Source organism: Neisseria sp. P0017.S009 (genome assembly GCF_051957375.1).
GTDB lineage: Bacteria > Pseudomonadota > Gammaproteobacteria > Burkholderiales > Neisseriaceae > Neisseria > Neisseria perflava.
In genome coordinates this window covers 1-57,671 of record NZ_JBQCWL010000004.1, presented here as the reverse complement: position 1 = coordinate 57,671, position 57,671 = coordinate 1, and the positions used below count along the sequence as shown (strand labels likewise).

The following is a 57,671-nucleotide window of genomic DNA, read 5'->3' as shown; positions in this document are numbered from 1 at the left end:
CAGCCGCAAAAAAACAAGGTTATCTCAACCGCGAAGTCTATACCGCCGAAAACAATTTTGACTGGAACGAGCTGTTGCAAAGTGCCGGCAGCGCAGGTTTGTTTGCCGATTTGAAACTGCTGGAAATCCACATTCCCAACGGCAAACCCGGCAAAAACGGAGGCGATGCCCTGCAAACCTTCGCCGAACGCCTGCCCGAAGATACGGTTACGCTCATCCTACTGCCCAAGCTTGAAAAAGCGCAAATCCAGTCCAAATGGTTTTCCGCATTGGCAGGCAAAGGCATCGTCTTAGAAGCCAAAGCCGTTGCGCCACATGCTTTGCCGCAATGGATACAGGGCCGTCTGAAACAGCAGGGTTTGGATATCGAGCCTGAAGCACTCGCCCTTTTTGCCGAGCGCGTCGAAGGCAATCTTTTGGCCGCCCGTCAGGAAATCGAAAAACTCGCCCTGCTCCATCCACAAGGCCATTTAATCAATATTGCCGACGCAGAGGCTGCAGTTGCCACCGTCGCCCGCTTCGACGTATTCCAACTGGCAGGCGCATGGATGAAAGGCGACGCCCTGCGCGTTTCCCGTTTGCTGGACGGTTTGGAAGAAGAAGGCGAAGAGCCGGTTTTGCTGTTGTGGGCGGTTGCCGAAGACATCCGCACCCTAATCCGCCTGACTGCCGCACTCAAGCAAGGCCAAAACATCCAAAGCCTGCGCAACAGCCTGCGTTTATGGGGCGACAAGCAGACCCTTGCACCGATGGCGGCCAAACGCATTTCCATCAACCGCCTGCTCGACGCGCTCAAAACCTGCGCCAAAATCGACCGCATCATCAAAGGCGCGGAAGAAGGCGATGCATGGACCGAGTTCAAACAGCTCGTCACTTCGCTGGCCGCTTGAAAACCGTTGCCACGCGTCAAGAAACTTGCACGCAATACGCCCCAAAAACAGAAAATACTGTAAAATAGCGTAAACTTAAATTTAGGCCGTCTGAACCTCGCATTTCAGACGGCCTCTTCCAGCAAAAAACAAGGAAACACCAACTATATGGATAATAAAACCAAACTTCGCATCGGCGGTCTGGCCCTGCTGACCACTGCCGTATTAAGCCTCATCATCGTTCTGATCGTCGACTCATGGCCGCTCGCCATCCTGTTGGCCGTCATCATCGTGGCCGCTGCCGCAGGCGGTTTCGTTTGGACTTCACGCCGTCAGCAACGCCAATTCCTCGAGCGCCTGAAAAAATTCGACATCGATCCGGAAAAAGGCCGTATCAACGAAGCCAACCTGCGCCGCATGTACCACAGCGGCGGACAACATCAAAAAGACGCGATTACCTTGGTTTGCCTGTCACAAAAATGTTCCGTTGACGAAGCGCACGCCATCTTCAAAAAACGTCCGACCCGTCAGGAAATGAACCAAATGGCTGCCCAACAGGCACGCGGTCAAAAACGTCCACATCGCTAATCCTGACAGTAACAGGCCGTCTGAACATCCTATCCCGTTTCAGACGGCCTGTTTTTATTCCCATCAAACCTATTTCCGTTTCCATCGCATTATGACCCGTCTTCCTACCGCCCCACTCAAACGCCGCCTCGCCGCACTGGTTTACGAACTTCTACTGACCGGCGCCGTGACCAGTATTGCCGCCCTTGCAGCCGGTATTGTCGCCATCTTTCTCAATCCCATTTCCACGCGCCTGTCCATGCTGACAACCTGCCTGATTCTGTTCTACGCATGGTGGCTCTACTTCCGCGCCAACTGGCACAAAAAAGGCCAAACCCTCGCCATGCAGACATGGAAAATCGGTTTGGCCGATAAAAACGACACTCAGCCGCCCCTGCCTCAACTGCGCCTGCGCTTTATTTGGGCAAGCATTTTTATTGTCTTCATTCCCCTGTTTGCCTACGCCGGATTGCGCCATCTGCTCAATATCCCACCCAAAGGCGCATTCGGCGCCGCGCTTATTTGGCTCATCCTGCCATGGGGCTTCGCCCTGTTCCATCCCGACCGCCAGTTCCTCTACGACTTCTTGGCCGGAACAAGGCTGGTGGATTTAAATCAGAAGAAAACAAACGAATAAAATCCAAAAGCGGCTCAAGCTCTAAATAAAATAAAGGCCGTCTGAAACTCAAAATAAGTTTCAGACGGCCTTTAATCATAACATCAAGCAATGATTATTCTTGCCAACGTTTAAACACCAGCGAAGTATTGACGCCGCCAAAAGCAAAGTTATTGCTGACCACATAATCGGTTTGAATCTCACGTCCGCCTGTTTGAATATAATCCACCTTGCCGCAACGCGGATCGATGTTTTCCAAATTGATGGTCGGCGCAAACCAACCGTTGTTCATCATTTCGATGGTAAACCAAGCTTCCAATGCGCCGCATGCGCCGAGTGTATGGCCGAGATAGCTTTTTTGCGAACTCATCGGCACAAAACCAAACACTGCCTCAGTCGCCAATGTTTCAGCAATATCGCCTTTTTCGGTCGCCGTACCGTGGCCGCTGACATAGCCGACTTTATCAGGCGTAATACCGGCATCTTTCAGCGCAAGCTCCATACATTTTTGCATGGTTTCTTTTTGCGGCTGGGTAACGTGGCTGCCGTCGCTGTTGGCACCATAGCCGACAAGCTCGGCATAGATTTTCGCACCGCGCGCACGGGCGTGTTCCAATTCTTCCAATACGAAAATGCCTGCGCCTTCGCCGATGACCAAGCCGTCGCGTCCGTTGTCGTAAGGACGCGGGGTCAGCTCAGGTTCGCCGTTGCGGCGGCTGGCAGCATAAAGTGAATCGAAAACATACACTTCGGACGGACAAAACTCTTCGCCACCTCCCGCCAGCATCATATCAATCAGGCCGTATTTAATCGCTTCGTAGGCATAACCAATGCCTTGGCTGCCGGAAGAACACGCGCTCGAAGTCGGGATAATGCGGCCTTTTAAGCCGAAGAAAATACCGATATTGGCGGCAGTCGTATGCGGCATCATACGCACATAAGTATTGGCGTTGAAATTGCGCGATGTGCCGGTGAGCAAAAGTTCGCCCATATCGCCGATGTCTTTGGTGCTGCCGACAGACGAACCGCACGCCACGCCCATACGGCCGTCGGTAATGCTTTCATCACCCAGCAAACCCGCATCCGTCAAGGCTTGTTCCGCCGCATCGACACACAAATGCGACACGCGCCCCATGCTTCTGAGCTGCTTGCGTGTCCAGTGCTCTGGAGGGGAATAGCCTTCAATCGGCGCGCCCAGTTGCGCTTCCAATTCAGGAAAGCGTCCGCTCCAGTCCATGCATTTGACCGCGTTTTTTTCGGCTTTAAAGGCCGTCTGAATACTTTGCCAATCACGGCCGAAGGCGGTAATACCGCCGATACCTGTTACTACGACTCTTCTGGTATTCAACACAAACCTCCGTTCACAGCAATCACTTGGCGCGTAATGTACGCCGCTTTTTCATCCATCAAAAAGCGCACCGCATGCGCCACTTCCTCAGGCAATCCCATACGCGCAGCAGGGACGGCCTTTAAGATTTCTTCGACAGGCACGTTCTCATCGATAATATCGGTATCGATAAGGCCCGGTGCCACGCAGTTGACGGTAATTTTTCGTTTTGCCAACTCAACCGCCAAGGCTTTTGCCGCGCCGATCAGGCCCGCTTTGGACGCGCTGTAATTGACCTGACCGCGGTTGCCCGTCAAACCGGACACCGATGCCATACACACAATCCGTCCGGCTTTGCGGCGGCGGATCATCGACATGGTCAAAGGATGCAACACATTATAAAAACCGTCCAAATTGGTACGCAGCACCAAGTCCCAATCATCATCAGTAAACGCAGGAAACGCATTGTCGCGCGTCAGGCCGGCGTTCAACACCACGCCGTAATATGTGCCGTTTGCCTCAATGTCGGCAGTCAGAATTTCACGGCAGGCTTCGCGGTCAGACACATCAAACTGCAACACGCGCGCATTTCTACCCAATGCACGGATTTCTTCCGCGACAGCTTCCGCTTCATCGCGGCGGCTGCGGCAATGGACGACGATATCAAAGCCGTCCTGCGCCAAACCAAGCGCAACAGCTTTGCCGATACCGCGATTAGACCCTGTAATTAAAATAGTTTCACTCATACGTTTTCTCACTATATCGACAGGCCGTCTGAATCTTTGTCTTTTCAGACGGCCTTGTAAACGGTTTAAATGACTTGACCGTCTTTCGGACTGTACACATTTAAAGAAGCTTTTGCCAGTAAACCGTCCGGCGGCAACAGATGCTTCACATCTTCCGGCGCATCCGTCCAGCGCAACTCGCAATCAAATACGCCCATGCCGCCCAAATCCTGAATGGACACATGCGCCCTGACTTCCAGCTCAGTACCGACAGGCACGGAATCGGCAAACAAATCCAGCTTGCGCGTTCCCAATAAAAAACCCAAGCGTACAGGCTCTCCGGCCTTTAAAGCCTCAATGCCTGCAAACGCGCCTATACCCTGCGCCATCAATTCCATATAAGCCATAGACGGCAACACACCGTCCTGCAGCAAAATATGCTTATCGCCAACCGGCGCACGGCAAACCGTGTAGTCATCGCCAAATTCTTTCACACAGTCGATAAGCACCATATGTCCGCTGTGCGGAAGCAGCGAAGCCACATCATAAATCGGGGCACTCGGTATTGAAGGCATAAAATGTCATCCGGGAATAAATTACGTTACAATATGCATTATAACAGAGCCTAGCTTTTACTAACTCATTTCATTACAATGTATGAAAATGTAAAACATTGAAAGACATCATGCCTCAAAACGTTTGCCGTTTCAGCTTCAATATCGCCGCATGGCAGGCCTCCTCCAGCAAAATCAGTACGCCGGAGCAATGGCAGGACTGGGCGCAGGGAAAACTCGATACCGCCTCACTGCCGGAGTGCAAACCCGCGCTCTCCTTTTTGCCGCCTATGCAACGCCGCCGCTTGGGAAAAGCGGCACGCTTGGTTTGTGATGCCGCATGGAATCTGGCCGACCAATATCCCGAAAGCGTACCGGTTTACGTTTCGCACGACGGCGAAAGCAACCGCAGCTTTGAATTGTGGCAAGAACTTTTGAACACGCATACCGTCTCGCCGACCTCATTCGGTCTGTCCGTCCACAACGCAACGATTGGGCAATGGTCGATGTTGCGCAAAGACATGAGCGAGCATACTGCCTTGGCCGTTGCCGCCGATTCCTTTGAAACCGCGCTGACCGAGGCATTTGCGCTTTTGCAAGACGGCACGTCGTCTGTTTTAGTGATTGTCGCCGATGATCCTTTGTCTGAAGACTATCCTGTTTTGGCTACCCGTGCGCCGTTTGCCTATGCATTGGCACTGGTCATCACAAAGGGCGAAGACTATACCTTGAGCTTGGAAAGCACATCCGCAAGGCCGTCTGAAAATCCTAACGATACAACAGTCGAGCCCTATTGGAGCAGCTTGGAGTGGATACGCTTCCTGCTTTCAGACGGCCGACAACACACGCAACACTATATCGGTAGAAACTGGCACTGGCAGAAAAACGCATGAAGACTTTAGACTATTTCCGTCGCTTTTTTGCCACACTCTTCGGCTTCATCCTCTTCGGCGTTGCAGGCGTATTGTTCAAAATCGCACTTTTGCCCTATACGCTCAAATCGACCAAAGGCGACATCAAACGTCAACTTGAAGCAAGACGCATGATAGGCAAAGTTTGGCGTTTCTTCGTCGGCTACCTGCAATGGTCGGGCGTATTGAGCGTCCGCTTCAACGGCTTGGAAAAACTCGGCAGACCCGGCCAGCTCATTCTTGCCAACCATCCCTCGCTTTTGGATGTCGTCTTGCTGATCAGCCACTATTCCGAGCCAAACGTACTGGTTAAAAAAGACCTGTTGCACAACCCCAGCATGAAAAGCCAGATTATCGCTTCAGGCTACATCCCCAACGATGAAAGTATGGAAATGCTGGAAGAAATCGATGCCGTGTTCAAAAGCGGGCAAAGCCTACTAATTTTTCCCGAAGGCACCCGCACAGGTTGGGACGGACAGGTTAAAATGCACCGCGGCGCCGTATCGCTCGGTTTGCGCAGCGCATCAGTCATCACGCCCGTGTGCATCAAGATGACGCCGCCCAATTTTAAAAAGGGGCAACCGTGGTACAAAATCCCACCGCAAAAAATTCATTATGAAATTACCGTCGGCGACGACATCCTGCCGGAAGAATGGCTGGCAGAAAAACCCCTGCCCATCGCCGCAAGGCGTTTAAACGAATACCTGCAAGACTATTTTACAAGGAAAACCACATGAGCAATTTAGAAAACCAAATCAAACAATTAATCATCGACAGCTTAGGTCTGGAAGACATTACCGTTGCCGACATCGGCAGCGAAGATCCGCTTTTCGGCGACGACGGCCTGGGTCTGGATTCGGTTGATGCATTGGAACTTGGTTTGGCCGTACAAAAAACCTTCGGCTTCCAGCTCGACGGTGAAAACGACAACCTGCGCGAAAACTTCGCCAACGTCAAAACTCTGGCCGAGTTCGTCAAGAGCCGCCAAGCATAAGGGAGAGAGAGAAGATGACCGAACAAGAAGTACGCACCCTGCTGACCGATGCACTGGTTAACCTGTTTGAAATCGAACCGGAACGCATCAAACCCGAAACCAACCTCTACGAAGATTTGGAAATCGACAGCATCGACGCTATCGACCTTATCGACCACATCAAACGCGAAACCGGCCGCAAACTGCAAGCCGAAGACTTCCGCAACGTGCGCACCGTAGAAGACGTGGTTCAAGCGGTTTTGAAAGTACAACAAGATTCCTGATTCCTCTTTGAATCAGCATATTTTCAGACGGCCTTGTCAATCCGCAAGGCCGTCTGAAAATCAATCACAACCATGAAAATACTAGGAAAACTCCTACTGACCCTTGCCAGTCTCGCGTATCCGCTCCTATGGTATTACGGCAGGGAAAACGGCGCATTTTTCTGGCTTGCCGCGGCCATGTGTGTGTTATGGCTGATACGCGCCGCCATGCCGCAAACCACAGCCCAACGCATTACGGCGATTATCCTTGCTGCTTTTTTTGCGGCGGTACTGGTTTTCAGACGGCCTGACTCGATGTATTGGTATCCCGTTGCCGTCAACGCGCTGATGCTTGCCGTTTTCGGCGGCAGTCTGTTTGCCAAACAAACCGTTATCGAACGCCTCGCCCGACTGCAACACCCCGACCTGCCGCCCGAAGGTGTGCACCACACTCGGCGCGTTACGCAAATCTGGTGCGCGTTCTTTATCTTCAACGGCGCAACCGCCGCCATTTTGGCAGGCTTACAATATTACGACTGGTGGGCGGCTTATACCGGCATTGTGTCGTATGTGTTAATGGGAATCTTATTTGCCGGAGAGTGGATTTATCGGAAATTGGTTTTGAAGGTTTAATCCATTAAAAATATTTCATCAATTAGACGAATAACCATAATGAAAAAAATTATCCTACTCATCCTGATTTCCTTCACATTTACCGCATGCTCTTCTACATCTAAAACGCCTTTATCCCCTGAAGAAAAGGCAGAAGCCGAATACAAGAAAAATTATACGGAAGTTACCAGCCACACCATCAAAACGCGCTCGGGAAACCTGACCGTCATTGACCGAATACACAATCGTTATTCTGACGATATCACAACCAGCAGCATGAATTTGATGATTATTCGGAAATCCAATACGGTAAAAGCAAGAGCTGCACAAACAGCCGTATTTACAGCAACTTTTGCATTATTCATTCTTGCCGGTAGCAGCGGTCATATTGCATATGAAGGCCCTGACCTGCTGGGCAAACACAGTTTAAGCGGGAAGCCCATTAAACCGAATTTTGCGAATCCTGTTTTTGAACAATTCTCCCCAAAAGTTCGCGATTGGGCGGCAAAACGGTCATTTAAAGGCAATAGTGCCAATAAAAAACTATTTGTCCAACCGGGCCGTTTCTATTTGGTTTATGAAAAATTCAATAAACGAGACCGATTCTTTCTAAACAATGAAGTCAGCCTTTTTTTAGACGGACAAAGCGGCAAAACCGATCGGCTACTCCATTGCTTCAAAAGAAGTGAAAGCCATTCATTGGAAGAGTGGCAGGCAAATGATTACGAATTAGTACGCCAAACGACAAACAAACAATACGATGAATGCTTGGCCCAATTCAAAGAAGATACCAAGGCAAATACATCAAAATTATAAAACCTTAGAACCATCATGCACCTAACCCAAATCCTATCCCCCGACCTACCCCAACACGACCTTATCGCCACGCATCCGAATTGGACGCGTGCTGATTTCAACCGTGCGGTTTTCCATCTGTCAGGCCGTCTGAAACAGGCAGGCGTGCAAACGGCCGCGTTGTGGTTTGATGATGCCGCACTGTTTGCCTGTGCTGTGCTGGCAGTGTGGCATTCTGGCGGGAAGGTTTTATTGCTGCCCAATTTGGCGCAAGACAATTTAGAATGGGGGAAAACTGCAGAGGCGTTTTTAACAGATTCAACAGATAAAAAGCTGTCTTCAGACGGCCTAAATATCTGGCACTTGCCTGATGTATTAGCTAAAACAGATTTGGAAGAGCTGAACACCTATCCTGAAAACCATCTGATTCCCGACCATGCCGAAGCATGGCTGAAAACATCCGGATCCAGCGGCGAAGCGCAAATTATTGTGAAAACCGCCGCGCAAATGCAGGCAGAAGCCCTGACTTTGGCAAATACGCTGCCATTTGGACAACACGGTGAAACCGTGATCGGCAGCGTAATTCCGCAACACCTTTACGGCTTCACTTTCCGCTTCGCACTCGCGCTGACAATGGGTTGGACTATGGAACGACAGCAGGCAGTTTATCCGGAAAACCTGCTTTCCAGCACAGCCGCACATGATAAAGTGGTTTGGATTGCCAGTCCGGCCGTACTCAACCGCTTGGGTGAAAACCGCAACTGGCAAAGTATCGGCCATAAAATTGCAGGCATTGTCTCGGCTGGCGGCGCATTGCCCGCAGCCACGGCGGATTTGCTGCAACAGGCTGCCGTCCGCCCGTTTGAAGTTTATGGCAGTACCGAAACCGGCGTGATTGCCTCACGTTGCGAACGCCAAGAATGGCAGCCTTTCGAAGGCGTGGAAATCGGACAAAACGAAGAAGGCGCACTGTGGGCTTCTTCGCCTTGGTCGCCCGAGCGCCGCCAAACAGCCGATTTGATCGAGCCGCAAGATGACGGTTTTCTGTTACTCGGTCGTCAAGACCGCATTATTAAATTTGAGGACAAACGCGTGTCGCTGACCCAAATCGAACACGAACTTTTACAACACCCTTGGATTGCCGACGCCCACTGCGGCCGTCATCCGCAGCATCAACGCATTGCCATATGGGCAGCATTGAACGCAGACGGTATCGCCGCCTTGCGCGAAAAAGGCCGTGCTGCGGTTGCCGATACGCTCAAACGCCATCTGGCCGCCACGCAGGACACCATTGCCCTGCCGCGTTACTGGCGTTTTACCGACAACCTGCCACGTAATGCCCAAGCCAAAATCGCTGCGGCGGATTTTCAGACGGCCTTTACCGTTGCCCAAACTTCGCCCGTTTGGTCGAAAACATCATCTGACGATGAAACCAATACTGAAACTTTTATCGGGCGCGTGCCTTTGGATTTGGTTTATTTCGGTGGCCATTTTGCCACCTTCCCGCTGGTTCCCGGCGTGGTCGAGCTGCAATGGGTGCGCAACCTGATCGCGCCCCAGCCATGGAGTAAACAGCGCGTCATCCGCATCGAAAATCTAAAATATCAGCAGTTTATCCGTCCTCACGATAAAGTGTCGGTAGAGCTAAAATACGATGAAGGTAAAAACAAACTGAGCTTTAAAATCAACAACGGAGAGTATCCGTGTGCATCAGGACGGATTGTGTTTGAGGCCGTCTGAATATACTTATTAACTTTTTAGTGGAAAACCAACAATATGCAACTCTTCCCTGCCCTAGAACAACGCTATTCCCACGAACACCAGTCTGCAGGCGAGGCTCAACGTCTGGCTCAAGAAATCGCTTTTGCACCGATTGTGTTCCAAGTTTCCCGCCTGATGGTGAAATTTGGCATTCTGGACCTGCTGAACGACCATCCAGACGGCCTCACTCAAGCCGAAATTGCTGAAAAAGCGAAAATCAGCAACTACGCGGCACAAGTCCTGCTGGAAGCTTCGCTGTCTATCGGCACTGTCTTGACTCGCGACAACCGCTATTTCATCAGCAAGGCCGGTTGGTTTGTCCTCAAAGACAAAATGGCCCGCGTCAACATGGATTTCACGCAGGAAATCTGCTACCTAGGCATGTTTGATTTGGAAAAAACCCTGCAAACCGGCAAGCCCGAAGGCCTGAAAGTATTCGGCGACTGGCCGACCATTTACGAAGGCTTGTCTTCATTGCCAAGCGTCGCGCAGGAAAAATGGTTTGCATTCGACCATTATTATTCCGACAACTCCTTCGCCGAAGCACTGAACACCGTGTTCGCCAAACCGGTTAAAAAACTGCTCGATGTCGGCGGCAATACCGGCCGCTGGGCGGAACAATGCGTCAACCACAATGCCAAAGTCGAAGTAACCATCATGGATCTGCCGCAACAAATCGGCTTGATGCGCGAGGCGACTAAAGGCAAAAACGGCGCGGACCGTATCCACGCCCATCCGGCCAACCTGCTTGATCCTGAGATTCCGTTCCCAACCGGTTTTGACGCGATCTGGATGAGCCAATTCCTAGACTGTTTCACCGAAGAACAAGCCACCAGCATTCTTCAACGCGCCGCTGCATCTATGAGCGAAAACACCAGCCTCTACATCATGGAGCCTTTCTGGGACAGACAACGCTACGAAACCGCTGCCTACTGCCTGACCATGACCAGCCTGTATTTCACTGCCATGGCCAACGGCAACAGCAAAATCTTCCATTCTGAAGACCTGATCCGTTGCGTTGAAAAAGCCGGATTGAAAGTAGCGGAAATTTCAGACGGCATCGGCCGCGGCCACAGCATCTTGCGCTGCGTTAAGGCCGTCTGAACATCATCTTTTAAACCCTAAAAAGAGACCGACCCCAACAGCCATTTCGGCTATCGGGGTCGGTTTGTTTTTGGTATCCGTTTTAAAACATCAGCCGCGCAACATCCATATTGCACACACTAACACAATCGCTACCGACAAAGCGGCAAGCAGTTGTCCCATTCCTGCCAATTTAGGCTGTTGGGCATCAATAGTTTTAAAGCCACTCATCATCGGCGTAATCAAATCCTGTTTTTTCACAAAGCGATACAGCAAAACAGCCGCGATATGTACACCCGCCAAAACAGCTAAAACATTAAAGAAATTGACATGGATTTTTCGCGCCAGCGTACCGGCGTGTTCGCTGACCAAATGATTTAAAAAGCCGGAATTGGTAAACGTATTTTCATCGGCGGCAAATAAGCCTGTGGCCGTCTGAAAAACCAAGGCGGCCAATAAAGCGATGACCATCAGCGCGCCCAAAGGATTGTGGCCGACCAATTCGTCTTCAGACATTTGACCTTGCGTATAGCGGCGGATTTCGGAAAATGGACGCACAAATCGGCTGAATTTTGCCGTATCACTGCCCCATATCCCCCAGCACAAGCGGAAAGCCACCAAAGCCAGCATCAACAAGCCGCCGCGCAAGTGCCATACCAGCATATCGCCGCCTTGGGTTGCGCTGTACCACATAAAACCCATCAATAACACCAAGAGCCAATGGAACAGGCGCGTAGGTGCGTCCCAAACTTTTATTTTTTGCTTCATTACCTTTTACTTTCTGATTTAAAATTAAATTTCTTATCTTGGAAGGTTACGCCATGCAGCCCATCTACACGCTTCCCGAATCGCTTCAGGCCTTTCAGACGGCCTTAGCATTTCCCGACGTATTCCGCCCCCGCGTCCAAGAATCGCACAAAGGCACATACGGCACGCTTGCCATTATCGGCGGCGCAACGGGAATGAGCGGTGCAGTGGTTTTAGCAGCCACAGCCGCCATGTATCAGGGGTGCGGCAAGGTTTGGGCGGGATTCAACCAAGCCGCGCTGCCTTTTGCCATCATTCCCGAACGCCCTGAAATCATGCTCGCCACTGCGGCCCAACTGATGGAGCGCAACGATGTCAGCGCACGGGTAATCGGCTGCGGATTCGGTTTGGACGGATTATCAGAGCAGCTGCTGCCCAAAATCCTGTCGACACACCATGACCGGCCTTTATTGCTCGATGCAGATGCCTTGACACTGCTGACCCGTTCTCCCGAATTGGCCGAACGTCTCAAATCGTACAAACATATCGTCCTGACACCTCATCCGGCCGAAGCCGCCCGCCTACTCGGTACCGATACTCAATCAGTTCAAGCCGACAGGCAGAAAGCCGTAACCGAAATCAGCCAAAAATATGGCGCGACTGTCGTATTGAAAGGCCATCATACATTAGTTGCCGCAACTGACGGCATGGTCTATACCAACACCAGCGGCAATGCCGGTTTGGCCACTGCCGGCAGCGGCGATGTCTTAAGCGGTATGATCGGCAGCCTGATGGCACAAAGCATTCCGGCATTCCAGGCCGCTTGTTCCGGCGTTTGGCTGCATGGTGCGGCGGCCGATGTCATCAAACACAGCAGCCAAATCGAAACCGGCATGCTCGCCGGAGAAATCGCACCTGTCGCGCGATGGCTGCGCAATATTTTATCAAAAGAGTAATACCGCCTATATCATAAATACAAATTGCAGGCCGTCTGAAAATCAATCTCTATTTTCAGACGGCCTGGTTTATTTTTAAGTCATTTTGCAAATTAAGGTTAAGACGTGTATCCTTGATGTCCCTTAAAAACAACTTCACAACATATTATCATGAGTATCCTCAATAAAATCAGCAACTTTATTGGAAAAACATTTTCCCTTTGGGCGGCGCTCTTTGCCGGCATCGCTTTTTCCGCACCCGACACCTTCAAATGGGTCGGCCCTTACATTCCTTGGCTTCTGGGCATCATTATGTTCGGCATGGGCTTGACGCTCAAACCTTCCGACTTTGATATTTTGTTTAAACGCCCCAAAGCCGTCATCATCGGCGTGATTGCACAATTCGCCATCATGCCGGCAACCGCCTATCTGCTGGCCAAGCTGTTGAACCTGCCTGCCGAAATCGCAGTCGGTGTGATTTTGGTCGGCTGCTGCCCGGGCGGTACGGCTTCCAATGTAATGACTTATCTGGCACGCGGCAATGTGGCTTTGTCGGTTGCCGTTACATCGGTTTCCACCCTGATTTCTCCATTGCTGACCCCTGCCATCTTCCTGATGCTTGCCGGTGAAATGCTGGAAATCCAAGCGGGCAGTATGTTGATGTCCATCGTCAAAATGGTTTTGTTCCCCATCGTTTTGGGTTTGATTGTCCATAAAGTCTTGGGCAACAAAACCGAAAAACTGACCGATGCGCTGCCGCTGGTTTCCGTTGCCGCCATCGTGCTGATTATCGGCGCGGTAGTCGGCGCCAGCAAAGGCAAGATTATTGAAAGCGGCCTGCTGATTTTCGCGGTTGTCGTACTCCACAACGGCATCGGTTATCTGCTCGGCTTCTTTGCCGCCAAATGGACCGGCCTGCCTTATGATGCACAAAAAACGCTGGCCATCGAAGTCGGTATGCAAAACTCAGGCTTAGGTGCCGCCCTTGCCGCCGCACACTTTGCCGCCGCGCCGGTTGTTGCCGTTCCCAGCGCATTGTTCAGCGTGTGGCACAATATCTCCGGCTCACTCCTGGCAACTTATTGGGCAGCCAAAGCCGATAAAAATAAAGAATCCTAAACGTCTTTAATCATAAGGCCGTCTGAACAGGGATAAATGAAATCAACGATTTCTGCCTTACCTGTTTAGACGGCCTTTATTTTGAAATCAAGCAGGATTATTGTTTGGCTGCTTCGATTTGGATATTGATGTTTACTTTTTTGCTCATACCGGCACTCACTAAATAATCTAAGCCCCATTTGGTACGGTCGATGGTGGTGCTGAAGTCGCCGCCGCATACTTCTGCTTTTAACATCGGGCTTTGGTAACAGTTGAATTTGTCGGCTTTGAGTTTTACCGGCGCAGTTTTGCCGTTCATGTTCAGATTGCCGTCAACAGACAGCAGTTTTTTGCCGTTGAAATTGAATTTGGTGGATACAAAACGGATTTCAGGGTATTTGTCTGCATTGAAAATATCGGCAGATTTCAAATGTTGAGTAAAGCGATCTGAACCGGTTTGCAGTTTGGACAAAGGCAATACGATATCGATAGAGCCTTGGCGTTTGGCACGATCAAATTCCAAATTGCCGGTCAAACCATAAATACCGCCGACGTTGGTGCTGGTGTTGAAATGGTCGATGGCAAAGCGGGCATTGGCATGGAATTCGTCCACTTTATAAACAGCGGCAGACGCAGCAGAAGCCAACATGGCAGAACACAATGCAAACATGATTTTTTTCATCGTCTTATCCTTAGAAATGTGAGAATTTCCCTATCATATCACTTTTTGATGCCAACATCTTTTGCAAATGAGAAAGACAACGTTTCATCCTAAGAAAACTTCAGGCCGTCTGAACGAGAGGACAGCAAATTCAGGTGAAGCAAATGCAGTTTAGTTTTATTACAAAATAGCGTGCTTCATCGCTCGTAATTGGTATAAAATACCGAGTTATTTCTACAACGGGCCGCCAATTAACCAGCCTATTTCAGACGGCCTCAGCATAAAACAAAGGAACAAAAATGCCTGAATACCGCTCCAAAACCTCTACCCACGGCCGCAATATGGCAGGTGCGCGCGCATTGTGGCGTGCAACCGGCGTCATGGAAACTGACTTCGGCAAACCGATTATCGCCATTGCCAACTCCTTCACACAATTCGTCCCGGGCCATGTACACCTGCACAATATGGGCCAACTGGTTGCCCGTGAAATCGAAAAAGCCGGCGGCATTGCCAAAGAATTCAACACCATCGCCATTGACGACGGTATCGCCATGGGCCACAGCGGCATGCTCTACTCCCTGCCCAGCCGCGACCTGATTGCCGACTCCATCGAATACATGGTCAATGCTCACTGCGCCGACGCGCTGGTGTGCATTTCCAACTGCGACAAAATCACTCCGGGCATGCTGATTGCCGCCATGCGCCTGAATATTCCGACCATCTTCGTTTCCGGCGGCCCGATGGAAGCCGGTAAAGTTATCGGCGTAGCCAATATTCAACCAGAACGCCGTTTGGACTTGATTGATGCCATGATTGAATCGGCAGACGACAATATCAGCGATAAACAAGTCGAAGAAGTCGAACAAAACGCCTGCCCGACTTGCGGCTCCTGCTCCGGCATGTTTACCGCCAACTCCATGAACTGCCTGACCGAAGCACTCGGCCTTTCCCTGCCGGGCAACGGTTCTTATCTGGCTACCCACGCAGGCCGCAAAGAATTATTCCTCGAAGCCGGCCGCATGATTGTCGAAATCACCAAACGCTACTACGAGCAAGACGACGAAACCGTATTGCCGCGCAGTATTGCCACTAAAAAAGCGTTTGAAAACGCTATGACCATGGACATCGCCATGGGCGGCTCGACCAATACCATTTTGCACCTGTTGGCCGTCGCCAACGAAGCCGGTGTCGATTTCAAAATGGCAGACATCGACCGCCTGAGCCGCGTTGTACCTTGCATCTGCAAAACCGCGCCAAACAACCACGACTACTATATGGAAGACGTGCATCGCGCAGGCGGCATCTTCGCCATCCTGAAAGAATTGGACAAAGCAGGCAAACTGCACACCGACGTGTACACCATCCACGCGCCGACCCTGAAAGACGCAATTGAAAAATGGGACGTGACCAACCCTGAAAACACCCATGCCATCGAGCGTTTCAAAGCAGCTCCCGGCGGCGTGCGCACTACTCAGGCGTTCTCGCAAAACCGTATGTGGAAAACCCTCGACCTCGACCGCGAAAAAGGCTGTATCCGCGATGTTGAACATGCCTACTCGCAAGACGGCGGTTTGGCAGTATTGTTCGGCAACATCGCCGAGCGCGGCTGCGTGGTGAAAACCGCAGGCGTGGACGAGAGCATCCTCAAATTTACCGGCCGCGCCCGCGTGTTTGAAAGCCAAGAAGACGCAGTAGAAGGTATTTTGGGCAATCAAATCGTGGCCGGCGATATCGTCATTATCCGCTACGAAGGCCCTAAAGGCGGCCCGGGTATGCAAGAAATGCTGTATCCGACTTCTTACCTGAAATCCAAAGGTTTGGGCAAAGCCTGCGCCCTGCTGACCGACGGCCGCTTCTCCGGCGGTACTTCCGGCCTGTCCATCGGTCACGCTTCGCCTGAAGCGGCAGAAGGCGGCGCAATCGGTTTGGTACACGAAGGCGACACCATCGAAATCGATATTCCAAACCGCAGCATCCACCTTGTCATTTCCGATGAAGAGCTTGCCGCACGCCGTGCCGAAATGGAAGCACGCGGCAGCAAAGCGTGGAAACCGGAAAACCGCGACCGCTACGTCTCCGCAGCCCTGCGTGCCTACGGCGCGATGGCGACTTCCGCCGACAAAGGCGCAGTACGCGACGTATCGCAAATCGAACGTTAATTAACCTGACTTTAAGGCCGTCTGAACGCTTTCAAGTGTTTCAGACGGCCTTCATTCAAACGGACAAATATGGACAAATTCATTTTAGCGATGATCGGCATGGCCATTGCCCTGTTGATTATTATTGGCGGCGGATTTATCGCTGTCGAATATTTCAAATCCCATCCTGAAGCATTCCAAGTCAAGCCGCTATCAAAATAATCATTTAACGGCATGAGTTTCAAAGAAAAAGAGCCGTAGCTCAAGGCCGTCTGAACGCAGTACATATAATGAAACACATTCTTTACTGGCTGGGTGGTTTTGCCGTCACCCTCGGCATATTCCAATACTACGAAACCCATCGCTATTCCGAAGACCAGCTCATCTATGCCCAACCGCCACAAAATCGTTCTGCCGTTGCCGATTTTGACGCTTTGGCGTATTTAAACTTCCTCCGCGCCTCAGCCAATCTGCCCGCACTGGCGCACTCAGCCACACTCGAACGTGCCGCGCGCAATCATGCCCGCTATCTGCTGCAAAACCCTGACGACGGACATGACGAACACAATACACACAATCCCTTTTATACAGGCCCACGCCCATCAGACCGCACGCGCAAAGCCGGTTATGCCTATAAAGGCGTGCACGAAAACGTCAGCACCGGCCAGCATCCGCCAAACGAAAAAATCAACAGCCATCTACCTGCCCAACATCAGCTGGATAATCTGATGACGGCGATTTACCACCGTCTCTCCTTACTCGATCAAAATATCGACGAGGCCGGAGCCGCATTTGAATCGCAAGGCAAACAAATCGCGCTGAGCATCAATCAGGGCGACAGCAGATTCAACAGCCTCTGCCAAAAAAACCGCCCCCTCTCCGACCTCAGCCGCTCGTTTTATCAAGATGCCTGTCATGGCCATTCCATTGTTTATGCGGATGAAATCTCCAACCGCAAATTCCGGCCTTACATCACCTATCCGCAAGGCAACTTCGCTTTACCGGTTTTCCATGGCGAACGTCCCGACCCTATGCCTCATTATGAAATGACCGGCAATCCGGTCAGCATCGCGTTCTCAGAACAATCGCCTCCGGTCAAAATGCGTTCGTTCAAACTGTATCAGGACACAAAAGAAATCAGAGACGTCAAAATATTAGATAAAGATAATGACCCAAACCGCCTCCTGACCGACCGCCAATTTGCGCTGTTTCCTTTACAGCCATTGGAATACGACACCGACTACCGTGCCGTGTTCGAATACCGTCAAAACGGAAAAGACAAAACGGCCGAATGGACATTCAGCACGCAAAAACCCGATTACCCTTACTTCATCGTCAAAGGCGGCGAAACGCTGGCCATCGAATCCGGACAAAAATATTTTATCCATTGGCAAGATTTTTGGTGCTTGAAACAATGCGAACGCTACAACTACCGCATGAACCGCGACACCCAAATCGACATTATCGAGCGGCAGGCCGGCGGCATCATTATCCGTGTCAACGGAAGCAAAGGCAGCAGCATCCGCTTAATGCCCGAAGGCGAAGACAGGCGTGCCATTACACTTTATTTATGGAAATAAAGCCGTTTTCAGACGGCATGAAGCACCAAAAAGCTGATAAAATACCGCCTCACCACCCTACGGCAAGCTATCCAATATGACCAAACATCCGCAAACAGCAGCCAATACCCGCTATGCCTTTGCCAGCATTGTCGCCATGTTGGCCGCGTTTTTACTGTTCGTGGCCGTGATGTTGCTGCCTTTGGGGCTGACGGCGGACACCCAAGTGAGCCTGATACGGTTTTCACTCTACGCAATCGTGTTATTTGCCGTACTTGGCGGTATTTTTTCTGTACGCGTTGCCTATTTGCGTAAAAAGAACGGAGCATGACATGACCCAAGCCGATAAAATCCCACAAGAAATCCGCCTCCAGCAAGAGCGGCGCGTACTAACTTTGGTCTATGTTGACGGTGCCAAGAGCCTTCCTGCCGAATACCTGCGCGTGTACTCGCCCAGCGCGGAAGTGCGCGGACACGGTCCAGGTCAAGATGTTTTGCAAACAGGCAAAGCCGAAGTCAGCATTACCGATTTAGACCCCGTCGGCCAATACGCCTTGAAAATTACTTTTTCAGACGGCCACGACAGCGGCCTTTACGACTGGGACTATCTCTACCGACTAGCGCACAATCAAGACTCGCTTTGGCAAGACTATCTCGACCGCCTCGAAAAAGCCGGCGCGTCCAGAACACCAAGTGCCGAAGATTTGAAACCCAAACACACGCATTCCTGCGGTAGCAGCGGTTGCGGCGGAAAGGCCGTCTGAAAAAAGGCGAGTCCGTAACATTGGACGAAGGCAGAATCATTGACGGCAAAGCGTTCCTCTCCCCACCAAAAAAAGGACGGGTAGTGGCTATCTTCGGCGATACCAAAGCCTGTCCGCAGGCAGTACGCGCCGCACAAAACGCAGACGTTTTGGCGCATGAAGCAACCTTTGCGGCAAACGATGAAGAGACAGCGGAACGAGTGTTCCAATCAACCGTATCCGATGCTGCCAAGCTGGCTTTGCAAGCCAATGTGAAACAACTCTACCTGACCCACATCAGCGCACGTCATACCGAAGAAGAGCAACGCCTGATGCTGGAGCAGCAGGCACAAACTATATTTCCCGCGTCGAAAGTGGTTGGCGATTTCGACGTATTCAATATCTGAATCCGTATTATTTTAAGAAGGCAGACACTATGAGCGACCACAAAACCCATTTCGGCTTCTCTACCGTTGATGAAGACGAAAAAGCAGGCAAAGTTGCCGAAGTCTTCCACTCCGTGGCAAAAAACTACGACATTATGAATGACGTAATGTCCGGCGGTCTGCACCGTGTTTGGAAACATTTCACCATCAATACCGCCCGCCTGAAAAAAGGCGACAAAGTATTGGACATCGCCGGCGGCACAGGCGATTTGTCCCGAGGCTGGGCAAAACGCGTGGGCAAAGAAGGCGAAGTTTGGCTGACAGACATCAATTCCTCCATGCTGACGGTCGGCCGCGACCGCCTGCTCAACGAAGGCATGATTCTGCCCGTATCGTTGGCAGACGCTGAAAAATTGCCATTCCCCGACAACTATTTCAATCTGGTTTCCGTCGCGTTCGGCCTGCGCAACATGACGCACAAAGATGCCGCGCTGAAAGAAATGTACCGAGTATTGAAACCGGGCGGCACCCTGCTGGTGTTGGAATTCTCCAAAGTGTACAAACCTTTGGAAGGCGTGTACGACCTCTACTCTTTCAAACTGTTGCCGATTATGGGCAAACTGATTGCCAAAGATGCCGACAGCTACCAATACCTCGCCGAGTCTATCCGTATGCACCCCGACCAAGAAACCTTAAAGCAAATGATGCTGGATGCAGGCTTTGACAGCGTGGATTACCACAACATGAGCGCAGGCATCGTTGCACTGCATAAAGGCGTGAAATTCTAAGACCGTCTGAAACAAACACAAAGGGCGTGATTGATATACACGCCCTTTGTTTTTAAACCTTACCCAAGCCAAGCTAATACAAACCAAAGGCCGTCTGAACAGCCGTAAAACGAAATCAAGGATTTCGGTTACACCATTCAGACGGCCTTAATACGTTTAAATCAGCTTATGTCCCTGCTTTCACGCTTTGCCATTGACGGACCATAAATTTCAATGCCGCCGGCTGGATAGGTACCATGATAAAGCTGTTTTTCAAATCCTCCTCGGTTGGGAAAATCGTATTGTCGTTTCTAAACTCTTCATCCATCAGCTCCTGAGCCGGTTTGCTGGATGGCGCATAAGTAACAAAATTGCCGTTTTTCGCCGCAACTTCAGGATCTAAGAAATCATTGATATACGCATGGGCATTGGCCACATGTTTAGCATCTTTCGGAATCACAAACGAGTCTACCCAAATTCCCACGCCCTCTTTCGGCATCATCACACGGATTTTTTCTTTGCCGCCTGCTTCTTCGGCACGGCGTTTGGCAATATTCAAATCGCCGCCGAAGCCAATCGTTACGCAAGTATCGCCGCGCGCCAAATCATCGATAAAACCGGACGAGGTAAAACGCTTGATGTACGGACGGTTTTTCTTCAAGACTTCTGTAGCCGCCTTAATATCCGCCGTTTCGCTGCTGTTTGGATTTTTACCCATATAGTTCAATACCATAGGATAAATCTCCGCTGCGCTGTCCAAATAGCTGATGCCGCATTGCTTGAGTTTGGACGTGTATTCGGGGTTAAACACCAAATCCCATTGATTGTCCGGCAGCTGATCCGTGCCCAAAGCCTTTTTCACACGCTCGGTATTGATAGCGAAGGTGTTAGTACCCCAATAAAACGGAACGGCATATTCGTGGTTCGGATCAACGCCTTCCATCAGTTTCATCAACTGAGGATTCAAGTTTTTATAGTTGGGAATCAGGGATTTGTCGATTTTCTGATACGCACCTGCCTTAATCTGCCTACCGACAAACGCATTGGAAGGACCTACGATGTCGTAACCCGACTTGCCGGTCAACACCTTGCTCTCCAGCGTTTCATCGCTGTCATATACATCGTAAGTTACTGCGATACCGTGTTTTTTCTCAAACGCGGCAACCGTCTCGGGATCAACATATTCCGACCAGTTGTAAATGCTCAATACCTTTTGATTATCGGTTTGAGCCGCCTTGTCGGCAGAAGTTTTGTCCGAGCCGCCGCAGCCGGCCAGTGCCAGCGCAGTCAGTACGATAAGGGGCAGATGTTTGGTCATTATCATTCCTTGCGTATCCGGTTGAAAATAGAGAGGCATTATAAAGCAGGCAAGCCCGAGCGGATAGGCTTCATTGTTAAAAGATATCGTCCCGCTTAAGGCCGTCTGAAAGACAGATTGCAATCAACTTAAAACCTTTCTGCCGATAGCTTGAAATATGGTTTTGCGGTAAGATAACGCCCATTCGTTTTTAATCGCAACGCGCCGTCCGGGCCGTCTGAAATCCTTGTAAAAAATTTATCGAGACATTATGAAAACCACCGAACTACGCCAAAAATTCCTGAAATTTTTCGAATCTAAAGGCCACACCATCGTCCGCTCCTCCTCGCTCGTGCCACACGACGACCCGACCCTGCTGTTTACCAACGCAGGCATGAACCAATTTAAAGACGTATTCCTCGGCTTTGACAAACGCCCCTACAACCGCGCCACTACCGCGCAAAAATGCGTACGCGCAGGCGGCAAACACAACGACTTGGAAAACGTCGGCTACACTGCCCGTCACCATACCTTCTTTGAAATGATGGGCAACTTCTCCTTCGGCGACTACTTCAAACGCGACGCGATCCACTTCGCTTGGGAATTCCTGACTTCCCCCGAATGGTTGAACATCCCTAAAGACAAACTGTTGGCGACCGTTTACGCAGAAGACGACGAAGCCTACAACATCTGGTTGAACGAAATCGGCATGCCTGCCGAGCGTATCGTCCGCATCGGCGACAACAAAGGCGCGAAATACGCGTCTGACAACTTCTGGCAAATGGGCGACACCGGCCCTTGCGGCCCTTGCTCCGAAATTTTCTACGACCACGGCGAAGAAATCTGGGGTGGCATTCCGGGCAGCCCTGAAGAAGACGGCGACCGCTGGATCGAAATTTGGAACTGCGTATTTATGCAGTTCAACCGCGACGAACAAGGCAATATGAATCCGCTGCCTAAACCATCCGTTGATACCGGCATGGGCTTGGAACGTATGGCCGCCGTCATGCAGCATGTCCACAGCAACTACGAAATCGACCTGTTCCAAGACCTGCTCAAAGCCGTTGCCCGCGAAACCGGCGCGCCGTTCAGCATGGAAGAACCAAGCCTGAAAGTCATCGCCGACCACATCCGCTCCTGCTCCTTCCTGATTGCAGACGGCGTGATGCCGTCCAACGAAGGCCGCGGCTATGTACTGCGTCGCATCGTCCGCCGCGCCGTACGCCACGGTTACAAACTCGGTCAGAAACAAGCGTTTTTCTACAAACTCGTGCCCGACTTGGTGAAAGTAATGGGTGATGCTTATCCTGAGTTGAAAGAGAAGCAGACGCAGATTATGGAAGCCCTGCGCGCGGAAGAGAGCCGTTTCGGCGAAACGCTGGAAAAAGGCATGGGCTTGTTCAATCAAGTGTTCAACGGCATGAAATTCTTGAAACTGGAAAGCCTGCTGCCGCAAGATGGTGCGGGCAAACCACTGGCATTGAAAACCGCAGAGGGTGTGGAATTCACCGCCGCCTCCCGTGCCGCTTCAGGCAAAAAGCAAATCGTTATCCGTCCCCAAGTTTCAGGTAGCCTGAACGAAGGCATGTATATCGATTTGCAGGCTGCTTTGGAAACCGCCCATATTCCCGACGCGGAAAAACCGTTTGCCGAAGCCTTAAATGCCTATTTGATGGACAACATCGCCAACAGCAAACTCGTTATCGGTGGTGAACACATCTTCAAACTCTACGACACCTACGGCTTCCCTTACGACCTGACTGCCGACATGGCGCGCGAATTGGGCATCGATTTGGATGAAGAAGGCTTCAACCGCGAAATGGATGCACAACGCGCACGCGCACGCGCCGCACAAAGCTTCAAAGCCAACGCCCAACTGCCTTACGAAGGTCAAGACACCGAGTTTAAAGGTTATAGCGAACGCCAAACCGAATCCAAAGTCCTCGCCCTCTACAAAGACGGCGAGCAAGTCAACGAATTGAACGAAGGCGACGAAGGTGCCATCGTTATCGACTTTACCCCGTTCTATGCAGAATCCGGCGGCCAAGTCGGCGACGTCGGCTATATCTTTGCAGGCGAAAACCGCTTTGAAGTACGCGATACCCAAAAAATCAAAGCGGCTGTATTCGGCCAATTCGGCGTACAAACTTCAGGCCGTCTGAAAGTCGGCGACAGCGTTACCGCCAAAGTGGATGACGAAATCCGCAATGCCAATATGCGCAACCACAGCGCGACCCACTTGATGCACAAAGCCCTGCGCGATGTATTGGGTGAACACGTTGAACAAAAAGGCTCTTTGGTTACCGCCGAATCCACCCGTTTCGACATTTCCCATCCTCAAGCGGTCACTGCCGAAGAAATCGCCGAAGTAGAACGCCGCGTCAACGAAGCCATTTTGGCCAACGTTGCCGTCAATGCCGCCATTATGAGCATGGAAGATGCCCAAAAGACCGGCGCCATGATGCTCTTCGGCGAAAAATACGGCGACGAAGTACGCGTACTGCAAATGGGCGGTTTCTCAACCGAATTGTGCGGCGGTACACACGTTTCACGCACCGGCGACATCGGCCTCTTCAAAATCATCAGCGAAGGCGGTATTGCCGCAGGCGTGCGCCGTATCGAAGCCATCACCGGCCTGAACGCACTCAAATGGGCGCAAGATCAAGAACGCTTGGTTAAAGACATTATTGCCGAAACCAAAGCCCAAACCGAAAAAGACGTACTGGCGAAAATTCAAGCAGGCGCGGCACACGCCAAAGCATTGGAAAAAGAATTGGCACGCGCCAAAGCCGAACTCGCCGTCCATGCAGGCGCCAAACTCTTGGACGATGCAAAAGACCTGGGCGCAGCCAAACTCGTTGCTGCCCAAATCGAAGCCGACGCAGCCGCCCTGCGCGAAATCGTGACCGACTTGACCGGTAAATCAGAACAAGCCATCGTATTGCTCGCCGCAGTCAACGACGGCAAAGTTTCCCTGTGCGCAGGCGTATCCAAACCGTTGACTGCCAAAGTCAAAGCAGGCGATCTGGTCAAATTTGCAGCCGAACAAGTCGGCGGCAAAGGCGGCGGCAGACCGGATTTGGCACAGGCAGGCGGCAGCGATGCGGAGAAACTGCCCGCGATGATTGAGAGTGTGAAAGACTGGGTCGGCGCGAAGCTGGCTTGATGTGGAAAGGCCGTCTGAAACGTGTTTTCAGACGGCCTTTGCCAACTATCTAGCCGTAGATTGGGTCTCGATCCAACAGATTTTGTGAAATATAAGAATGTTGGGGCATGCTCCAACCTTATATATCCTATAATCATTATATTTTTAACTCAAAGGATTTGAAATGAAATCTCTTTTGAAAAATCTCAATAAGCTAGAACTGATACTTAACGAATTAGAGGCGCAACCAATTAATCTTAAATTTGATCCATTTGACCCTTTGAGTATTGAATCAGCCATTCAGGAATATAATTATGGTCTTGATTCAATAGCAGGAGATGAAATTAATAATCCAATAATTTCTTCGCTATTAGAGGGACTCAAGGAAAATGCACGTAGTGAAATTATTAGGGAAGCAGCCGAAGCACGACTCAAAAAAGGTGAATAAATGGGATTAGATATTTTTGAAGAAATTAATAATGCTATATTGGACTTGCAATCATCGGAACTGCAAACTTTTGAATGGTCATTAAAAAGGTTAAACGAACTATTAAATGATGAAGTTTTAAAAGTTCACAACGATGAGCTAACAGAAAATTTAAACTTAGAAAAACTTCTAGAAGATAGCTCTAACACAGGTGGTAGTTTTGTTGGTAGCTCAAAATTATTGTTACCAACAGATATGAAAGAAAGATTGGGCTATATTATTTTGCTGGTAAATTGGTTATCTAATGATACCAACGAAGTACTTGATTTTTGCCATCACTATTTCTATAGCGGCAATAAAATTATTGCAGGAATTCATAGCTTTAATAGGCAGGTATTAATACCATTTGCTCGAGATTATAAAAATTACATCACAAGGAAAGGGGCTAATATGGAAGTAAAGAACTCATCAATAGTATCTAATAACGTATTTATAGTGCATGGGAGAGATGATTTATTAAAAGTAGAAGTGGCAAGACTTATTGAAAAACTAGGTTTATCCGCAATAATTCTACATGAGCAACCAAACTCAGGAAAAACTATTATTGAAAAAATTGAAGAATATACGAATGTTGGATTTGGAATTGTTCTATATACACCCTGTGATATTGGTGGTCAAAAGTTAAGTAATTTAGATACCGATTTAAAACCAAGAGCCAGACAAAATGTTGTTTTTGAACATGGTTATCTTATAGGGAAACTAGGAAGAAATAAAGTGTGTGCATTGGTTAAAGAAGAGGTTGAATTTCCATCAGATATTAGTGGTGTCGTATACCAGAAAGTAGATGACGCGGGAGGATGGAAGTTAAAATTAGCTATCGAATTGAAACAAGCAGGATATTCCATTGATCTAAATATACTGTGTTAGCAGCAGTAGGTCGGGCATGAATGCCCGACCTACAAATCCAAGTTTTCCAACTAATCGTCAGTTTTAAATCTTTGTAAGGCCGTCTGAAAACCCAAACCCCGTTTTCAGCAAGCCGTAGCCCGCACCCCTGTCAACCGCGTGCGTGGCTAGACCACACACCCTACCACTGCGGGCGACGCAAACCTTAAGATTGAGGTGTAGGGTGTGTGCGGTACGCACGCACGCGGTTTTTGTTGCTACCGAATGATTCCAAACCATGCCGTAATCCAGTCGGCAGCAAACGCAGCTTGGGTCATGTACCAACAAAACTCAATATCAAAGGCCGTCTGAATTTCAGACGGCCTTTCTGTTTTCATTTCAAGCTGATATTTAAGCTTTTTGTTCAATCATCTAACATCAATCTTTCTCTACCGTAAAAAACAGTTCTTCCTGTTTCAAAGCATTGCCGTCTGCATCGGTCAATGCTGCTTCCGTTACGGAAAACTTGATAACGGCGAGGCTGAGGCTGCCTTGCTCTGTGAGTGCAGTATTAAGAATAACGCCTGCTTCTTCCTCGCCGACTTTGACGGCAATACCGGCGGCTTCTAAAGAATCGCCGCTTAATACGGCCAGACCGCGTTTGACTTGGCCTCGGTATTGGGCGCGGGCGATGATTTCTTGGCCGGGGTAGCAGCCTTTACGGAAATGGACTGCGCCGATGATATGTTGGTTGAGCATTTGGGCAACAGCCGCTTCTTTGGTTGCGGCGCAAATCCACGGATAGCCGCTGCGGATTTCGTGCAGGTTCCACGCGTTTTCGGCTCCTGCTTGATATTCGGCTGCATTTTCAGCTACTGAAATTTTCAGACGGCCTGTGTGCGGCAAGGCAATTTCTACGGTGTTTTCTTGAATTTGGGCTGGGAAAGACAGTTGCGGTTCGGCAGCAGGATGAGGTTCTGCATCGTCTGCCAACTCGCCGCTGACTACTAAATCAGGCATCAGCTCGAAGACGACTTTTGCACGCAAGACAAACATTCTCAGGCGTTTGACGATGGCTTCGGTCAAATCTTGAGCCATGACCAACAGTAAATCTTCTCCGCGATTGACGACCAGCATATTCGCCAATACACGGCCTTTAGGCGTATTGTATGTGGCATAACATGCCTGACCGATAGCTAAATTATTAATATCGTTGGATAATTGACCATGAAGAAATGAAGCTCTGTCTTCGCCGCTGACACGGACAACGCCGAAAAAAGGCAGGCGGGTTTGCATAATCGACTCCTTAAATTGTAGATGCTGAATTATCGCCCAAATTGCCGCTTATTATCAAATAAATAAATTCAGGCCGTCTGAATGTTTCAGACGGCCTGTTGTTTGGATTCAAACAATCAAAATTATTTGATGCTGACTTTGCGGATAATCACGGCTTCGGTTGGAACGTCTTGATGATAGCCACGTGTCGCTGTTTTCACTTTGCTGATTTTACGGACCACGTCCATGCCGGAAGTGACTTTACCGAAAACGGCATAGCCGTAGCCTTGAGGGGTTTTGCTTTTGAAATTCAAAAAGTCGTTGTTGGCTGTATTGATAAAAAACTGGCTGGTTGCTGAATTCGGATCGCCGGTGCGCGCCATGGCGATGGTACCGACATTATTTTTCAAGCCGTTGTATGCTTCATTGGTGATGGCTTTATCGGTAGATTTTTGTACCATATTCTCGGTAAATCCGCCGCCTTGAATCATAAAATTGTCGATAACGCGGTGGAAAATCGTGTTGTCGTAAAAACCTTTTTTGGCGTAATTGACAAAGTTTGCCACGGTTTTCGGCGCTTTGACTTCATCCAGCTCCAGTTGGATGTTGCCCATATTGGTTTCAATCACTGCATGGGTAACTGCTTGTGCTTGTACGGAAAGTGAGAGTGCAAGGGCGCACAGGGTCAGTTTGATGGATTTTTTCATATGTCTTCTCGAATGATGTATTGTGAAAATGGAATATTAACCTTGTTTCGCGTGAAATCCATAAAAAACATGTAAGATTTTTCAAGCAAAAAACATAAGGCAATCAAATCAGGCCGTCTGAAAAGGGATAAAAACCAAATTCTTGCTCTTTATCATTCCCTTTCAGACGGCCTGCTATTACGGTCAAACCGAAATCAGATTAGAAATCCAATTCCGCTTTTAGCCAATAAGTACGCGGCATGCCGACAACGGCGAAGCTGCGGTCGTATTGGCCGCGCTGTACCTGCCAGTAGTTTTTGTTGAACAGGTTTTCTACCGAGCTGCTGACGGTCAACGTATTTTTGCCGAGCTTGGTTTTGTAGCGCGCGCCTATGTCAACCAAAGTGTAGGACGGGAAGGCGTATTGTTTTTGCGTGTCTTGGTAAGACTTGCCGAAGTACGAAACGTTGCCGTTCAGGGTCAAGCCTTTGGCAAACGGGGTGTCCCATTCCACGCCTGCTTTGGCAATCACGCGCGGGTTGGCGACTTGTACGCCGTTAACTAAATTGTCGGCGAAATTCGGATAATCTTTTACGGTTGATTGCAGATACATCAGACCGAAAGTCGGACGCAGGGTTTTGTTCAACAAGTTGGCATAGGTATTGAACTCGATACCGCGGCTGCGTTCTATGCCTTGCTCCGAACCGCTATAAGCCAAGCCTGCATTTTTGCGCGCTGCGAAATCAGTTCCTGAAGTCGTGTTGCCGCGCCAGTAGCCCGGGCGTTTGATTTGGAACGCGTTTAAAGTGGTGACAAAGTCGCCCCAGTTTTTGCGTACGCCGACTTCAAATTGGCGGCTGACGCGCGGATCTGCCATCGTTACATGACCGTCGTCATCAGTACGAATGTCGGACGGCTCCAAATCTTCCATATAGTTTCCGTAAACCACCAAATCGGGCTGCGGAACCCATGCTGCCATCAACATCGGGCTGAAACGGCTCGCATCTGCTTTGCGGCCGTTTAATTTGTTTTTCTGCTCGACGGCTTGGAAACGCCCGCCTAAAGTGAGGCGGTATTTGTTGTCGGCAAAACCAAGTGTGTCGGAAACTGCCAAACTGTTTACTTTGATCACGGTATCCAATGAAGGGGTTGGGTTCCACGCGCTGCCTAAGTTGGAATCCAATTTTGCCAATTGAGTAGGAATGTCGATGCTCGGATCGATAACGCTGCTTCTTGTTTGACGTGCGCCTTGATAAGTAGTGCGTTTGCGGTCGATGCGGTCAAATGCGGTACTCCAGTTGTGGCTTACCGGACCGGTTTCAAATTCGCCGCGTGCAGTCAGATTCATACTGAGCGTTTTAAAACGCTGGTCGGTCAAACGCGCGCGACCTGAATTGTAGGTCAAACCGCTGCTTGTAACGGTAGGAGAGGCGAAATTGCCATAATAGCGCGCATTGTTATAACCAATACCGCCTGTAATTTGGGCATTTTCAAACGCATCCCATTCAAAAGTCAGCATATTGGTCTGACCGCGCGTGTTTTGAGCCTGCCAGCTCGGCGCCAAATTCACTTTGCCTTCAGGTGCGTCAAACAAGCGGCCGTTGGCGTTTTGAATGTCCTGCATACGCGCGCGACCGCCGTTGGTTTTGCGTTTTGCGTAGATGGAATCGAACGCCACGCGCACTTTTTCGCCGCGATAGTCGGCATTCAAAGCAAATTCTTTGTTGTCTTCGCTGTAACCGTGACGCGGAGTGTCGCCGTGGCGCAGTTTACCATTGGCGCGCACGCCGAATTCTTTGTTTTCGCCGAAGCGTTGACCTAAATCGAACGTACCTTGGGCGCGGTTGTTGCTGAACCAGCCCAAACCGATTTTACGGTTACCTTCGTCTGCGGCTTTTTTGGTTTCGATGTTGACGGAACCGGATACCGCGCCTTCAGGGTCCATGCCGTTTACGGCGGTGGACGCGCCTTTAATCAGTTGTGCGGAGCCGACTTGCACGCTGGCCGTGCCTTGCGTGCCGTACATACCTGCCAAACCGTTGACGCTGAATTGGCGTGCATCAAGCTGATAACCGCGGAAATACAGGCCGGTCAATGTGTTGCTTTCGCCGCCGAACTGCCAAACGGAAGCGTCTTTTTTCGCTACGGCATCCACCAAAGTACGCGCTTCGGTGTTGTTGAGGGCTTGTTCGTCGTAGTTGACGACGGTAATCGGCGCGGTAAAAGCGTTGGCTTTACCCAATACGCCCAAGTTCACACGGTCACGTAAGTCGCCGTCGCTGGCAATAGAATAAGAGCGTGCGGCCTTCACGCGTTTAGCGTCGGCATGGACTTTGACTTCCTGCAACTGCTGTTGCACAGGGGTTTCGGGTGTTGCTTCATCGGCGGCATAAGAAAATGCGCTCATAATCAAAAGCGGCATCAGGGCTAATTTGCTGTTCATAAAATACCTTCTGGTTTGAAATATTAATAATTCTTATATCGAGTAAAAAATTACAAAGTAATTTGGTTTTGCGATTATATTTGATAAGATTTCCGCTTTCCATAAAAACAAATAAGAACCGTTTGTAAACACAAAAAATACAACAGTTCAGAAAACTATTATTACAGTTACCATAGTCAAATAAATTTGCCGTCCTTTCAGACGGCCTTTACGACCCTTTCAGAGAATACATCCATGCAAAAATGGCAAACCGAGCTTTATTCCTCACCGTCTTGGCTGGTGCAGACCTTGTTGATGGTCGCCGCAGCTTCGGCGGTGATTCTGTTTTTTGCACGCAACACGCGCTTCGGGCGCGAGTTCAGCTATATCCTGCGCCTGTGCCTGACGCCGAAAAGTGCAGTTAAAGTATTGCTGCTGATTACGGTGATGATTACGCTGCTGTTAACCGAAGTACGGCTGAATGTGTTGAGTACCTTTATGTCCAAAGGGCTTTACGACTCGATGCAAGATTTGAATGCCTCCGCGTTTTGGATGTTTGCAGCGATGAATGCAGGCGTGGTGTTGATACGGGCGTTTAACAACGTCGTCAACGACTTTCTCGATCAAGGTTTGGCGATTAAATGGTCGGAGCGGCTCAATGAAGTTTTGACTTCACGCTGGCTTGCCGACAAAAACTACTACCGCCTGCAAATGCGCCGTCATGCGCCAGACAATATCGACCAGCGTATCCAACAAGATGCGCAGGATTTCATCGCCTCGACCATAGAATTTGTGCGCGGCATGGTCAACTCGGTCGTTACCTCGCTGGAATTTGCCGTTGTTTTATGGGGCTTGGCGGGCATTCTGACCGTGTTCGGCTTCGATATTCCGCACGGCATCGTTTGGTTTGTGTATATGTTCGTGATTTTGGCGACCTTTATCGCTATGTGGATAGGCAACCCTTTAATTCGTTACAACTATGAAAACGAAAAGCTCAACGGCGACTACCGTTATTCCCTCATCCGCGTGCGCGACCACGCCGAAAGCGTGGCGTTTTACAGCGGCGAAAAACACGAACACGACCAGCTTTCCGACCGTTTTAAAGCCATTATCCGCAACCGTTGGCGCATTGCGCGGCAAAGCGTCTGCCTGAGCGGCTTTAACGATATGTTCACCAACGGCATCAAACTCTTCCCGATTATTTTGCAAGCTCCACGCCTGTTTGCCGGACAAATCAAAATCGGCGACATCCAGCAGACCGTCCAAGCCTTCGCACGACTGCAAAACGCGCTGTCTTTCTTCCGGATGTTCTACAACAAATTCACCGCATACCGCGCCCGATTGGAGCGTCTGTACGGCTTTTTGCTGAGTACGGAAGAAAAACACACCGCACGACAACCCGACCTTACCGAAGTTTCAGACGGCCTGATCTTAGAAAACGTTGCCCTATACCGTCACAACGGCGAAGTTTTATTAGACGGTATCAATATTAACCTCAAAAGCGGCAATTCCCTGCTGATACGCGGCCCGAGCGGTTGCGGCAAAACTTCGTTGCTGCGCACGCTGGCAGGGCTTTGGCCTTTCGGCAGCAGCGGTAAAGTCAGCCATCCGCCGCATCAAGACATCCTCTTCCTGCCGCAACGCCCGTACACAGCGCAAGGCAGCCTGCGCGATGCGATTTGTTATCCCGACATCGACAAACAACATCCCGAGTTAGCCGAAGCCATGAATACCTGCCGATTAGGTTATCTGGTCGATAAATTAGATAAAACCGATGACTGGCAGCACAAACTCTCCCCGGGCGAACTGCAACGCGTCGCCTTCGTCCGTGCCCTGCTCTCGCAGCCCAAAGTCATCCTGCTCGACGAAGCCACCGCCGCCTTGGACGAACCGACCGAAGCCATGCTCTACCGTGCCTTAAAACAAAAACTGCCCGACAGCATCATCATCAGCATCGGCCACCGCAGCACGCTCAACGAATTCCATGATTTATGCCTCGATGTCGGTCATGTACAATGCTGAATTAATGGCATACCAAAGGCCGTCTGAAACAGTGAAAAACGAAATCTAACGATTTTGTCATCGCCGTTTCAGACGGCCTTTTCAAACGCTATGGCATGTTTATTTGCTATACTCTGCATTGTGTTAACGTCGTCTAAAAAATATTTATGAAAACCCTGGCCCTTATTCCACATTACAACCACCCGACCACCATCAGCCACGTTGCCCAAACCATGCGTGGCTTTGGTTTAAACGTTTTAATTGTGGACGACGGTTCACGCGAAGAATGCAAACCTGTATTGCAGGCTTTGGTTTCAGAAGGTATTAATGTCCTTTATCGCCCCATCAACGGCGGCAAAGGCGCAGCAGTCAAAACCGGTTTGGAATACGCTCAAGAACATGGCTATACCCACGTTTTGCAGGTTGATGCAGACGGCCAGCATTGCTTAAGCGACACTCCCAAACTCCTCGCCGCAGCAGAACAAAATCCCGAAGCCGTTGTTTGCGGCTGGCCGCAATACGGCAATGATGCGCCCAAAGCACGGCTTTACGGACGCAAAATTACCGATTTCTGGAACATGCTGCACACTTGGTCATGCGACATCAAAGACGGTATGTGTGGCTTCCGCCTCTATCCGCTTGCACCCGCGCTGTCCGTCGTCCGCGAAGAAACCGTAGGCGACCGTATGGACTTCGACACGGAAATCCTTATCCGCCTGTACTGGCGCGACGTCAAACCGGTTTGGATTAAAACGCCCGTCCAATACGCCGCCGACGGCGTGTCACACTTCGATGCCTTTGCCGACAATGTCCGCATCAGCAAAATGCACACACGGCTATTTTTCGGTATGTTGAAACACCGATTGGGTAAAGTTTTTGGAAAGGCCGTCTGAAACCATGACCAACAATAAACAAACCCATTGGGCGGCGCAGCCCGAACGCGGCAGCCGCCTGTTTCTCGCTCTGACCACATTGATGGTGCGCTATCTGCCGGCTTTTTTCATGAGGCCGTGCATTTGGTTTGTGGTGCTGTATTTTTATGCAACCGCGCCCAAACCGCGCCGTCATGTTTTACGCTATCAAACCCGTCTTCAGACGGCCTTTCCCCATACCGTCCTGCCGAAACACAGCGTATTCAAACAATTCATCGCATTTGGCGAAGCGGTTTGCGACCGTTTTGCCGTGTGGCAACGCAAAATCCGTTATGAAGATTTGGTGATTGAAGATCCGGACGATATCTATTCGCAAGTCAAGCGCAACGAACGCGGCCAGATTTTTGCCTGTTCGCACTTAGGCAATACCGAAGTTTGCCGTGCGCTGGTGTCGCACCATAAAAATTTCAGACTCAATGTATTGGTACACAGCAAACACGCGCAGGCATTTAACGAGGCATTGCAAAAAGCCGGCGCAGAACATATCCGCCTGATTCAGGTGACAGATTTGGACACCACCCTGATGATGGAATTGAACCGCCGTATCGAAGACGGCGAATGGATTGCCATTGCGGCCGACCGTGTGCCTGTACGCGGTGAGAAAACCGCCGACATTAATTTCTTAGGCCACACGGCCCCTATGCCGCAAGGCGCATGGCTATTGGCTTCGCTTTTAAAAACGCAAGTAAACACGCTGTTTTGCGTCAAACAAAACGGCCGCCATCATTTGAAACTGCGCCGCTTTACCGATACTTCCAGCTGGAAACGCGGCAACCGCGAGGCTGCCGTCAAAGACGCGATGCAGCGTTTTGCCGACATTTTGGCGCAAGAATGTGCGCAAAATCCGCTACAATGGTTCAATTTTTATGATTTTTGGGGCGAAGACGCCGTTTGAAACCATCACACTCACTCTTTTAAACCATGAAAAAACACATCTACTGCCAACACAGCTTTGAAACCGAAGTTCCTTTTTTTGACGTAGATGCCATGCACATCGTGTGGCACGGCAACTATGTCAAATACCTTGAAACCGCACGTTGTGCTTTTTTGTCTTCCATCGGTTACGACTACAACGAAATGGGACGGCAGGGGTACAGCTGGCCGATTGTGCAGATGAACCTCAAATACATCCGCCCTGCCCGTTTCGGCCAAAAAATCCGCGTTGATATGGACATCGTCGAGATCGAAAGCTGCCTGCGTATCGATTACACCATTTACGATGCCGAAACCAACGAAAAACTAACCCGCGCTTCGACTACCCAAGCCGCAGTATCGCTTTCAGACGGCCTGATGCAGTTTCAAACGCCGGACAGCTGGTTGGAAGCAGTAAAAAGACATCCGACATTTAAGTCCGTCTGAAAAATTTAGCGATTAAACAACATATTGCCTACTTATCAGCATTACCCTTTATAATTTTACGTTTCTGTTTCAGACGGCCTTTATCCTCAATCCACACACACTTATGCTACTGAACCTCAACCGCTTTGCCTTTCCTGTTTTCTTAAAAGAAACCCGCCTGCTTACCGCCCTCGCCCTGCCTATGCTGTTGGCCCAAGTGGCGCAAGTGGGTATTGGTTTTGTCGATACGGTGATGGCCGGTGGCGCAGGTAAGGAAGATTTGGCTGCGGTGGCCTTGGGCAGCAGCGCATTCTCGACGATTTACATTACCTTTATGGGCGTGATGGCGGCGTTGAACCCGATGATTGCCCAGTTGTACGGCGCGGGTAAAACCGAAGAAGTCGGCAAAACAGGAATGCAGGGCATTTGGTTTGGCTTATGTTTGGGTCTATTCGGCATGCTGTTGATGTGGACGATGATTACGCCGTTCCGTCATTGGCTGACATTGAACGATTATGTCGAAGACACGATGGCGCAATATATGTTCTTCACCAGTTTGGCAATGCCGGCCGCCATGATACACCGAGCCCTGCACGCCTATGCCTCCAGCTTGAACCGTCCGCGCGTAATTATGTTGGTCAGCTTCGCGGCATTTGTGTTGAATGTGCCGCTGAACTATGTGTTCGTTTACGGCAAATTCGGTATGCCTGCTTTAGGCGGCGCAGGTTGCGGCGTGGCAACGGCGGCGGTATTTTGGTTCAGCGCATTGGCTTTGTGGCTTTATATCGCCAAAGAAAAATTCTTCCGTCCGTTTGGTTTGACGGCAAAAATCGGCAAACCTGATTTGGCGGCTTTCAAACAGATTTGGAAAATCGGCGCACCCATCGGCTTGTCTTATTTTTTAGAAGCCAGCGCGTTTTCGTTTATCGTCTTTTTGGTGGCGCCATTCGGCGAAGATTATGTCGCCGCCCAACAAGTCGTCATCAGCCTGTCGGGCATTTTGTATATGGTTCCGCAAAGCGTCGGCTCGGCAAGCACGGTACGCGTTGGCTTTTCGCTCGGACGGCGCGATTTTTTGCGGGCGCGTTATATTTCAGGCGTGTCTCTGGTGTTGGGCTGGGTACTTGCCACCTGTACCGCGCTGCTCTTGGTCATCTTTCGCTTTCAGTTGGCCGGGATGTACACCAACGATGCGGCAGTATTGGGCATTGCCGCGACCGTTTTATTTTTCGCCTCCCTATTCCAACTGGCAGACGCTACCCAATGTATCGCTTCATATGCGCTGCGCGGCTATAAAGTGACCAAAATGCCGATGTTCATCCATGCCGTGGCTTTCTGGGGTTGCGGCCTGTTGCCCGGCTACCTGCTTGCCTATCATGCCGATATGGGCATTTACGGCTTCTGGACTGCGCTGACCGTTTCACTGACGATTGCCGCCATTGCATTGGTATGGTGCTTGGAGCTTTGTAGTAAAGAAATGGTCAAATCGCATAAGGCCGTCTGAATAATACAAGCAGTCTTTCCCCACTGACTACGCCATTTAATCAACGAATTCCTATTTTAAAGTTAAACCCATGCAACCCATCCAATACCAAACCGACCTTACCCCTTACAACACTTTCGGCCTGAAAGCCCAAGCCAAAGCATTTGTTGCACTCAAACACGCCGACGAGTTGTGCGACATCGTCCGGCTGCTCGAGTTCGACCGAGATACTGTTTTATGGCTCGGCGGCGGCAGCAATATCCTTTTGATGGAGGACTATGCCGGTCTGGTTGTGCATATGGAAAACAAGGGAATACGCGAAATTGAGCGTTCAGATGGCCTGGTTTATATCGAAGCTCAAGCCGGGGAAATTTGGCATGATTTTGTTTTGCATACGGTTGGACTGGGTTTAAGCGGACTGGAAAACCTCAGCCTGATTCCAGGCACAGTCGGCGCGTCTCCGGTACAAAACATCGGTGCATATGGTGTTGAAGCGAAAGATGTTATCCATAGCGTACGCTGCTTTGATTTGGATACGAAAACCTTTGTCGAGCTTTCCAATGCCGACTGTGACTTTGCCTATCGTGAAAGCCTGTTCAAACAGGAAGGCAAAGGCCGTTATGTGATTGTTTCGGTTGTATTCGCGTTAAAAGAGCATTTTGTGCCGAACTTGGGCTATGGCGATTTGGCGGCAGCGGTTGCCGAACTAAGCCAAGACCGCGAGGCAACGGCTAAAGATGTTTCCGATGCAGTGTGTGCAATCCGCAACAGTAAACTGCCTAATCCTAACGTGCTTGGTAATGTCGGAAGTTTCTTTAAAAACCCTGTTGTCAGCGCTGAAAAAGCGGCCGATTTGTTGCAACAATACCCCAATATGCCACGCTATCCGCAGCCTGACGGTTCGGTCAAACTCGCGGCCGGCTGGCTGATTGACCAATGCCGTCTGAAAGGTCATCAGATCGGCGGTGCGGCTGTGCATGACAGACAGGCTTTGGTTTTGGTGAATAAAAACAATGCGTCCGCTCAAGATGTCCACCAGCTGGCACAATATGTTTGTAATACAGTATTTACTCAATTTCAGGTAGAATTACACGCAGAACCCAACTGGCTGCCGACTTCATACAGCCTATAAAACAAAGGAGTGTATTCCATGCCGCGCATTGCTAAAGTCAACACTTACACACGAATCATCAATGCCAGCCTCGCCTTGTTCAACGAAGAAGGCGAGCGCAATATTAGCACCAACCATATTGCCGCCCACTTAGGCATCAGCCCGGGCAACCTCTACTACCATTTCCGCAACAAAGACGAAATCATCGTCCAATTGTTCAAACGTTACAGCGAGGCCCTGCTTGTCTACCTTAACGAAGCTGTGTTGCCGTCTAATGTTGAAGACTCCATCAACTACATGGCCGGTATTTATGATGTGATGTGGGAATACCGCTTCCTTTTCAGCGATGTGAACACCCTGCTTGCCCGCAGTGCCGAATTATTGGGCGAACACAATACCTTTACCCAAGCCAAAGTTTCCCCGCTGTTGGTCAACCTGCTGACCCAGCTCAACGGTCTGAACATCATCAGCGCAGACCAAACCGCCATGAATGACCTTGCCGTCAATATGTGGATGGTGACGAAATACTGGTTCGACTTCGACAGCTCCCTGCGCGGTCGCGCCAAGTTGACTGAAGATTCCAAAGTACGGGGCATCAGCCGCACACTCAGCCTGTTGCGCCCTTACCTGCTGCCGGAACACCGTGCCGAATTCGACCAAAAAATCGGCAGCAACCATTAATTTTTCCATACAAAGGCCGTCTGAAAACGTGGCTTTAACCAAGTTAAAGCTATTTTCAGACGGCCTGTTAATTTTCGGATGCTTTATTTATGCACCTTCCCGATATTTCCATTCTCGGCTTAGGCTATCTCGGCCTGCCGCTGGCGCAAAAATTTTATGAGCAAGGCAGTCAGGTAGCCGCCATCAAACGCAATCTGACCTCCGACGACATCAATTTGCCGATTGAACTCGACATCATCGATTTGAATCAAGACGATATTTTTTACAGTTCGACCTTATGGCAAAACCATATCAACAAGCCGACATGGTTTTGCCTGCTTCCGCCTTCATCATTAAACCATTACGCCGATACCTTAAAAAAATGGATTCAACTTGCCGAGCAATCTAAGGTACAACACATCATCTTTACCAGCAGCACCAGCGTGTATGGCGACCAAGCACGCATATGCGATGAAAGCACGCCGCCCGATCCGCAAACCGAATCTGCCCGTCAAATCCTCGTAGTCGAGCAAGCCCTGCTTGAAAGCGCCGTCCCCCATATCGATATACTGCGACTGGGCGGGCTTTACTCTGCCGACCGTCATCCCGTTACCAAGCTGGTTCAGAAAACACGCATTCAAGGCGGCAATCAACCCGTCAATATTCTTCATAAGGATCTTGCCGTCCAAGTCCTTTTTCAAACGGCCTGCCAAGCTGACGGCAAGCGTATCCGCAATATTGTCGAACCCCGCCACCCAAGCCGGGCCGAATTTTATACTGCCGAAGCGGCCAAACTCGGGCTACCGGCTCCTGATTTCATCGTTGATGACAAAAGCAACGGCAAAATTGTAAATACCGTTTGCGCAGACGGGCTAAGCCTGTAAAATTGCGACTCAACCCATTAATCCGTTTCAGACGGCATTTAGAGTAAACCATGTCCGCCCTATTTCCCCTTATCAACCACCTGATACAGCAAAATCCAGAGCAACAGCGCGAGCTGTCTGAATTTGCAGGCAGCATCATCTGCATCAGCCTGACCGGTTTCAGACTGACCGGACGCATCAGCGAACAAGGTTTTCTTGAAACCGCAAATGAAACCGCCGACACCAACATCACATTCCACAACAGCGCCATCCAAAAAATCCTCCAAGGCGGCCAGCCCGGCGTGGGCGACATCAGCCTCGAAGGCGACTTGGTCTTGGGCATGTCCGTCCTTCCTATTTTGGGTGGACTGCGCTATTATCCGAGCGAAGATTTGGCGCGTGTATTCGGTCATGTGGCCGCAGAAAGTATCAGCTCGCGCGCCGGCGACATCGGCCGCACCATGAAAAAAATCGGCAAAAGCATTGCCGAGCAAATCAGCGACTTTTCACGCGAACCCGAATCCCCTGTTATCGACCAAGCCACGCTTGCCGCATGGTTGGAAGAAGTGGACAAACTGCGTGACGACGTTGCCCGCCTAAACGAACGCCTCGATCGCCTCGAGCGCGATATCTGGATAGATTAGACACTTAATTTCAGACGGCCTACTATCATGAAAAGCCCATTTAAAAACATCGGTATCGTTACACGTCCCAATACGCCCGAAATTCAAGATACCGTCCACACATTGGTTTCTTTTCTGCGCGAAAACGGCTTCACCATCTATCTGGATGAATTGAGCGTAGAAGAACACTGCGTCTATATCCAAGATTCCGCCTACTGCGAAACCGTAAACAAAGCCCAACTGGGCAAATATTGCGACCTCGTCATTGTGCTCGGCGGCGACGGTACCTTCCTCTCCGCTGCCCGCGAAGTTGCTCCGCGCGCCGTTCCTATCATCGGCATCAATCAAGGCCACTTAGGCTTTCTCACCCAAATCTCACGCGACACCATGGTTGAGGGTATCCGCCCCGTACTGGAAGGCAAATATCTGCCCGAAGAGCGCATCCTCATTGAAGCCAGTATCATTCGTGACGGCGAAACCATCGAACGCGCCCTAGCCCTCAACGACACCGTACTGTCTCGTGGCGGTGCAGGCCAAATGATTGAATTTGAAGTATTTATCAATCAAGAATTTGTCTATACCCAACGTTCGGACGGCCTGATTATTTCCACGCCGACAGGTTCGACCGCTTATGCACTTGCCGCCGGCGGCCCCATCATGCAAGCCGGTCTGCACGCCTTCACGCTTGTGCCTATCTGTCCGCAATCCATGACCAACCGCCCGATTGCCATCTCCGACACCAGCGTAATCGAAATCCTCATTACCAAAAGCGGCGACGCACGCGCACATTTTGACGGACAATCCCATATCGACGTGCAAAACTTCGACCGCATCATCATTCGCCGCTATCACAATCCCTTGCGCGTCCTCCATCCCACCGATTACCAATACTTCAAAACCCTGCGCCAAAAGCTGCATTGGGGCGAACAATTGATTTAAACACCACTTCAATAAATAGGCTTACCATGAAAACCATTTCCCAAACCTTAATCATCGCGCTGTGCGCCCTTTCCTCCCTCTCCGTCTCCGCACACGGCATGCACAAAAGCAAACCCTTGTCCTTTGAAGAATTGCCGAAAATCTGCCAGCAATACTTTACCCGTGCGGATGCGTGTTACCAAAAAGCAGGCGATAAAGCATCGTTCCAACGTGACAACACAAAATACCTGCGCCAAATCCTGCCTGCTGCCGACGTAGGCCAACGTGAACGCATGTGCCAAATTGCCATGGATACATTCGCTGAAAAAACAAAAGGCTTAAATTGCGAATAAAGACCTTCCCCTTAGCTCTAGTAATTTTAATTTCATAAAAAGGCCGTCTGAAACATTAGATTGTTTCAGACGGCCTACTTACAAAAACCCTTTACTTTTTAAGAAGAGACCACAAAATCTACCGTATGCGCTTCACTGTAATCAGGGATTTCCAGCTTTTCTATCATGCGGTGCAACACATCATTCGGAACAGAATGTTCGCGGTTACGGTTTTGCGATAGTAATTGCGTGTAAGGCACTTCCAAATAAATGAGATGCACACGTGCGCCGTAATCGGCAAACATCGGCAGCCATTTACTGCGCAAGTCGCGGTTGAGATTGGTCGCATTGAAGACAAATGACGTACGGGCTCGCAGGTATTCTTTTGCCTGCTCTTTACCCAAACGCACTGCTTCGGCGGTATGTTTGGAATCTGCGGGATTGAGTTTACGCTCACGGCGAATCTCATCGAGCGACAGCATAGGTAAATGGGCAAGATGTTGCCTGATGTAGCTGTCTTTGCCGCTACCTGCTATGGCGCACATGGCGTACACCTCAAAGGTCTGATCATCAAATGGCTGATAATCCGGCATTTCGCTACGGCCGTTAAGATAGAGATAGCGTCCGTAATCGCTGGCGAACGTACGTGCCTTACCCCAACAAGCATTTTCTTCACAGAGTTCACGAAACAAATCAACGCGCAGCAAAATATCCTGTTGGTCGCAACATATACGACCCAGGACATCGGCTTTAGCCAGCATGGCAAGATGTGCAGTGTTAACCTGCAAACTGGCCGCTATGACAGCTCGATCAGGATTAGGCTTGTTAATTGCCCATAAAGGCAATCCGTGCAAGCGCACAAGTTTGGCGATTGCTTCTCTTACGGCAAATGGAGCGGCAAATTCGGTATACAGTAAAGTACGGGCAGTATGCTCGCCTTTTTTTGCGTGATGCGGCGAAACGATACGCTCTTTACCGTTTTCTATTTCACGCTTGGTCGTACTGCGTTTTTCCACATCATGCAGTATGGCGGCAGCAAACAGAATATGTTGCTCCTGTTCATCAAGCGCTTGAAACTCGGGCAGTTGTAAAAGGGCTTCGCACACCATTTTGGTATGCGTAAATACATCGCCTTCAGCATGCCACTCAGGGTCTTGCAGAACATCCTTCATATCGGCAAACCAGCTGAAACGACGTTCTAAGGCTTGCCAATCAGGAAGTTGACCGGGTATGTAATCTGGGAATGTCCACATAATTGTCTTTCTTATTATTGGATAATTGGACTTCAGGCCGTCTGAAACTGCCAGCTTTGCCAATGGTATTTGTCGTAATCGATAAGACGGGCAGGCTTCCAAGTTTTCGTCCAATGAACGTCGGTTTTAACGTGTTTGGCTCGCACCAATTTGAAAAGATTATCAAATTCATTGAATTGAACAGGCAGGTTGCCGTTGTTGGTGGCAAAATCAGCGGCGTTCCGGATAACGAAACCTTCACTGCATGCCGCTCCTGTTTTCGGATCGTAGCCGCCAAGCTTACCGGCAGTTTGTACGCTGTCTGTCCACGGCTCTCCCAAATTAGCGGCAAGCCATTGCGCTAAAGCAATATCTTCATTGGCGTATTTTTGAGTGGAATCTGCAAGCGGCTGGACAATTGGGATTTCTGGCACAGTCGGAAAATCAAACAGCTGCGCATAAAATTTAACCTCTTCCCATGAAAGCCAATGTCCGCCACGGCGGACGGCGAATAGATAAAAATAGCTTTCCAGTTGAGAATAGGCAATCGAATGAATGCCGTACATATTCTCGCCAAAAAGTTCGAGATCGCCCAAATCATCTTTGATTTGCTGCCATCGTTGCAGCAAAGGTTTATCCCACGGATGCTGGGTAGGTGCAGCATGACTACGGGCATAGAGGCCGTGCGCGGCAAAGCAGTTGTTTTGCCCATCTAATTTTTCGGTTAAAACCAATTTCGGCAGCGAGGCAAAATATGAAAGAAAGCCGCGCGGCATAAAGCGGTCGTCTGAAGTCGTGCCGAGGCTGATGGGCGCGTGCAGGCTGCGGGCGTATTTTTGAGGTTCAGTTGTCGTCATAATATTTTTTCCTTTTTATTCATTTTTTAATTTTCTTTTCAAGTGTTCCCAGCAACCCGTTACATTTTCCCCACCATATTTCCTTGTTTGGAAACCAAAAGTTGGTCGATTTTCAAATTTTCGGTATCGATGATTTCAAACTTATAACCGGCATAAACCAAAAAATCGGTGCGCTTCGGGATTTTGCGCAAGGAATACATCATAAAGCCGGCGATGGTTTCGTAGTTTTCCGAATTGGGAAACTCTTCAATATCCAGTGCGCGCATGACATCGGTAAGCGGCGTAGCACCATCTACCAACCATGTATCTTCGGTACGGCGGATAATTTGCGGCTCTTCTTCGGTATTGACCAGCTCGCCCATCACAATGCTCATCACATCTTTCAGCGTTACCACGCCAACCACCAGCGCGTATTCGTTCACCACTACGGCGAAGTCTTCGCCGGAAGTTTTGAAGGTCTCCAATACATCATAAAGCGACAATGTGTCGGGGATAAACAAGGCTTTACGCAACACGCGCTTGTCGGTCAGGCGGACGTCTTTTTCTTTTAAAAACAAGGTCAGCAGCGTATGAGATTCGATATAGCCGATGACGCGTTCCAAGTCGCCGTCACATACGAGGAATTTGTTGTGCGGTTTGTCCGACATCATTTCCAACACGGTATCGCTGTCGTCGTGTTTATCGAAATAGGCGATATATTCGCGCGTGCTCATGGTGGAAGTGACCGTGCGCTCCTGCATATCGAAAATGTTTTCAATCAGATAGTGTTCTTGTTCTTTCAATACACCAGCCTGCGCGCCGGCATCAACGACGGCATAAATATCTTCCGAGGTAAGCTGCTCCTGACGGACGGTTGAGATTTTGAAGAGTTTGAATATTGCGTTTGCCAATCCGTCAAAAACCCAGACAAGGGGCTTTAAGATAAAAATCAAAAACATCATTGGACGGACAATGCGTACCGCCACCGCTTCGGGATGGGTCATTGCCATACGCTTGGGCATCAGGTCAGCAATTAAAATAAAGCTGCCTGTAACCAGCGAGAATGTCAGCAAAGAGGCAACTGTGCTGCCCCAACTGCCTGCGTTCTCCAAAAGTTTGCCAAAATACGGACGTATTGCTGCCTCGCCGACAATACCGGCAAGAATGGCGACGGCGTTCAAACCGATTTGGACAACGGTAATAAAACTGCCCGGCTGCTGCTGCATATTGATGACGTCAAGCGCACGCGTATCGCCGCCGTCTTTCGCCATGACCTGCAATTTGATTTTGCGTGCCGAAGCAAGCGCGAGTTCGGAACAGGATACAAACGCGCTAATGACAATCAGCAGGCACAATAATAGTAAGGCTTCAAAAATATTCATGAAAAAGTTTGTGTATGGTATAGGTTAAAAATATTCAAACAGCAAAGGCCGTCTGAAAAATTCAATTTGATCTTAGATTTGTATGATGTACATTTATTGTTTTAATCATCCAGCGCATCTTCATCCAAGGATTTCAACCATTTTAGCTTTTCGCCAATTTTGATTTCCAATCCACGAGGGACAGGTTGATAGAAATCGGGTTCATCCAAGCCGTCGGGCATATAGCTTTCGCCGGCGGCGTAGGCATTTGGTTCGTCATGGGCGTAGCGATATTCGCGTCCATAACCCAATTCTTTCATCAGTTTGGTCGGGGCATTGCGCAGGTGGACAGGTACTTCGTCGCTGGCATTTTCTTTGACGAAACGGCGCATTTGGTTGTATGCCTTATAGCCTGCATTGGATTTGGCGGCGGCGGCAAGGTACAGCACGGCCTGAGCCAAAGCAAGCTCCCCTTCTGGCGAACCTAAGCGCTCATAAGTAGCGGCGGCATCATTGGCAATCGTTAAGGCACGCGGATCGGCCAAGCCGATGTCTTCCCATGCCATGCGGACAATGCGGCGGGCAAGATAGCGCGGGTCGGTACCGCCGTCGAGCATACGGCAGAACCAATACAATGCCGCATTAGGATGCGAACCGCGCACGGATTTGTGCAGCGCGGAAATCTGATTGTAGAAACTCTCGCCACCCTTATCAAAACGACGGATTTGCGCACCCAAACTGTCGGCAAGAAATTCGGCGGTCAGGGTTTTCAGACGGCGTGTATTAGCAGCGCGTAAAAGCTGCTCAATCAAGTTCAACAATCTGCGCGCATCGCCATCGGCGGTATTCACAAGCAATTCTTGCGCATCTGCTTCAATCGTGAAATCTTGGTATTCAGGCAAAGCCAATACTTTGGTAATCAGCTTCTTCAGGTCGTCTGAAGACAAGGATTGCAAGACATACACCTGCGCTCTGCTAAGTAAAGCCGGATTGACTTCAAATGACGGATTTTCCGTGGTGGCACCGATAAAGGTTAATAAGCCGCTTTCGACATAAGGCAAAAATGCGTCCTGCTGCGCTTTGTTGAAGCGGTGTACCTCGTCAACAAACAAAATTGTCGCGCGCCCTTGCTGCAAGGCAATTTCAGCTTTCTCGATTGCCTCGCGTATGTCTTTCACGCCGGAAAATACGGCGGAAACCGGCAGAAACTGGGCATTGAAACTCTGCGCCAAAATCCGTGCCAGCGTGGTTTTGCCTACACCCGGCGGCCCCCATAGCAACATAGAATGCGGCTTCCCGCCTTCCACCGCCACGCGCAAAGGTTTACCTTCGCCGATTAAGTGCTGCTGCCCGATGACATCATCTAAAGAATGCGGGCGCAAGCGTTCGGCTAAAGGGGCTTCGGGTTGGCGGGCGAAAAGGTCGGACATAGCGGCTTTCGTGCTGATTGATTAAAAAGAAAACTCGCTAGCATTATACGGCAGTTTCGCAAACTCACATATCGGGCCGCATTACGGTATAATACATGCTATTTTGAGAACTCTTCGGGCGTTTCAGACGGCCTTGCTAACAGGAAACATCATGACTTCAAAAACTCTTTTGGCAGCTGTTACATCAGCTTTCTTATTGGGTGCATGCGCTACCGGCGGCGAATCTTTCGGCGGCTTGGGCAGCGGTACAGGTATCGGCAGCAGCGTAGTGAAAATGGCGGTAGACAGCCAATGCCGTACCGAATTGAACAAACGTAACGAATGGCGTGTCATTGCTTTGGCCATGAGTGCGGAAAAACAAGCCGAATGGGAAAATAAAATCTGCGGCTGCGCCAGCGAAGAAGCACCAAACCAATTGACTGCAACCGAAATGATGCAAGTCTTGAGCCCGGCAACCCGCGATCAGGCCATTGCGTCCGTTACTGCGAAAACGGTTACCGCCTGCTTCAAACGACTCTACAAATAATCGTTCAGACGGCCTTTTTTAATATCGAGGCCGTCTGAATTCGTTTTGACTTTCTATTTGAATTTTAAATACATAGAGAAGAAACCATGAAATACATCAGCACCCGCGGTGCGACCGCACGCAAGCAATTCAGCGAAGTTTTATTGATGGGTTTGGCTCCTGACGGCGGTTTGATGCTGCCTGAGCAATACCCTCAAATCGACCGTGCTACTTTAGACCAATGGCGCACACTCAGCTATCCTGAGCTGGCGTTTGAAGTTATGAGCCTGTTTGCTACCGACATCCCTGCTGATGATTTACGCGACATCATCAACCGTACCTACACCGAAGAAGTATTCGGTACCAAAGCCATCACTCCGGTGCGCACACTTTCAGACGGCATCAAAATCCAAGCCCTCTCCAACGGCCCGACTTTGGCATTCAAAGACATGGCCATGCAATTCTTGGGCAATGCGTTTGAATATGTATTGAACAAAGAAGGCAAAGAACTCAATATCTTAGGCGCCACCAGTGGCGACACCGGCTCTGCCGCCGAATATGCCCTGCGCGGTAAAAAAGGCATCAATGTCTTCATGCTGTCTCCGGAAGGCAAAATGAGCGCATTCCAACGCGCGCAAATGTTCAGCTTGCAAGATGCCAACATCCACAATATCGCCGTTGAAGGTATGTTTGACGACTGCCAAGACATCGTCAAAGCCGTACAAAACGATGCCGAATTCAAAGCCAAATACCACATCGGCACAGTCAACTCCATCAACTGGGGCCGCATTGTCGCCCAAGTCGTGTACTACTTTGCCGGTTATTTCAACGCCACTTCGAGCAATGACGAAAAAGTCAGCTTCTGCGTACCAAGCGGCAACTTCGGTAATGTCTGCGCCGGTCATATCGCCCGTCAAATGGGCCTACCCATCCACCGCTTGATTGTCGCCACTAACGAAAACGACGTATTGGACGAATTTTTCAAAACCGGTGCATACCGCCCGCGCAACAGCGAACACACCCACGTTACTTCCAGCCCGTCTATGGATATTTCCAAAGCCTCCAACTTCGAGCGTTTTGTGTTTGACCTGATGGACCGCGATGCAGACGAAATCAAAACCTTATGGGCGGAAGTAGGTTCCGGCAAAGGTTTCAATTTGGAATTTGTCTTAAACAAAGTACATCAACAATATGGCTTTGTTTCCGGCAAATCGACCCATGCCAACCGCCTTGCCACCATCAAACAGGTTTACGAGCAAGACCGTGAATTGATTGATCCGCATACAGCTGATGGTGTCAAAGTAGCGCGTGAAGTCCGCGAAGCCGGCGAAACCATCGTCTGCCTCGAAACCGCACTGGCCGCCAAATTTGAAGCCACCATCCATGAGGCTGTCGGCGAAGTTTCCATCCCTCGTCCGGCCGCATTGGAAGGCTTGGAAAACCTGCCGCAACGTGTCCGTGTTGTCCCTAATAATGCAACAGCAGTGAAAGACATCATTAAGGAAGCCCTGGCTTAACCGGCCGTCCTTGACGACTGCACAGGCCGTCTGAAAAAGTTTCAGACGGCCGCAACCGATATTTGAGAAGTGGGTAACATTATTGCCAAACCCACCACGCCGCAGTCGTTCCTAATATAAAATCAAGGTGTTAAAACAATACCAACTCCTTTTGACTTTCAATTGCAAACATTGTAATGACAGATATTTTCGTTTAGAATTGCATGTTTGCTCTAAATTTGGATTGATATGCAGACAACACAAGCCACATCCAACTGGGAGCTATACAAGCGCTTGCTTGGATATTTGAAAAGCTATTGGAAGATGTTTATCGTCTCCGTAGTGGCCATGCTGATTGTCGCCGGTACGATGCCGGCTTTCGGTTACTTGCTCAAACCTTTGATCAATGAAGGTTTTGTCGATAAAAACATGAAAAGCATGTCATGGTTGCCGCTGGCAATTGTGGCGCTGTTTTTCGTTCGCGGCCTGTTTAACTTCATCAACGAATATTGCACGACGTATCTGTCCAGCCACTTGGTGCAGCGCTTGCGCGGTGAAATGTTCAACAAAATGATGCACCTGCCGACTTCGTATTTCAGCAGCAATACCGGCGGCCGTTTGATGTCTCGTATCTTGAACGACGTCAATCAAATTACCGATGCAGGGTTTAACGTCATTACCGTGATTGCTAAAGACGGCGTGAGCGTAGTCGGCCTATTGGGCTTGCTGACTTATCTGAACTGGCGTTTGACCCTGATTACTTTTATCATCTTGCCGGTTGTTGCTGTATGTATCCAAACAGTCAGCAAACGCCTGCGCAAACTGTCTGCCAACAACCAAATTTATCTTGGCCAGCTGATGCAGGTCTTGGGCGAAAGCATTAATGGTGAACGCGTTGTAAAAATCTACGGCGGTCAAGATTATGAAAACCGCCGCTTCGACCGTATTGCCAATGATGTTCGCCGCAACCTGCTCAAACAGGTTTCCGCCAGCTCTGCCGGTACCGGCATTACGCAATTAATGGCCTCGGTTGCTCTGGCTGCGATTATTTACGCAGCCGCACGCCAAGCAGGGCTTTCCGGCTTCAGCGCAGGCGATTTTATGTCGTTTTTGTCCAGTATGATCATGATGTTTGATCCCATCAAACGCATGACCGGCGTGATGCAATCCCTTCAACGCGGTTTGGCGGCGGCTGAAAGTGTCTTCACCTTTTTGGATCAACCCGAAGAGAGCAACGAAGGCAAACAAATCCTCAGCCCAAACCCTGGCGATATCGAATTTTGCGACGTTGTACACCGCTATCCTGAAGCCGAACGCAACAGCTTGAACCACATCAACCTGCTTGTACCGCAAGGCAAAGTGACCGCATTGGTCGGCGCATCAGGCTGCGGCAAAACCACCTTGGCCAATATGTTGCCGCGCTTCCTTAATCCGGATGAAGGTAAGGTTTTGATTAGCGGCATCAACATCAATGAATATACACTCGAAAGCCTACGCAGCCGCATGGCTTTCGTCGGCCAGAACGTTGTCCTGTTTAATGGTACGATTGCTGAAAACATTGCCTATGCTCAAGCCGGTAACTTCAGCGAAGAAGAAATTATCAATGCTGCAAAAGCCGCCAATGCTTGGGAATTTATCCAAAAAATGCCGCAAAGCCTGCACACTGAAGTTGGCGAAAACGGTTTAAAACTGTCTGGCGGCCAACGTCAACGCCTCGCCATTGCGCGTGCGCTTTTGAAAAATGCACCGATTTTGATTTTGGACGAAGCCACCAGTGCATTGGATAATGAATCCGAACGTTTGGTACAAACCGCATTGGAAAACCTGATGCAAAACCGTACCACATTAGTGATTGCCCACCGACTTTCGACCATCGAAAAAGCCGACAACATCGTTGTGATGCATGAAGGCAATGTAGTCGAACAAGGCACTCATCATGAATTGATCAACGCAGGCGGACGCTATTCCGACCTGCACAGCCTCAGCGAAAAATCAGCCAAACCGGCAAGTAAGTAGCTGAACAGCATATTCCATTCTTTTTATTAACCTTGGCCGCCCCGACCTATCCTTTTCAGACGGCCTTATCCGACAGGAAATATCAATGGCAGCATTCAACACCCAGAAAGTCTTGTCCGTACACCACTGGACCGACGCTTACTTCACTTTCACCTGCACCCGTGACGAATCTTTGCGCTTTGAAAACGGCCAGTTCGTCATGGTCGGCCTGATGGTTGACGGCAAACCGCTGATGCGCGCATACAGCGTGGCTTCTGCCAACTGGGAAGAGCATCTGGAATTTTTCAGCATTAAAGTACAAGACGGCCCATTGACCAGCCGCCTGCAACACCTTAAAGTCGGTGATGATGTCCTCATCAGTAAAAAACCGACCGGTACATTGGTTGCCGGCGACCTGAATCCGGGCAAACACCTCTACCTCTTGAGCACCGGTACCGGCATCGCACCTTTCTTGAGCATTACCAAAGACCCTGAAATTTACGAGCAATTCGAAAAAATCATCTTGGTTCACGGCGTACGCTACAAAAAAGACTTGGCATACTACGACCGCTTTACCAAAGAATTACCCGAACACGAATACCTGGGCGACTTGGTTAAAGAAAAATTGATTTACTATCCGATTGTTTCACGCGAAGACTATGTACACCATGGCCGTCTGACCGATTTAATGCGCAGCGGCAAACTCTTCGAAGACATCGGCCTGCCTAAAATCAATCCGCAAGACGACCGCGCCATGTTGTGCGGCAGCCCTGCTATGTTGAAAGACACCTGCAACGTCTTGGACGAATTCGGCCTGACCGTTTCTCCGAAAACCGGTGTCCGCGGCGACTACCTGATTGAGCGCGCATTCGTCGATCAATAACGTATCCCCGGCAGCAGGCCGTCTGAAACCCTTCTTTCAGACGGCCTAAACCTTAATAATTTATCCCACATTATGCCTACTCTACTCATCATCCGTCCGTCCAACCGTCCACAGCAAGATATCCAAACCTGCCATGCAGCTGGTTGGCAGGCTCAAGTATTGAGTCCGATCGAAATAGAGGCAGACCGTTCGGCACTAAACAAACTTCCCGAACAATTTAAGCAAGCCGATGTCGTGTTTTGGGTCAGCCCCACCGCTATTGAAACCGCAGCGCCGCATCTGAACTTTTCAGACGGCCCTAAAGCACACATTACCGTCGGCCAAACCAGCCAACATACTTTGGCGCAATTCTCCCCCTATCCCGTATTCTCTCCCGAAGACGGCAACGACAGCGAAGCCGTCTTGAGAATGCCTATTTGGAAAAACCTGCCACCCAACGCCCGAGTTCTAATCATTCGAGGCCATGGAGGCCGTGATTTTTTAGCAGATAAACTGACCGAACTGGGTTTCCAAATCGACATCGCCGAAATCTATTTCAGACGGCCACACGCCATCGATTGGCAGAACTTTAAAACCGAAGACATCGCCGCCGCCTACGTCACATCCGGCGAGCTCGCGCGCGAATTTTTCCATCAGATTCCGCCGCAATTTTCCCGATTCTTCGAATCCTTGCTATACTTCACCCACCATCCGCGTATTGCCGATGCGCTTCGCATCGTCGGCGCCAAACATGTAGAAACCGTCACTTCTTTATCCGCTGCACTTTTATCCATGCCACAAAGGAGCCAAGCAGTGAACCCAGTCGAAGACAATAAAGATACCCAACAAGTTGCCAATACGGCAGCTCCGGCGCCTGAACGTTCTGAAAACACCAGGCCTTCTGAACAAATCAAACCTACCCAACCTCAGCGAGTGGAGGCGAGCATGACCGAGTCCAACAATCTCCCACAAAACAACGCCCCTGTTATCATCAAACAATCTGGCGGCAAAGCCTTGGCTGCAGGTGCAACCGTCTTGGCACTGCTTAGCTTGGGCGCGAGCGGATTCCTGTTTGTACAGGGTCAAAATGTTTTAAAAAACCAAGAGCTCGAATTCAACCAAAAAATCGACAAAGCCGCATTGGGCGAATCTGAAAACGCCAGCCTTTTAAAAGACAACCTCAACCGCCAAACCGCTATTCAGGCCGAGTTAGACCGCCTGAACAACGGTCAAAAAAACAATAGCGATCAAATCCTGCAAACGCAGAAAGCTTATCAAGAGTTACTCAAAGGTCGTATCAACTGGTTGGTCGACGAAGCCGAATCCATGTTGAACACTGCTTCGCAACAATTGATGCTGTCAGGCAACCTTCAAGGCGCGGTCAGCGTATTGGAACACATCGACAGCCGCTTAAGCCGTTTTGAACAGCCTGAGCTTATCCCCATCAAGCAAGCCATCAGCAATGATTTGGCCGCGCTGAAAAACCGTCCTTATGTCGATATTTCCGCCACTGCCTTGCGTATCGACCGTTTGGAAACCGGTATTTCAGGCCTGCCTTTGGTTTTGGACGGCGTATTGAAACCAGGTGCCGCGCCTGTCGAAGCCGCCAATTCAGGAACTTGGTGGGAAAACACATGGGAAAAATCCCTCAATGCCCTCAAAGGCTTGGTTGAAGTCCGTCATCTGGACAGCAACGACGCCATGTTGATTTCACCCGATCAAACCTACTTCATCCGTGAAAACCTGCGCCTGCGCCTTTTGGATGCGCGCATTGCCCTGTTGCAACACAACGGCGAAGTGTATCAAAGCGATTTGAACAACGTTGAAGCAACTGTAAAACAATACTTCGACAGCAAATCCCCTGCTACCCAGTCATGGTTGAAAGAGTTGGCCGAACTCAAAGCCCTTGATGTCCGCATGATCTCAGACGACAGCTTGAAAGCCAGCTTGAGCGCCGTTCGCGCTTATCAAGAAGGTTCGCGTACACAAATGACGACCGAAGAAGCTGCACAAACCCAAGCTACCGAGAAAACCGCTTCCGCTCCGGCTGCAGCTACCGAACAAGCCACAACTGCTGCACCCACTGCCGCTTCTGCACCTCAATCTCTGGAAGCACCTGCTTTGCCGTCTGAAAACAAAAAAGAACCGGCCGCCGAAGCTGCCAAACCACAAAACCAAACCAAGCCTGCTGCCAAAATTAAAGGAGAGCAAGCATGAAAACCGTCGTTTGGATTGTCATTCTGTTTGCCGCCGCCGTTGGTTTAGCGTTGGCTTCCGGCATTTATACAGGTAACGTGTATGTCGTGGTTGAGCAAACCATGCTACGTATCAATCTGCATGCCTTTGTTTTAGGCCTGCTATTGAGCGTATTCGTTTTGTATTTCCTGGTTAAATTCGTGTTCGGCCTCTTGAACCTTCCGGCGCGTATGCAACGCTTCGGCATTGCCCGCAAAGGCCGTCAGGCTTCTGCCTCTTTGAACAGCGCAGGTCTGGCATATTTTGAAGGTCGTTTTGAAAAAGCCGAACAAGAAGCTGCCAAAGTCTTGCAAAACAAAGAAGCCGGCGACAACCGCACCCTGGCTTTGATGTTGGGCGCGCACGCAGCCGACCAAATGGAAAACTTCGAATTGCGCGACCGCTACCTACACGAAATCGAACACCTGCCACAAAAACAACAGCTTTCCCGTCATCTTTTGCTGGCCGAATCTGCACTGAGCCGCCGCGATTATCCGACTGCCGCACAAAACCTTGAAGCCGCAGCAAAAATCAACGGCAACTTGAGCCGCTTGGTGCGTCTGCAATTACGTTATGCCTTTGATCACGGCGATGCTTCAGATGTCTTGGCAAAAGCGGAAAAACTGGTCAAAGCCGGCGCCATCAACGATTACGAAGCCGAACAGTATCAAAACTGGGCATATCGCCGCCTCTTGAGCGAAGTAACCGATGCAGGCCGTCTGAAAGCCTGTTTGAAACAGATTCCCGAAAGTGTGAAGTCTGGCGAATTGTGCGTCGCGATTGCCGAAAAATACGAGCGTTTGGGTTTGTATGCCGATGCAGTCAAATGGGTTAAAACCCATTATCTGCAAACCCGCCAGCCCGAGCTTTTGGAGGCATTTGTCGAATCCGTGCGTTTCCTAAGCGAGCGCGAGCAACAAAAAGCCATCGACTTAGCAGACTCTTGGTTACAGGAACAACCCGACAATGCACCGCTGTTGATGTATCTTGGCCAACTGGCCTACGGCCGAAAACTTTGGGGCAAAGCCCAGGGCTACCTCGAAGCCAGTATCGCCCTGCAACCCAGCGTATCCGCACATTTGGTCTTGGCTCGCGTGTTTGATGAAACCGATCAACCGCAAAAAGCGCAAGAACAACGCAATCTAGTTTTGGAAAGCGTGGCCGAAGAAGAACATCCGGCAGCCCTTCCTCAACCAAATTGATGTGCTGATTTCGCATTAAGCGACAATATGAAATCTACAACAAAACCAACCATTTAATCATTTCAGACAGCCTCTATACATATCTAAGGCCGTCTGAACTTTGTCCAACATACCAAATCAGAAAGCCTATTTATCATGACTGCTCTGAAAAACGACACTTTCCTCCGCGCCCTGCTCAAACAACCTGTCGAATACACTCCCATCTGGATGATGCGCCAAGCTGGACGCTATCTGCCTGAATACAAAGCCACACGCGCACGCGCAGGCAGCTTTCTCGATTTGTGCAAAAACACCGAGCTGGCAACCGAAGTTACCATCCAGCCTTTAGAACGTTTTGATCTGGACGCAGCAATTCTGTTTTCCGATATTCTGACCGTTCCCGATGCCATGGGTTTGGGCCTGTATTTTGCCGAAGGCGAAGGCCCGAAATTTGAACGCGCCTTGCAACACGAAGCCGACATTGCAAAACTGCAAGTTCCCGACATGGAAAAACTGCAATACGTCTTTGATGCCGTAACTTCCATCCGTAAAGCACTGGACGGCCGAGTTCCGCTCATCGGCTTCTCCGGCAGCCCGTTCACACTCGCCTGCTACATGGTTGAAGGCGGCAGCAGCAAAGAATTCCGCACCATTAAAACCATGATGTATTCGCGTCCTGATTTGCTGCATAAAATCCTCGACACCAATGCCCAAGCCGTTACCGCTTATCTCAACGCCCAAATCGATGCCGGCGCACAAGCCGTACAAATTTTCGACACTTGGGGCGGCGTGTTGAGCGATGCAGCGTTTAAAGAGTTTAGCCTGAAATACATCCGACAAATCGTTGCCGGACTCAAACGCGAAAGCGAAGGTCGCCGCGTGCCTGTTATCGTATTTGCCAAAGGCGGCGGCTTATGGCTGGAAAGCATGGCAGAAATCGGTGCAGATGCATTGGGCTTGGACTGGACATACAACATCGGCGAAGCACGCCGTCGCGTCGGCGAACAAGTTGCCCTGCAAGGCAACTTCGACCCGTTTGCCCTCTTCGGCACACCGGAATCTATCCGCACCGAGGTCGCACGCATCCTCGCCGACTACGGCAACGGCAGCGGCCATGTATTCAACCTCGGCCACGGCATCAACCAACACGCCGATCCAGAACACGCCAAAATCTTGGTCGATACCGTACACGAATTATCCCGTCAGTATCACCGTTAATTAAAGCAACTCAAAGGCCGTCTGAAAGCAAAAATATGATTATCGAGTAAATTTGCTTTCAGACGGTTTTTCTATATACTTAATATCTGAAGCTTATCAGCTGACACCTTCAAACTTAAAAACACATCCACTCCCGCTACCGAATATGAATTTTTTAAAAGACATTACCTGGACCGAAATTTTCATCTTCGCCCACACCTGCGCCGCACTCGTCTGCATGCTGCGCGTGTTGTACAAACAAAAAAATATCGGCTCAACCTTTGCCTGGCTAATTATCCTCTTCCTTTTCCCCGTGTTCGGAACCATCGCCTACATCCTTATCGGCGAGCCTCGTCTCGGCACGGCCCGCGCCAAACGTACCGGCGAAATGAACCGCTTCTACCGCAACTTTGCCGCCACCCATCTAGCCGATATCTATCTCGACATTGCCGACCAAGTCAAATCACGTTACCACGGCATCAGTAAAGTTGCCGAAAAAGGAACGGGGCTGGGTGCAACCAAAGGCAACGCCATGAGCCTGCTCTCAACCACCGATACCATCATCGACAGCATGCTCGCAGACATACGCGCCGCAACCCATTCCTGCCTGTTGGCCTTTTACATTATCGAACCCAAAGGCCGCATTGAAGAAATTCTAAATGAAATTCTTGCCGCCAAAGCCAGAGGCGTAGACTGCTCCATACTGGCCGATGCCGTCGGCAGCAGGAGCTTTCTTGAAAGCGATTGGGTAGAGGAACTGCGCCAAGCAGGCGTTGAAGTACATACCTCCTTACCTGTCGGCATCTGGCGTACATTATTCACACGCACCGACCTGCGCAACCACCGCAAAATCCTCGTTATCGACAGCAAAATCGGTTACACCGGCAGCTTCAACCTTGTCGACCCACGCTATTTCAAACAAAACTCTGGCGTCGGAGAATGGATAGATGCCATGATGCGTTGCACAGGGCCTATGGTACTGGAACTGTCAGCCGTCTTCTTCGCCGACCTTGCCGTCGAAACCGATGAAAACCTCCAAAACGTACAAATATACCTTAATCAAGCCCAAAGCCTGCTGCCCCAAATCCTTCCTGAAAAAATGCAGCAAGGCGATATTGTTGCCCAAATCATTCCATCCGCCCCCGAGCAAGGCAGCTTCGTTATCTACGAAACCATCATCAGCGCCATCTATGCCGCCACCAAACAAATCACGATTACTACTCCCTACTTTGTTCCCGACGAGCCGCTTCTCATGGCCTTAACCGTTGCCGCCAAACGCGGCGTCAAAGTGACTCTGATACTACCTGCCAAAGTCGATTCACTGATGGTACGCTACGCCTCACGCGCCTACTACCCTATGTTGCTGGAAGCCGGTGTCAAAATCGCCATGTTTGAAGGTGGGCTTTTACATGCCAAAACCTTGACCATAGACGAAGACTACTCCCTCTTCGGTACGGTCAATATGGACATGCGCAGCTTCTTCCTCAACCTCGAAATCAGCCTCGCCATCTACGATCGCGACACCACCAAACAAATCTGCAACCTCCAACGTGACTACCTCAAAAACAGCAGCTACATTGCCATCAAATCATGGCAACAACGCTCCAAACTCCGCGGCCTCGTAGAAAATGCCGTCCGCCTGATGAGTCCTTTGCTGTAAAAAAGAAGTAGTGAGGCCGTCTGAAAGCACTGTTCAGACGGCCTTTTAAAACATCTATACACAATATTGATCATCGATAAATATTCAACTCATCCCTTTTCTTCAGTTTCAAAAAAGTAAGCCTCACTATATTTTCTCTTAAAATAGTTTTACAAAATTTAACCATAAATAAACCGATTGATATTTATAAAAATATTCAAACTACAAATCAAAATGAGACCAATATGTTCTTTTACATTTATTTGTAGTTTGATAATCATTATTAAAATAATTAGAATAAGCGGTCAATTTTTTATTCCTTGGGAAAAATCATGAATAAAACCTCTTTTCCTGTATTCCGCCTTAGTCTCATTACACTCGCACTATCAACAGGCTTCGCCCATGCCGAAAATACGCACCCCGCAGAAACTGCCGAACTGAATGAAATTAAGGTTACCGGTACCGCCGTACCGACCCGCGTTACCCGCAACCAGCTTGACCGCGAGACTTCGACCGATTTGAAACAAGTCATGAAAGACCAAATCGGTATGGATGTCGGCGGTGGCAACGGCGTGGCGCAGTTTTACAGCATCCGCGGCGTCGGCGAGGACAAAATTAATCTGGAAGTGGACGGCACCAGCCAATCCACCAAAATTTTCCACCACCAAAGCCGCTTCCAGCTTGACCCTGCTTTGGTGAAAAGCATCAACGTCGAAAAAGGCACGGGCGCGGCGAGCGCGGGCTTGGGCGCGGTCGGCGGTACCATCCGCGTGACGACGGTTGACGCGAAAGACCTGCTGACCGACGGCAAACCTTTCGGTTTCAAACTCGGCGCGGGCTTGAGCAGCAATAAAGGCTCAACCGGCAACGCGGCGGTTTACGGCTATCAAAACGGCTTCGATGCCCTGTTTGCAGGCAACTTCCTCAACAACCGCGACTACAAAGACGGCAACGGCAATGTCAACCACGGCAGTCGTCTGAAACAGCACAGCTACCTCGCCAAAATCGGCTACGACTTCAACGACGACCACGGCATCCGCCTGACCTACCGTCAGGAATACCAAAAAGGCAACCGCACCGATAAAGCCGAGTTCCAAAACGTTGACAGCTACGTCGGCGTGGACGGCACTTATCAAAGGGTAAGCGGATTAAATGGTTGATCTTACCTTTGCATGAGAGTGAGACAGACTAGCATCTCATCGGATTATCTGGTT

Annotated in this window: 56 protein-coding genes and 2 pseudogenes (1 of these 58 running past the window's edge); 44 read left to right on the top strand and 14 right to left on the bottom strand. The window is 49.9% G+C overall.

Translation table 11 applies throughout. The annotated features are described in order from the left end of the window. The 3 genes from holA to ACTHTG_RS06210 all read left to right on the top strand — a co-directional run. Positions 1–890: the 3' portion of a DNA polymerase III subunit delta gene (gene holA, locus ACTHTG_RS06220; protein ID WP_004519926.1), read on the top strand. Its footprint begins 112 nt before the window's first position; the window shows 890 of its 1,002 coding nt (coding positions 113–1,002); its start codon lies beyond the left edge, outside the window; the stop codon is at positions 888–890. A 147-nt stretch (positions 891–1,037) separates the two neighbouring features. Continuing rightward, complete coding sequence (locus tag ACTHTG_RS06215; protein ID WP_003746427.1) at positions 1,038–1,457, top strand: hypothetical protein; 420 nt, start codon at positions 1,038–1,040, stop codon at positions 1,455–1,457. A gap of 91 nt (positions 1,458–1,548) precedes the next feature. Beyond that, positions 1,549–2,073, top strand: coding sequence for an RDD family protein (locus ACTHTG_RS06210; RefSeq protein WP_004519927.1), 525 nt, complete (start codon positions 1,549–1,551; stop codon positions 2,071–2,073). A gap of 94 nt (positions 2,074–2,167) precedes the next feature. Here ACTHTG_RS06210 and ACTHTG_RS06205 read toward each other — a convergent pair whose 3' ends face one another. The 3 genes from ACTHTG_RS06205 to ACTHTG_RS06195 all read right to left on the bottom strand — a co-directional run bounded on the left by ACTHTG_RS06205 (position 2,168) and on the right by ACTHTG_RS06195 (position 4,679). Further along, positions 2,168–3,403, bottom strand: a complete 1,236-nt coding sequence (locus ACTHTG_RS06205) for a beta-ketoacyl-ACP synthase (RefSeq protein ID WP_070504626.1) — start codon at positions 3,401–3,403, stop codon at positions 2,168–2,170. After that, positions 3,397–4,125 carry a 3-oxoacyl-ACP reductase FabG gene (gene fabG, locus ACTHTG_RS06200; protein WP_049336783.1) on the bottom strand — a complete coding sequence of 243 codons (729 nt, stop codon included), beginning with the start codon at positions 4,123–4,125 and terminating at the stop codon, positions 3,397–3,399. Before fabG ends, ACTHTG_RS06205 begins: the two co-directional genes overlap by 7 nt. A 65-nt stretch (positions 4,126–4,190) precedes the next feature. Continuing rightward, positions 4,191–4,679 carry an ApeP family dehydratase gene (locus ACTHTG_RS06195; RefSeq protein ID WP_049336784.1) on the bottom strand — a complete coding sequence of 163 codons (489 nt, stop codon included), beginning with the start codon at positions 4,677–4,679 and terminating at the stop codon, positions 4,191–4,193. A 110-nt stretch (positions 4,680–4,789) separates the two neighbouring features. On the opposite strand from ACTHTG_RS06195, the gene ACTHTG_RS06190 reads away from it, so the two are divergent. The 8 genes from ACTHTG_RS06190 to ACTHTG_RS06155 all read left to right on the top strand — a co-directional run bounded on the left by ACTHTG_RS06190 (position 4,790) and on the right by ACTHTG_RS06155 (position 11,077). Next, entirely contained in the window at positions 4,790–5,551 is a 762-nt protein-coding gene (locus ACTHTG_RS06190; RefSeq protein ID WP_070504637.1) for a beta-ketoacyl synthase chain length factor, read from the top strand. Then, on the top strand, positions 5,548–6,306 hold the full coding sequence (locus ACTHTG_RS06185) for a lysophospholipid acyltransferase family protein (protein WP_049344240.1): 759 nt from the start codon (positions 5,548–5,550) through the stop codon (positions 6,304–6,306). The genes ACTHTG_RS06190 and ACTHTG_RS06185 overlap by 4 nt, the downstream gene beginning before the upstream one ends. After that, complete coding sequence (locus ACTHTG_RS06180; protein ID WP_003680822.1) at positions 6,303–6,563, top strand: phosphopantetheine-binding protein; 261 nt, start codon at positions 6,303–6,305, stop codon at positions 6,561–6,563. The genes ACTHTG_RS06185 and ACTHTG_RS06180 overlap by 4 nt, the downstream gene beginning before the upstream one ends. A gap of 14 nt (positions 6,564–6,577) precedes the next feature. Beyond that, on the top strand, positions 6,578–6,826 hold the full coding sequence (locus tag ACTHTG_RS06175) for an acyl carrier protein (protein ID WP_003680823.1): 249 nt from the start codon (positions 6,578–6,580) through the stop codon (positions 6,824–6,826). A gap of 72 nt (positions 6,827–6,898) precedes the next feature. Beyond that, positions 6,899–7,438, top strand: coding sequence for a hypothetical protein (locus ACTHTG_RS06170; protein ID WP_070504640.1), 540 nt, complete (start codon positions 6,899–6,901; stop codon positions 7,436–7,438). 39 nt (positions 7,439–7,477) lie between these two features. Next, positions 7,478–8,233, top strand: a complete 756-nt coding sequence (locus tag ACTHTG_RS06165; protein ID WP_004519933.1) for a hypothetical protein — start codon at positions 7,478–7,480, stop codon at positions 8,231–8,233. Between the two features lie 15 nt (positions 8,234–8,248). Beyond that, a complete protein-coding gene (locus tag ACTHTG_RS06160; RefSeq protein ID WP_440360587.1) occupies positions 8,249–9,952 on the top strand; it encodes an AMP-binding protein in 1,704 nt (567 codons plus the stop codon). A 36-nt stretch (positions 9,953–9,988) separates the two neighbouring features. Then, positions 9,989–11,077 (top strand): methyltransferase, encoded by a 1,089-nt coding sequence (locus tag ACTHTG_RS06155; protein ID WP_004519935.1) that lies wholly within the window; start codon positions 9,989–9,991, stop codon positions 11,075–11,077. A gap of 90 nt (positions 11,078–11,167) precedes the next feature. On the opposite strand, the gene ACTHTG_RS06150 is transcribed toward ACTHTG_RS06155, so the two are convergent. Then, on the bottom strand, positions 11,168–11,824 hold the full coding sequence (locus tag ACTHTG_RS06150) for a cytochrome b/b6 domain-containing protein (protein ID WP_308538482.1): 657 nt from the start codon (positions 11,822–11,824) through the stop codon (positions 11,168–11,170). Between the two features lie 53 nt (positions 11,825–11,877). Here ACTHTG_RS06150 and ACTHTG_RS06145 point away from each other — a divergent pair, with 53 nt between their 5' ends. Together ACTHTG_RS06145 and ACTHTG_RS06140 are read left to right on the top strand one after the other, a co-directional pair. Then, a complete protein-coding gene (locus ACTHTG_RS06145; protein ID WP_308538483.1) occupies positions 11,878–12,759 on the top strand; it encodes an NAD(P)H-hydrate dehydratase in 882 nt (293 codons plus the stop codon). Between the two features lie 150 nt (positions 12,760–12,909). Further along, positions 12,910–13,857 (top strand): bile acid:sodium symporter family protein, encoded by a 948-nt coding sequence (locus tag ACTHTG_RS06140; protein WP_070843204.1) that lies wholly within the window; start codon positions 12,910–12,912, stop codon positions 13,855–13,857. A gap of 97 nt (positions 13,858–13,954) precedes the next feature. Here ACTHTG_RS06140 and ACTHTG_RS06135 read toward each other — a convergent pair whose 3' ends face one another. After that, a complete protein-coding gene (locus ACTHTG_RS06135; protein WP_308538484.1) occupies positions 13,955–14,518 on the bottom strand; it encodes a YceI family protein in 564 nt (187 codons plus the stop codon). 278 nt (positions 14,519–14,796) lie between these two features. Between ACTHTG_RS06135 and ilvD the strand changes: the two genes are divergently transcribed. The 7 genes from ilvD to ubiE all read left to right on the top strand — a co-directional run bounded on the left by ilvD (position 14,797) and on the right by ubiE (position 20,111). Next, positions 14,797–16,656, top strand: coding sequence for a dihydroxy-acid dehydratase (ilvD, locus tag ACTHTG_RS06130; RefSeq protein WP_003746398.1), 1,860 nt, complete (start codon positions 14,797–14,799; stop codon positions 16,654–16,656). A gap of 69 nt (positions 16,657–16,725) precedes the next feature. Beyond that, the gene (locus tag ACTHTG_RS06125) at positions 16,726–16,857 is read left to right on the top strand and encodes a hypothetical protein (protein ID WP_256388404.1); all 132 of its coding nucleotides are present in this window, start codon (positions 16,726–16,728) and stop codon (positions 16,855–16,857) included. Between the two features lie 68 nt (positions 16,858–16,925). Next, positions 16,926–18,215, top strand: coding sequence for a CAP domain-containing protein (locus ACTHTG_RS06120; RefSeq protein ID WP_440360588.1), 1,290 nt, complete (start codon positions 16,926–16,928; stop codon positions 18,213–18,215). 76 nt (positions 18,216–18,291) lie between these two features. Then, entirely contained in the window at positions 18,292–18,525 is a 234-nt protein-coding gene (locus ACTHTG_RS06115; protein WP_107810353.1) for a cytochrome b6, read from the top strand. Between the two features lies 1 nt (position 18,526). Next, complete coding sequence (locus tag ACTHTG_RS06110; RefSeq protein WP_107696901.1) at positions 18,527–18,958, top strand: gamma-butyrobetaine hydroxylase-like domain-containing protein; 432 nt, start codon at positions 18,527–18,529, stop codon at positions 18,956–18,958. A 20-nt stretch (positions 18,959–18,978) separates the two neighbouring features. Further along, entirely contained in the window at positions 18,979–19,344 is a 366-nt protein-coding gene (locus tag ACTHTG_RS06105) for an MBL fold metallo-hydrolase (RefSeq protein WP_440360589.1), read from the top strand. Positions 19,345–19,373: 29 nt separating this feature from the next. Next, the gene (gene ubiE, locus ACTHTG_RS06100) at positions 19,374–20,111 is read left to right on the top strand and encodes a bifunctional demethylmenaquinone methyltransferase/2-methoxy-6-polyprenyl-1,4-benzoquinol methylase UbiE (RefSeq protein WP_004519946.1); all 738 of its coding nucleotides are present in this window, start codon (positions 19,374–19,376) and stop codon (positions 20,109–20,111) included. Between the two features lie 166 nt (positions 20,112–20,277). Here ubiE and ACTHTG_RS06095 read toward each other — a convergent pair whose 3' ends face one another. Next, entirely contained in the window at positions 20,278–21,408 is a 1,131-nt protein-coding gene (locus ACTHTG_RS06095) for a polyamine ABC transporter substrate-binding protein (protein ID WP_070461746.1), read from the bottom strand. A gap of 250 nt (positions 21,409–21,658) precedes the next feature. Between ACTHTG_RS06095 and alaS the strand changes: the two genes are divergently transcribed. The 3 genes from alaS to ACTHTG_RS06080 all read left to right on the top strand — a co-directional run bounded on the left by alaS (position 21,659) and on the right by ACTHTG_RS06080 (position 25,886). After that, entirely contained in the window at positions 21,659–24,553 is a 2,895-nt protein-coding gene (gene alaS, locus ACTHTG_RS06090; protein ID WP_440360590.1) for an alanine--tRNA ligase, read from the top strand. 163 nt (positions 24,554–24,716) lie between these two features. Beyond that, positions 24,717–24,980 carry a hypothetical protein gene (locus ACTHTG_RS06085; RefSeq protein WP_049351259.1) on the top strand — a complete coding sequence of 88 codons (264 nt, stop codon included), beginning with the start codon at positions 24,717–24,719 and terminating at the stop codon, positions 24,978–24,980. Further along, positions 24,981–25,886 (top strand): TIR domain-containing protein, encoded by a 906-nt coding sequence (locus ACTHTG_RS06080; RefSeq protein ID WP_070849820.1) that lies wholly within the window; start codon positions 24,981–24,983, stop codon positions 25,884–25,886. 63 nt (positions 25,887–25,949) lie between these two features. Here the strand turns inward: ACTHTG_RS06080 and ACTHTG_RS06075 are convergent, their stop codons facing one another. The 4 genes from ACTHTG_RS06075 to ACTHTG_RS06060 all read right to left on the bottom strand — a co-directional run bounded on the left by ACTHTG_RS06075 (position 25,950) and on the right by ACTHTG_RS06060 (position 30,248). Beyond that, the gene (locus ACTHTG_RS06075) at positions 25,950–26,192 is read right to left on the bottom strand and encodes a hypothetical protein (RefSeq protein WP_440362640.1); all 243 of its coding nucleotides are present in this window, start codon (positions 26,190–26,192) and stop codon (positions 25,950–25,952) included. A 90-nt stretch (positions 26,193–26,282) separates the two neighbouring features. Further along, positions 26,283–27,140, bottom strand: a complete 858-nt coding sequence (gene ygfZ, locus ACTHTG_RS06070) for a CAF17-like 4Fe-4S cluster assembly/insertion protein YgfZ (RefSeq protein WP_107791828.1) — start codon at positions 27,138–27,140, stop codon at positions 26,283–26,285. A gap of 122 nt (positions 27,141–27,262) precedes the next feature. Next, positions 27,263–27,826 carry a peptidylprolyl isomerase gene (locus ACTHTG_RS06065; protein ID WP_070608800.1) on the bottom strand — a complete coding sequence of 188 codons (564 nt, stop codon included), beginning with the start codon at positions 27,824–27,826 and terminating at the stop codon, positions 27,263–27,265. 199 nt (positions 27,827–28,025) lie between these two features. Continuing rightward, positions 28,026–30,248, bottom strand: a complete 2,223-nt coding sequence (locus ACTHTG_RS06060; RefSeq protein WP_440360591.1) for a TonB-dependent receptor — start codon at positions 30,246–30,248, stop codon at positions 28,026–28,028. Between the two features lie 234 nt (positions 30,249–30,482). Here ACTHTG_RS06060 and ACTHTG_RS06055 point away from each other — a divergent pair, with 234 nt between their 5' ends. From ACTHTG_RS06055 to ACTHTG_RS06005, 11 genes are all read left to right on the top strand, one after another. Continuing rightward, positions 30,483–32,249 carry an ABC transporter ATP-binding protein/permease gene (locus ACTHTG_RS06055; protein WP_308538489.1) on the top strand — a complete coding sequence of 589 codons (1,767 nt, stop codon included), beginning with the start codon at positions 30,483–30,485 and terminating at the stop codon, positions 32,247–32,249. Between the two features lie 146 nt (positions 32,250–32,395). Beyond that, entirely contained in the window at positions 32,396–33,121 is a 726-nt protein-coding gene (locus ACTHTG_RS06050; RefSeq protein ID WP_440360592.1) for a glycosyltransferase family 2 protein, read from the top strand. A gap of 4 nt (positions 33,122–33,125) precedes the next feature. Then, entirely contained in the window at positions 33,126–34,055 is a 930-nt protein-coding gene (locus ACTHTG_RS06045) for an LpxL/LpxP family acyltransferase (protein ID WP_440360593.1), read from the top strand. Positions 34,056–34,081: 26 nt separating this feature from the next. Continuing rightward, positions 34,082–34,519 (top strand): acyl-CoA thioesterase, encoded by a 438-nt coding sequence (locus ACTHTG_RS06040; protein ID WP_308538492.1) that lies wholly within the window; start codon positions 34,082–34,084, stop codon positions 34,517–34,519. 103 nt (positions 34,520–34,622) lie between these two features. Further along, complete coding sequence (locus ACTHTG_RS06035) at positions 34,623–36,002, top strand: MATE family efflux transporter (RefSeq protein WP_308538493.1); 1,380 nt, start codon at positions 34,623–34,625, stop codon at positions 36,000–36,002. Between the two features lie 70 nt (positions 36,003–36,072). Beyond that, positions 36,073–37,113 carry a UDP-N-acetylmuramate dehydrogenase gene (gene murB / locus ACTHTG_RS06030; RefSeq protein ID WP_308538494.1) on the top strand — a complete coding sequence of 347 codons (1,041 nt, stop codon included), beginning with the start codon at positions 36,073–36,075 and terminating at the stop codon, positions 37,111–37,113. 18 nt (positions 37,114–37,131) lie between these two features. Further along, positions 37,132–37,773 carry a TetR/AcrR family transcriptional regulator gene (locus ACTHTG_RS06025; protein ID WP_004519965.1) on the top strand — a complete coding sequence of 214 codons (642 nt, stop codon included), beginning with the start codon at positions 37,132–37,134 and terminating at the stop codon, positions 37,771–37,773. 89 nt (positions 37,774–37,862) lie between these two features. Continuing rightward, positions 37,863–38,636, top strand: a complete 774-nt coding sequence (locus ACTHTG_RS06020) for an SDR family NAD(P)-dependent oxidoreductase (RefSeq protein WP_308538495.1) — start codon at positions 37,863–37,865, stop codon at positions 38,634–38,636. Between the two features lie 50 nt (positions 38,637–38,686). Next, positions 38,687–39,259 (top strand): ubiquinone biosynthesis accessory factor UbiJ, encoded by a 573-nt coding sequence (locus ACTHTG_RS06015; RefSeq protein WP_004519967.1) that lies wholly within the window; start codon positions 38,687–38,689, stop codon positions 39,257–39,259. A 27-nt stretch (positions 39,260–39,286) separates the two neighbouring features. Continuing rightward, positions 39,287–40,177: an NAD(+) kinase gene (locus ACTHTG_RS06010; protein ID WP_036491160.1), complete on the top strand. Its 891-nt coding sequence runs from the start codon at positions 39,287–39,289 to the stop codon at positions 40,175–40,177. A 26-nt stretch (positions 40,178–40,203) separates the two neighbouring features. Next, positions 40,204–40,509, top strand: a complete 306-nt coding sequence (locus ACTHTG_RS06005; RefSeq protein ID WP_003746349.1) for a hypothetical protein — start codon at positions 40,204–40,206, stop codon at positions 40,507–40,509. A 98-nt stretch (positions 40,510–40,607) separates the two neighbouring features. Here ACTHTG_RS06005 and ACTHTG_RS06000 read toward each other — a convergent pair whose 3' ends face one another. From ACTHTG_RS06000 to ACTHTG_RS05985, 4 genes are all read right to left on the bottom strand, one after another. Beyond that, a complete protein-coding gene (locus ACTHTG_RS06000; RefSeq protein WP_004519969.1) occupies positions 40,608–41,741 on the bottom strand; it encodes an AAA family ATPase in 1,134 nt (377 codons plus the stop codon). Positions 41,742–41,773: 32 nt separating this feature from the next. Continuing rightward, positions 41,774–42,577, bottom strand: a complete 804-nt coding sequence (locus ACTHTG_RS05995) for an RNA ligase family protein (RefSeq protein WP_004519970.1) — start codon at positions 42,575–42,577, stop codon at positions 41,774–41,776. Positions 42,578–42,636: 59 nt separating this feature from the next. Further along, on the bottom strand, positions 42,637–43,938 hold the full coding sequence (locus ACTHTG_RS05990) for a hemolysin family protein (RefSeq protein ID WP_003679774.1): 1,302 nt from the start codon (positions 43,936–43,938) through the stop codon (positions 42,637–42,639). Between the two features lie 101 nt (positions 43,939–44,039). Then, entirely contained in the window at positions 44,040–45,347 is a 1,308-nt protein-coding gene (locus tag ACTHTG_RS05985) for a replication-associated recombination protein A (protein WP_049336804.1), read from the bottom strand. 151 nt (positions 45,348–45,498) lie between these two features. Here ACTHTG_RS05985 and ACTHTG_RS05980 point away from each other — a divergent pair, with 151 nt between their 5' ends. The 10 genes and pseudogenes from ACTHTG_RS05980 to ACTHTG_RS05935 all read left to right on the top strand — a co-directional run. Further along, positions 45,499–45,873, top strand: coding sequence for a hypothetical protein (locus tag ACTHTG_RS05980; protein WP_004519975.1), 375 nt, complete (start codon positions 45,499–45,501; stop codon positions 45,871–45,873). Positions 45,874–45,959: 86 nt separating this feature from the next. Continuing rightward, the gene (gene thrC / locus ACTHTG_RS05975) at positions 45,960–47,369 is read left to right on the top strand and encodes a threonine synthase (protein WP_004519976.1); all 1,410 of its coding nucleotides are present in this window, start codon (positions 45,960–45,962) and stop codon (positions 47,367–47,369) included. Positions 47,370–47,597: 228 nt separating this feature from the next. Continuing rightward, complete coding sequence (msbA, locus tag ACTHTG_RS05970; RefSeq protein ID WP_004519977.1) at positions 47,598–49,364, top strand: lipid A export permease/ATP-binding protein MsbA; 1,767 nt, start codon at positions 47,598–47,600, stop codon at positions 49,362–49,364. Between the two features lie 85 nt (positions 49,365–49,449). Then, positions 49,450–50,226 carry a ferredoxin--NADP reductase gene (locus ACTHTG_RS05965; protein ID WP_003746329.1) on the top strand — a complete coding sequence of 259 codons (777 nt, stop codon included), beginning with the start codon at positions 49,450–49,452 and terminating at the stop codon, positions 50,224–50,226. A gap of 72 nt (positions 50,227–50,298) precedes the next feature. After that, positions 50,299–50,937 (top strand): annotated as a pseudogene (locus tag ACTHTG_RS05960) (uroporphyrinogen-III synthase); the annotation flags it as partial. Between the two features lie 213 nt (positions 50,938–51,150). Continuing rightward, a complete protein-coding gene (locus tag ACTHTG_RS05955; protein WP_224783372.1) occupies positions 51,151–52,422 on the top strand; it encodes a uroporphyrinogen-III C-methyltransferase in 1,272 nt (423 codons plus the stop codon). Further along, positions 52,419–53,642, top strand: coding sequence for a heme biosynthesis protein HemY (locus tag ACTHTG_RS05950; RefSeq protein WP_070504692.1), 1,224 nt, complete (start codon positions 52,419–52,421; stop codon positions 53,640–53,642). The genes ACTHTG_RS05955 and ACTHTG_RS05950 overlap by 4 nt, the downstream gene beginning before the upstream one ends. A 135-nt stretch (positions 53,643–53,777) precedes the next feature. Next, a complete protein-coding gene (gene hemE / locus ACTHTG_RS05945; protein ID WP_070504695.1) occupies positions 53,778–54,839 on the top strand; it encodes a uroporphyrinogen decarboxylase in 1,062 nt (353 codons plus the stop codon). A gap of 145 nt (positions 54,840–54,984) precedes the next feature. Continuing rightward, positions 54,985–56,478, top strand: coding sequence for a cardiolipin synthase (cls, locus tag ACTHTG_RS05940; protein WP_440360594.1), 1,494 nt, complete (start codon positions 54,985–54,987; stop codon positions 56,476–56,478). Positions 56,479–56,789: 311 nt separating this feature from the next. Then, positions 56,790–57,611: pseudogene (locus ACTHTG_RS05935) on the top strand (TonB-dependent receptor plug domain-containing protein); the annotation flags it as partial. Positions 57,612–57,671: the final 60 nt, after the last annotated feature.

Bases quoted from the DNA above. Each gene is read 5' to 3' on its own strand.
- ACTHTG_RS06175 (WP_003680823.1), top strand. From the start codon at position 6,578: ATGACCGAACAAGAAGTACGCACCCTGCTGACCGATGCACTGGTTAAC.
- ACTHTG_RS06020 (WP_308538495.1), top strand. From the start codon at position 37,863: ATGCACCTTCCCGATATTTCCATTCTCGGCTTAGGCTATCTCGGCCTG.
- ACTHTG_RS05990 (WP_003679774.1), bottom strand. From the start codon at position 43,938: ATGAATATTTTTGAAGCCTTACTATTATTGTGCCTGCTGATTGTCATT.
- ACTHTG_RS06000 (WP_004519969.1), bottom strand. From the start codon at position 41,741: ATGTGGACATTCCCAGATTACATACCCGGTCAACTTCCTGATTGGCAA.
- ACTHTG_RS06085 (WP_049351259.1), top strand. From the start codon at position 24,717: ATGAAATCTCTTTTGAAAAATCTCAATAAGCTAGAACTGATACTTAAC.
- ACTHTG_RS05995 (WP_004519970.1), bottom strand. From the start codon at position 42,577: ATGACGACAACTGAACCTCAAAAATACGCCCGCAGCCTGCACGCGCCC.
- ACTHTG_RS06170 (WP_070504640.1), top strand. From the start codon at position 6,899: ATGAAAATACTAGGAAAACTCCTACTGACCCTTGCCAGTCTCGCGTAT.
- ACTHTG_RS06155 (WP_004519935.1), top strand. From the start codon at position 9,989: ATGCAACTCTTCCCTGCCCTAGAACAACGCTATTCCCACGAACACCAG.
- ACTHTG_RS06005 (WP_003746349.1), top strand. From the start codon at position 40,204: ATGAAAACCATTTCCCAAACCTTAATCATCGCGCTGTGCGCCCTTTCC.
- ACTHTG_RS06185 (WP_049344240.1), top strand. From the start codon at position 5,548: ATGAAGACTTTAGACTATTTCCGTCGCTTTTTTGCCACACTCTTCGGC.
- ACTHTG_RS06110 (WP_107696901.1), top strand. From the start codon at position 18,527: ATGACCCAAGCCGATAAAATCCCACAAGAAATCCGCCTCCAGCAAGAG.
- murB (WP_308538494.1), top strand. From the start codon at position 36,073: ATGCAACCCATCCAATACCAAACCGACCTTACCCCTTACAACACTTTC.
- ACTHTG_RS06035 (WP_308538493.1), top strand. From the start codon at position 34,623: ATGCTACTGAACCTCAACCGCTTTGCCTTTCCTGTTTTCTTAAAAGAA.
- ACTHTG_RS06025 (WP_004519965.1), top strand. From the start codon at position 37,132: ATGCCGCGCATTGCTAAAGTCAACACTTACACACGAATCATCAATGCC.
- msbA (WP_004519977.1), top strand. From the start codon at position 47,598: ATGCAGACAACACAAGCCACATCCAACTGGGAGCTATACAAGCGCTTG.
- ACTHTG_RS06125 (WP_256388404.1), top strand. From the start codon at position 16,726: ATGGACAAATTCATTTTAGCGATGATCGGCATGGCCATTGCCCTGTTG.
- ubiE (WP_004519946.1), top strand. From the start codon at position 19,374: ATGAGCGACCACAAAACCCATTTCGGCTTCTCTACCGTTGATGAAGAC.
- ACTHTG_RS06135 (WP_308538484.1), bottom strand. From the start codon at position 14,518: ATGAAAAAAATCATGTTTGCATTGTGTTCTGCCATGTTGGCTTCTGCT.
- ACTHTG_RS06145 (WP_308538483.1), top strand. From the start codon at position 11,878: ATGCAGCCCATCTACACGCTTCCCGAATCGCTTCAGGCCTTTCAGACG.
- cls (WP_440360594.1), top strand. From the start codon at position 54,985: ATGAATTTTTTAAAAGACATTACCTGGACCGAAATTTTCATCTTCGCC.
- ACTHTG_RS06115 (WP_107810353.1), top strand. From the start codon at position 18,292: ATGACCAAACATCCGCAAACAGCAGCCAATACCCGCTATGCCTTTGCC.
- fabG (WP_049336783.1), bottom strand. From the start codon at position 4,125: ATGAGTGAAACTATTTTAATTACAGGGTCTAATCGCGGTATCGGCAAA.
- ACTHTG_RS05950 (WP_070504692.1), top strand. From the start codon at position 52,419: ATGAAAACCGTCGTTTGGATTGTCATTCTGTTTGCCGCCGCCGTTGGT.
- ACTHTG_RS06180 (WP_003680822.1), top strand. From the start codon at position 6,303: ATGAGCAATTTAGAAAACCAAATCAAACAATTAATCATCGACAGCTTA.
- ACTHTG_RS05985 (WP_049336804.1), bottom strand. From the start codon at position 45,347: ATGTCCGACCTTTTCGCCCGCCAACCCGAAGCCCCTTTAGCCGAACGC.
- ACTHTG_RS06165 (WP_004519933.1), top strand. From the start codon at position 7,478: ATGAAAAAAATTATCCTACTCATCCTGATTTCCTTCACATTTACCGCA.
- ACTHTG_RS06150 (WP_308538482.1), bottom strand. From the start codon at position 11,824: ATGAAGCAAAAAATAAAAGTTTGGGACGCACCTACGCGCCTGTTCCAT.
- ACTHTG_RS06195 (WP_049336784.1), bottom strand. From the start codon at position 4,679: ATGCCTTCAATACCGAGTGCCCCGATTTATGATGTGGCTTCGCTGCTT.
- ACTHTG_RS06010 (WP_036491160.1), top strand. From the start codon at position 39,287: ATGAAAAGCCCATTTAAAAACATCGGTATCGTTACACGTCCCAATACG.
- thrC (WP_004519976.1), top strand. From the start codon at position 45,960: ATGAAATACATCAGCACCCGCGGTGCGACCGCACGCAAGCAATTCAGC.
- ygfZ (WP_107791828.1), bottom strand. From the start codon at position 27,140: ATGCAAACCCGCCTGCCTTTTTTCGGCGTTGTCCGTGTCAGCGGCGAA.
- ACTHTG_RS06065 (WP_070608800.1), bottom strand. From the start codon at position 27,826: ATGAAAAAATCCATCAAACTGACCCTGTGCGCCCTTGCACTCTCACTT.
- ACTHTG_RS05965 (WP_003746329.1), top strand. From the start codon at position 49,450: ATGGCAGCATTCAACACCCAGAAAGTCTTGTCCGTACACCACTGGACC.
- ACTHTG_RS06160 (WP_440360587.1), top strand. From the start codon at position 8,249: ATGCACCTAACCCAAATCCTATCCCCCGACCTACCCCAACACGACCTT.
- ACTHTG_RS06210 (WP_004519927.1), top strand. From the start codon at position 1,549: ATGACCCGTCTTCCTACCGCCCCACTCAAACGCCGCCTCGCCGCACTG.
- ACTHTG_RS06190 (WP_070504637.1), top strand. From the start codon at position 4,790: ATGCCTCAAAACGTTTGCCGTTTCAGCTTCAATATCGCCGCATGGCAG.
- ACTHTG_RS06095 (WP_070461746.1), bottom strand. From the start codon at position 21,408: ATGACCAAACATCTGCCCCTTATCGTACTGACTGCGCTGGCACTGGCC.
- ACTHTG_RS06215 (WP_003746427.1), top strand. From the start codon at position 1,038: ATGGATAATAAAACCAAACTTCGCATCGGCGGTCTGGCCCTGCTGACC.
- ACTHTG_RS06040 (WP_308538492.1), top strand. From the start codon at position 34,082: ATGAAAAAACACATCTACTGCCAACACAGCTTTGAAACCGAAGTTCCT.
- ACTHTG_RS05980 (WP_004519975.1), top strand. From the start codon at position 45,499: ATGACTTCAAAAACTCTTTTGGCAGCTGTTACATCAGCTTTCTTATTG.
- ACTHTG_RS06050 (WP_440360592.1), top strand. From the start codon at position 32,396: ATGAAAACCCTGGCCCTTATTCCACATTACAACCACCCGACCACCATC.
- ACTHTG_RS06055 (WP_308538489.1), top strand. From the start codon at position 30,483: ATGCAAAAATGGCAAACCGAGCTTTATTCCTCACCGTCTTGGCTGGTG.
- alaS (WP_440360590.1), top strand. From the start codon at position 21,659: ATGAAAACCACCGAACTACGCCAAAAATTCCTGAAATTTTTCGAATCT.
- ACTHTG_RS06080 (WP_070849820.1), top strand. From the start codon at position 24,981: ATGGGATTAGATATTTTTGAAGAAATTAATAATGCTATATTGGACTTG.
- ACTHTG_RS06140 (WP_070843204.1), top strand. From the start codon at position 12,910: ATGAGTATCCTCAATAAAATCAGCAACTTTATTGGAAAAACATTTTCC.
- ACTHTG_RS06015 (WP_004519967.1), top strand. From the start codon at position 38,687: ATGTCCGCCCTATTTCCCCTTATCAACCACCTGATACAGCAAAATCCA.
- ACTHTG_RS06120 (WP_440360588.1), top strand. From the start codon at position 16,926: ATGAAACACATTCTTTACTGGCTGGGTGGTTTTGCCGTCACCCTCGGC.
- ACTHTG_RS06045 (WP_440360593.1), top strand. From the start codon at position 33,126: ATGACCAACAATAAACAAACCCATTGGGCGGCGCAGCCCGAACGCGGC.
- ACTHTG_RS05955 (WP_224783372.1), top strand. From the start codon at position 51,151: ATGACCGAGTCCAACAATCTCCCACAAAACAACGCCCCTGTTATCATC.
- ACTHTG_RS06060 (WP_440360591.1), bottom strand. From the start codon at position 30,248: ATGAACAGCAAATTAGCCCTGATGCCGCTTTTGATTATGAGCGCATTT.
- hemE (WP_070504695.1), top strand. From the start codon at position 53,778: ATGACTGCTCTGAAAAACGACACTTTCCTCCGCGCCCTGCTCAAACAA.
- ilvD (WP_003746398.1), top strand. From the start codon at position 14,797: ATGCCTGAATACCGCTCCAAAACCTCTACCCACGGCCGCAATATGGCA.